Genomic DNA, 56389 nt, shown 5'->3' with positions numbered 1-56389 from the left:
AGTCGAAGGGCCGGCCCGGCCGGTAGCGCTTGGCGCCACCACGGCCGCCGCGGCCGCCGGCGTACACCAGACCGGCGATCACCAGCACCGCGGCCGCCGGGATGCCGACGAAGACCAGCAACGTCTCGGTAACAGACAATCCCAACGCCCCCAGGCGGAAGAAGGACCTCGAACAACCGGGTCGGTTGAACGATCATGATGGCGATCGGTCGACTCCGTCGCCTTTCACGTTAGCGGAGTCGACGGCTCGCCAGATTGCGGGGTGCCGATCCCATCCGTCACTGGAGTTCTCCAGTTGCGCAGCCGCCGCGACGAGCCGTGCGTCGTCGCCGTACCGCCCGGTGAGCAGCACCCCGACGGGCAGGCCGTCGGTGGTCGTGCCCACCGGCAGGGACACGGAGGGATCGCCGGTGACGTTGAAGATGGCGCAGTAGGGCGAGAACCGGCGTTGCCTGTCGAAATCGGCCGCCGGGTCGCCGTCCGCCGTGAACCAGCCGACGGGCGCCTGCGGTGCGGCCAGGGTGGGACAGAGCAGCAGGTCGCAGCCGGCGGTGCGGCGGGCGCCCAGGCGGACCTGCGCCTGCAACTCGCCGAGGGTGGCGGCCAGGGTGCCGGCGGAGATCTCGGCGCCCCGGGCCCGCAGCAGTCGGGTCAGCGGCAGCAGCTCCGACTCCATCGGGGGAGGCACCGGGGCGAGCGCCAGCACGTACCAGATGACCTCGAACAGCGGCCAGGCCTCCGGCCCGAGCGGCGGCGGCACCTCGACCACCTCGTGGCCGGCTGCGGTGAGCAGCGCGGCCGCCCGGTCCACGGCGGCCACGCAGTCCGGGTGCACCGGCTCGTCGGCGAGCATCGGGGTGGTGAACCGGCCGATCCGCAGCCGGCCGGGCTCGGCCCGGCGGGCGGCGCCCAGGTAGCCGTCGGGCGGCGCGGCCGGCGGCAGGTAGGGCTCGCCGGGCACCGGCACGGCCATGACGTCGAGCAGCGCCGCGACGTCGGTGACGGTCCGCCCGAGCGGCCCGCTGGTGGGCAGGCCGAACGCGCCGGAGCCGAGCGGCCCGCCGGAGACCAGGCCGCGGCTGGGCTTGTAGCCGACCAGGCCGCAGAGCGACGCCGGGATGCGCAGCGAGCCGCCGCCGTCGGAGCCCTGGGCGACCGGGACCAGCCCGGCCGCCACCGCCGCCGCCGCGCCGCCGCTCGACCCGCCGGCGGTGTACGCCAGCTGCCACGGATTGCGGGCCGGTGGCGCGACCCGACCCTCCGAGTAGAGCGAGCAGCCCAGCTCCGAGGTGGTCGTCTTGCCCAGGCTCACCAGGCCGGCGGCCTTGATGAACCGGACCACGTCGGCGTCGACCGGCGGGACGAAGTCCACGAAGGCAGCCGACCCGAAGGTGGTGCGGACCCCGGCGGTGAGGGTGAGGTCCTTGATCGCGGTCGGTACGCCGTGCAGCGGGCCCCGCTCCCCGGCGGGCACGGCGTCGGCCGCGCGGGCCGCCTCCCGGGCCAGTTCCGGAGTGACCGTGACGAACGCGCCGACCGTGTCGCCGATCGCCGCCACCCGGCGCAGGTGGTGCTCGACCAGGTCCGCACTGGACAGCTCGCCACGGGCTACCGCGGCGGCCTGCTCCAACGCGGTCAGGTCGTGCATTTCGGCCATCCCGTCATCCTGCCGGCCGCCGGCCTCCGGTGCACTCGTCACGCGCCGACGATCAGCAACCGGCCGCCACCGGTCCACCCTCGAGCGCCCCGCCGCTCGCCGCCGCTGCCGCCGCCCGAACCGCCCCCGATCGCCCCGCCGCCCCCGCCGCCCCGCCGGGCCGCCGGGCCGCCGGGCCGCCGGGCCGCTGACAGTTCCCCATGCGGCCTTTGCTCTGCTTCAACGCACGCAACAGCGGACGTCCGATATCCGGACGGCCGGTGGTGCGTGGAGTGAAGCAGAGCAAAGGCTGTCGAGGCGGTTGGGGAAGGCCGTCACCGGCGGTGGGCGACCGCCGACGCACCAGCGGGCCGACCGCGCTCAGCCGTGCAGGAAGCGCAGGGCGTTGGTGGAGAGGAGCTTGTCGCGCTGATTGGCCGTGAGGAAATCGGCCCCGCGGACGAGAGCGCCCGCCGGCCGCTCACCCAGGGGGTACGGGTAGTCGCTGCCGACCAGCACCCGGTCCTCCCCCATCGTGTCGACCAGCAGCCGCAGCGCGGGCGGCGCGAAGACCACCGAGTCGACGCTGAACCGATCGACGTAGCTGCTGGGCGGGCCGGCGGACGCGCCACGGACCAGGTCGCCGCGGCGGTGCCAGGCGTTGTCGGCGCGGCCGAGCCAGAACGGGAAGCTTCCGCCGCCGTGCGCGAAGCAGATCCGCAACGTCTCCGGCACCCGGTCGAAGACGCCGCCCAGGATCATCGCCAGCACCGACAGGTGTGTCTCGGCGGGCATCCCGGTGAGCCAGCGGGCCATCCACCGGTCCAGCCGGGGACCGCCCGGCATGTCCCACGGGTGGACGAAGACCGGCGCGCCCACCTCGGCGCAGTGCTGGAGGAAGGTGACCACGCCGCCGTCGTCCAGATCCCGGTCGCCAACGTGGTTGCCGATCTCCACGCCGACGTGTCCGGCGGCCAGGCAGCGGTCCAGTTCGGCGCAGGCGGCGTCCGGGTCCTGCAACGGCACCTGGCAGAACGGCACCAGCCGGTCCCCACCGGCGGCGGTGACCTCCAGGGTCAGGTCGTTGAAGATCCGGGCGACCTTCACCGCCTGGTCCGCCGGACGGTCGTAGCTGAAGAAGACCGGGGTGGGCGAGACGACCTGCACGTCCACGCCGTCCGCGTCCATGTCGGCCAGTCGGCTCGACGCGTCCCAGCACTCGGCGCCGACCGGGCGGAACTCCGACTCCCCCACCATGATCATCGCGGCCCGCTCGGAGTCGACCCGCAGCCAGGGCCAGCCGGACCCGCCGCACGCGGCGCCCAGGTCCGGCCATCCCTTCGGTACGACGTGCGTGTGCACGTCGACCACGCCTGCCGGCATCAGCCCTTGCCCGGGTGCAGCGTGCCGCAGTTGGCGCAGGTGCGCGCGGCCTCATCGGCGTAGAACGCCTGGAACACCGGCGGCAGGTCGGCGGCGATGTCCCGCACCTGCAACTCCACCTCGTGCACCTTCTGCCCGCACTCCGGGCAGTACCACTGGAACGTCTCCAGCGTGCCCTCCTCACGGACCCGCTCGACCACCACGCCGATCGAGCCCGCCTCGGGCCGCTGCGGCGAGTGCGGGGTGTTGCGCGGCAGCATCCACATCTGACCCTCGCGCACGTGCACCGTACGCGGCCCCTCCGGGGTCATCAGGTTGATGTGCATGTTGCCCTTGACCTGGTAGAAGAACTCCTCGTACGGGTCCACGTGGAAGTCGGTGCGCTGGTTGGGCCCGCCCACCACCATCACGATGAAGTCGTCCCCGCCGGGGAACATCTCCTTGTTGCCGACCGGCGGCTTCAACAGGTGCTGGTTCTCCGCGATCCATCCCGGAAAGCTGAACGGCTCGGCGATCTCACTCACGACTGACCTCCCGAGGGAAGAAGGGCCACGGCCTGGATCTCGATGAGCAGGTGCGGGTGCGGCAGCTGGTGCACCGCCACCGTCGTGCGGGTCGGCCCCGACGCGTCGAAGAACTCCGCCCACACCTCGTTGTAGCCACCGAAGTCATTCATGTTGACCAGGTACGACGTCACCTGGACGAGGTCGCTCAGGTCGGCGCCGACCGAGCGCAGCAGATCCCGGACGTTCTCGATGACCGCCCGCGTCTGCACGCGGATGTCGAGGTTCGTCGTGCCGAACTCGTCCACCTCGACCCCGGCGAACGAGTTGTCCGGGCGCCGCGACGACGTACCGGAGACGAAGACGAACCCGCCCGCGACCTTGACGTGCGGGAACGCCCCCCGCGGCGTGGCCTTGCCGGCCACCACCCGCGCGCCGCCGCTCACGCCGACGCCTTCAACGACGCCGTGCCAAGCTTCTCCACGACCGCACGGACATGGGCACCGGGACGCAGCGGCACCGCGGCGGTGGCGGCGCCGGCCAGGAAGACCCACCCGGACTCCAGGCGCACCCCGTGCCGGCCGGCCAGCCGGATGCCCTCGTCGAGCGCCCGGCGCGGATCGCCGAGGATCGCCGCCGTCGAGCCGACCTGAACGACCCGTCCGTCGACCTCCAGCAGCACGCCGAGGTTGTCGAGCCCGGCCGGCACCGGCGACCACGGCCCGATCACGAACGCGGCGGCCGAGGTGTTGTCGGCGATCACGTCCGGCAGGGAGAACCGGAAGTCGGCGTACCGGGAGTCGATCAGCTCGATGGCCGGGGCGACCGCGCGGACCGCCGTGGCGAAGTCGCCGACCGGCTCGCCCGGCTCGGGCAGCCGGTCGAGCAGGAACGCCACCTCCGGCTCGACCCGGGGGTGGATGTACGCGGCCGGGTCGACGACGCCGCCGTCGGGCACCCGCATCGCGTCGGTGAGCCGCCCCCAGATCACCTCGTCCACGCCGACCTGGGCCATCTTCGCCCTGCTGGTCAGGCCCATCTTCAGGCCGACCAGCCGCTCGCCGGCGTCGAGGCGGCGCTGCACCAGCGCCGCCTGCACCGCGTAGGCGCCCGGCACGTCCAGCCCCACCTCGGCGGCGAGCTGCGGAATGGGGGTGGCGGTGCCGGCGGCGGCGCCCAGCTTTGCCGCGATACCCGCGGTGTCCACGCCGATCATCGGGTGATCTCCTCTGCACGCTGGCCCACCAGGTCCAACGCCACGTCCACGATCATGTCCTCCTGGCCGCCGACCATCCGTCGCCGACCCAGCTCGACCAGGATCGACCGGACGTCGACGCCGTACTTCGCGGAGGCCCGTTCGGCGTGCCGCAGGAAGCTGGAGTAGACCCCGGCGTAGCCGAGGGAGAGCGTCTCCCGGTCCACCTGGACCGGCCGGTCCTGCAACGGGCGGACCATGTCGTCGGCGGCGTCCATCAGCGCGAACACGTCGCAGCCGTGCTTCCAGCCGTGCAGCTCGGCGACCGCGACGAAGACCTCCAGCGGCGCGTTGCCGGCGCCGGCGCCCATGCCTGCGAGGGAGGCGTCCACCCGCACGGTCCGGCCGTGCGCGGCGTCCGGGCCGGCCGGCGCGGACCCGGTGACCCGGCCGTGCTCGACGGCGAGGACGCTGTTGGCCACCCCGAGGGACAGGTTGTGGTGGGCGTGGATGCCGATCTGCGTCTCCGGCTCCAGCACCTGCCGGTACGCGTCGACCCGCTGCGCCACGTCGGACATCAGCAGCCGGCCCCCGGAGTCGGTGACGTAGACGCAGTGCGCCCCGTACGACTCCATGAGCTTGGCCTGCCCGGCCAGCCCGGCCGGGTCGTTCATGTGCGACATCATCAGGAACCCGGCCACGTCCATGCCGTTCTCCCGCGCCCAGGAGATGTGCTGCGCGGAGATGTCGGCCTCCGTGCAGTGGGTGGCGATGCGGACGCTGGTCACCCCGAGGGCCTTCGCCGCCTTCAGGTCGGCGATGGTGCCGATGCCCGGCAGCAGCAGGGTGGTCAGCTTCGCCGTGGTCAGCACCTCGGCGGCAGCCGAGATCCACTCGGCGTCGCTGGCCGCGCCGTGGCCGTAGTTGACGCTGGAGCCGGCGAGCCCGTCGCCGTGCGCCACCTCGATGGCGGCCACCCCGGCGGCGTCCAGCGCGGCGGCGATGGTGCGCACCTGCTCGACCGTGTACCGGTGGGCGATGGCGTGCATGCCGTCGCGCAGCGTCACGTCCTGGATGTACAGGTCCGTCATCGTGCGATCACCTCACGCCGCGCGACCAGCCGCTCCGCGGTGCGCAGCGCGGCGGAGGTCATGATGTCCAGGTTGCCGGCGTACGCCGGGAGGTAGTGCCCGGCCCCGGAGACCTCCAGGAAGACCGACACCTGCAACGCGGTGAGCTGCCGCCCGAGCGTCGGCAGGTACGCCTCGACCCGGTCGAACTGCACGTCCTGCTTGAGCCGGTAGCCGGGGACGTACTCCTGCACCGTCGCCACCATGTCCGCCACGGAGGCGGCGATGGCGGCGGTGTCGGCGTCGGCGTCCGGGCAGAGGCAGTAGACGGTGTCGCGCATCAGCAGCGGCGGGTCCGCCGGGTTCAGCACGATGATCGCCTTGCCCCGCTCGGCGCCGCCGACCACCTCGATGGCCCGGGCCGTCGTCTCGGTGAACTCGTCGATGTTGGCCCGGGTGCCCGGCCCGGCCGAGCGGGACGCGATCGACGCGACGATCTCCCCGTACGCGACAGGGGTGACCCGGCGCACCGCGGCGACGATCGGCACGGTCGCCTGCCCACCGCAGGTCACCATGTTCACGTTCGGCTCGTGCAGGTGCTCGTCCAGGTTGACCGGCGGCACCACGTACGGGCCGAGGGCGGCCGGGGTCAGGTCGACCACCGTCCGACCGTGCGCGCGCAGCACCTCGTCGTGGCGCCGGTGCGCGCCCGCCGACGTGGCGTCGAAGACCAGCTCGACGTCGGCGAACTCCGGCATCGCGACCAGCCCGTCCACGCCCTCGGCGGTGGTGGCCACGCCGAGCCGGCGGGCCCGTGCCAGGCCGTCGGACGCGGGGTCGATGCCGGCCATCGCCACCATCCGCAGGCTGTCGCTGAGCCGCAACACCTTGATCATCAGGTCGGTGCCGATGTTGCCGGAACCGAGCACCGCCACGCCGGTGGTCATTGGCCACCCTCCTTGCTGAAGCAGGTCCGCACCGAGCCGAGCCCGGAGATCCGCGCCTCGTACGCCGCCCCCGGGGTGACCGGCACCATCGGGCCGAGCGCCCCGGAGAGCACCACGTCCCCGGCGCGCAACGGATCGCCGGCGCGGGCGAGGGTGCCCGCCAGCCAGTGCAGGGCGTGCAGCGGATTGCCCAGACAGGCCGCGCCCGCGCCCACCGAGACCGGCTCACCGGCGTGCTCCAGCACCATCCCGCAGAGCCGCAGGTCGACGTCCGCGAGCCGGCGCGGCGTGGTGCCGAGCACGAAGAGCCCGCTGGAGGCGTTGTCGGCGACGGTGTCCACGATGGAGATGTCCCAGGAGGCGATCCGCGAGTCGACGATCTCGATCGCCGGCAGCACGTGGTCGACGGCGCGGACCAGGTCGACCGTGGTGATCCGCGGCTCGGTCAGATCCCGGTCGAGCACGAACGCGATCTCCGCCTCGACCCGTGGCTGGAGCAGCCGGTCGATGGCCACCTCGGCGCCGTCGGCGACGGCCATCGCGTCGGTCAGCAGCCCGAAGTCGGGCTGGAAGACCCCGAAGCTCTCCTGCACGGCCCGGGACGTCAACCCGATCTTCGCGCCGACCCGGCGCTCGCCCTGGCCCTGCCAGGCCCGCGACTGGAGCTGCTGCACGCGGTACGCCGACTCGACGTCCCCCTCGGCCAGCAGCCGGCCGCGCAGCGGCGGGCACGGCTTGCCGGTGCTGCGGGCCTCGGCCAGCTCCCGGTTCGCCGCCTCGATGTCAGCTCTCATGCCCGCTCCTCGCTGCGGCGGCTCACGACAGGTCCACGCAGACGTTGGTGAGTTCGGAGTAGAAGTTCAGGGAGTGCACGCCGCCCTCGCGGCCGATGCCGGACGCCTTCACCCCGCCGAACGGGGTGCGCAGGTCGCGCAGGAACCAGGTGTTGACCCAGACGATGCCCGCGTCCAGCCGGAGGCCCGCCTGGTGGGCGCGGCCCACGTCCCGGGTCCACACCGTCGCCGCCAGCCCGTACTCGGTGCCGTTGGCCAGCGCGTACGCCTCGTCCTCGGTGTCGAACGGCGCGACGTGCACCACCGGGCCGAAGATCTCCTCGCGGTTGGTGCGGGCGTCCGGGCCGAGGCCGGTGAGCACCGTCGGCTGCACGTACGACCCGCCGTCGCGGGCGTCGGAGAAGGTGGGTGTGCCGCCGCCGGTCAGCACCTCGGCGCCCTCGGCGCGGGCCAGCTCGTAGTGCCCGAGCACCTTGGCCCGGTGCTGGTGGGAGATCAGCGGCATGGTGGCCGTCGCCTCGTCGGCCGGCCAGCCGTACGCCAGCTCGCCGGCCCGCTTCGCCAGCCGGGCGGTGAACTCCTCGAAGACCGGACGCTGGACGTAGAGACGTTCGGTGCAGAGGCAGACCTGCCCGCCGTTGGTGAAGCTGGAGCGCACGGAGCCGGCCACGGCGGCGTCCAGGTCGGCGTCGGCGAAGACCAGACCGGCGTTCTTGCCACCCAGCTCGAAGCTCACCGCCTTCACCCCGTCGGCGGCGGCCCGCATGATGGCGCCGCCGGTGGCCGACTCACCGGTGAAGGTGATCGCGTCCACCCCGGGGTGGCGGGTGAGGAACTCGCCGGCGGAGTCGGGCCCGAACCCGTGCACCAGGTTGAACACCCCGGCCGGTACGCCGGCGGCGGCCATCACCTCGGCGAGCACTGTCGCCGACGCGGGCGTCTCCTCGCTGGGCTTGACCACCACCGCGTTGCCGCAGGCCAGCGCGGGGGCGACCTTCCAGGTGAGCAGCAGCAGCGGCAGGTTCCACGGCACGATCACCGCGACCACGCCGACCGGCTTGCGGACCGCGTAGTTGAGTGCCCGGCCGCCGGTCGGGGTGACCGTGGTGAACGACTCGGTGGGCGCGGTCGCCACGATCTCGGCGAACGCCCGGAAGTTCGCCGCGCCCCGGGGGATGTCCAGCGTGCGGGCCTGGGCGATGGACTTGCCGGTGTCGGCGACCTCGGCGGTGACCAGGTCGTCGAAGCGGCGTTCCAGCTCGTCGGCGACCCGGCGCAGCACCTCGGCGCGTTCCCGCTCCCCCATCCGGCCCCACGGCCCGCGCAGTGCGGCCCGGGCGGCGGCCACCGCGTCGTCCACCGTGGACCTGGACGCCTCGGTCACCTCGAAGACCGGTTCCCCGGTCACGGGGCTGACCTTGGTGAACGACGAACCGCCGTCGACGAAGTCGCCGCCAACGAAGTTGCGCAGCCGCGGCGGCCCGGCCGGCGCCCGGCCGGCCATCAGTCGCGGATCCCAGCTGCCGGTCATGCGCGCCTCCCTCGGCTGAGCGCCGCGCCGATCGCGCCGACCAGCAGCAACGCGGCGCCGCCGGCGAGCACGCCGAGCGCCCGGTGCTGCCGGCGGACCCGGCGGCGCACCTCGGCGTACGGGGTGGTGGAGAAGGACACCAGCTCGTACTGGGAAACGTACCGGCCGGGCAGCGCCCGTTCCAGTGCGTGCTCCACCCGCCGGCCGAACTGGAAGACCGGGGAGGCGACCTTGTCCCGCATCTCCACGAAGTTGGTCAACGCCATCTGCGCGATCGCCTCGGCGTTCTCCTGCCGCCGGCGCTGGAACAGCGGCAGCGCCGCCGCCCAGTCGTCGGCGCACTCGTCGAGACAGTGGTCCAGCTCCACCACGTCCTCGAAGGCACAGTTGGCGCCCTGGCCGTAGAACGGCACGATGGCGTGCGCCGCGTCGCCGAGCAGGCCGACCATGCCGTCGACCTGCCAGGGTGTGCAGCGGACCGTGCCGAGCACACCCACCGGGTTGTGCTGGTAGTCGTCCACCAGGTGCGGCGCCAGCGGGATCAGGTCCGGGTAGTGCTGGGCGAAGTGCTCCTCGATCGCGGCCGGGCTGTCCAGGGCGGCGAAGCTGCCGGCGCCCTCGTTGGGCCAGAACAGCGTGCAGGTGAAGGAGCGGTCCGGGTTGGGCAGCGCGATCATCATCGACGTGCCGCGCGGCCAGATGTGCAGCGCGTCCGGGTCCAGGGCGAAGTCCCCGCCCAGCGGCGGCAGGGTCAGCTCCTTGTAGCCGTAGTCGAGGAAGTCCACGCTCTCGCGCAGCAGCCCGTGTGCCAGCAACTGCCCGCGCACCGCGGAGCCCGCGCCGTCGGCGCCCAGCACCACCGACGCCTTGGCGGTGACCGGGCCCTGCGGGGTGTCGAAGCTCAGGCCGCCGTCGGTCGGGTCGAGCCCGACCAGCCGGTGGTCGAAGACGATCCGCACGCCGGGCAGCGCGGCGGCCGCGTCCAGCAGGGCGTTGTTCAGCGCACCCCGGCTGATCGAGTTGATCGCCCGGTCACCGGCCGCGCTGTACGACTGGAACTGCGGCTCCCCCTCGACCGGGTGGATCATCCGGCCGCGCATCGGCAGCGCGTCGGTCATCACATGCTCGGCCAGGCCGATCCGGCGCAGCGCGTCCAGCCCGCGCTCGGAGAGCGCCAGGTTGATCGAGCGGCCCCGCTCCGCCGTGCCGGTGCGCGGGTCCGGCCGGCGCTCGTAGAGCGCCACCGGGTAGCCGCGCCGGGCCAGGAAGCAGGCGGCCAGGCACCCGGCCAGGCCGGCGCCGATGATCGCGATCTCGTCGCGGCGGGACGTCATGCTGGACCATCTTTCGGTCGCGACTGCGGGGCTCGCAACCCCGGCTCACTCCTCGCGCTCACCGGGACACCTGCCCGACCGTCGCGGCGAGCGCGGCGGCGGCCCGCCAGCAGTCGTGGTAGGTGGAGTAGAGCGGCACCGGGGCGAACCGGACGACGTCCGGCTCCCGGGCGTCGGCGATGACGCCGTGTTCGTGCCGCAGCCGCTTGGTCAGCTCGGCGGCGCTGCCGGTGGCGAGCCGCACCGAGAGCTGGCAGCCGCGCCGGGCTGGGTCGCGCGGGGTGACGACGCGCAGCGGCCGGTCGGCGGTGACGTCGTCGAGCAGCTGCTCCAGCCAGCCGGTGAGCCGCAGGCTGCGGGCACGCAACGCCGGCATGCCGACCGCGTCGAACAGCTCCAGCGAGGTGCGCACCGGGCCCATCGCGAAGATCGGCGGGTTGGAGATCTGCCAGGCTTCCACGGTGGCCGGTGGCCGGGACACCGGGGTCATCTCGAACCGGGTGGCGGCCGCGGTGCTCCACCAGCCCTCGAAGCGGGGCAGATCGGGGTCGCCGAGGTGCCGCTCGTGCACGAAGACACCGGCCAGCGCCCCCGGCCCGGAGTTCAGGTACTTGTAGGAGCACCAGGCGGCGAAGTCGACGTCCCAGTCGTGCAGGGCCAGCGGCACGTTGCCGACCGCGTGCGCCAGGTCCCAGCCGACCACCGCGCCGGCCGCCCGGCCGGCGGCCGTGATCGCCGGGATGTCCAGCAGCTCGCCGGTGAGGTAGTTGACCCCGCCGAGCAGCACCAGCGCCACCCGGTCGCCCTCGGCGGCCAGGTAGCCGGTCACGTCCTCGGTGCGCAGGGCGTCCTCACCGGGGCGCGGACGCAGCCGGACCACGGTCTCGTCCGGGTCCAGGCCGTGGAACCGAGCCTGGCTGCGCACCGCGTAGCTGTCCGAGGGGAACGCGGAGTCCTCGATGACGATGCGGGTGCGGGCGCCGGCCGGGCGGTAGAAGCTGACCATCAGCAGGTGCAGGTTGACCGTGAGCGAGTTCATCACCACGGTCTCCGCGGGGAGGGCGCCGACCAGTCGGGCCGCCGGCGCCGTCAACAGCTCGTGGTACGGCAGCCAGGCCCGCTCCGCCTCCAGGTGCCCCTCGACGCCGAGCCGCTGCCAGGCGTCCAGGTCGGCGAGGAGTTCGTCGCGGGTGGCACGGGGTTGCAGGCCGAGCGAGTTGCCGGCGAGGTACGCCGACTCGGGGTGGCTGCCGCCGTCGGCCGGCGGAACGTGGAACAGGTGCCGGTGGCCGGGGTCGGCCTCGTCGAGGCGATGTGCTTCTTGTTCAGGGGTGTGCATGTCTCGCTCTCCGGTCACATCGCGGTACGGGCCGACCACAGCTCGGGGAAGACCACCCGGGCCATGCTGCGCTGCAACCATGCCAGGCCGGCAGAACCTCCACTGCCGACCTTCGCGCCCATCGTCCGCTGCACCGCCTTGACGTGGTTCCAGCGCCAGTCGCCGAACTCCTCGGCGACACCGCTCAGCGCCTCGCCGAGCAGCCGCAGGTGGTTGTCCGGGCCGGCGTCCGCGTAGATCCGTACCCAGGCCGCCTCGACCGACGGCTGCGGGTCGTGCTCGACGGCCACGTCCCGGTCGAGCAGATCGGCGGGGAGGTCGAAGCCGCGCCGGGCGAGCAGCGCGAGCACATCGTCCCAGAGGCTCGGGGCGGCCAGCGCGGCGCTCAGCGCGGCGTGCACCTCGGTCTGCCGGCGGAACGGGCGGATCAGCGTCGGGTCGCGCAGGCCGAGCAGGAACTCCAACTGCCGGTACATGGCCGACTGGAAGCCGGACGCCTCGCCGAGCAGGTTGCGGAACCGGTTGAAGTCGGCCGGGCTCATCCAGCGCAGGCCCTGCCAGGCGGCGTTGAGGCCCTCCAGGTGCAGCTTCGCTCGGCCCAGCGGGGCCAGCGCCTCCCAGACCTGGTCCGCGCGGATCAACCGCTGGGTCTCCCGCAGCTCGTGGCAGGTCAGCCCGAAGTACAGCTCCATGATCTGGCTGACCATCAGGAAGGACATCTCGCCCGGGTCACTGCTGAGCGGGTGCTGCATCTTGTGCAGGGCGCTGGCCTGGACATACGCGTCGTACGGCACCATGTCGGCGAACTCCAGCGTCGGCTCGCCGCCGGTGCGCGCCGCCTGGGCCGCCCGCTGCCGCGGGGTCACCGGTCGCACCGTGGCGGGGCGGTTCGGCGCCCGCCGCTCCGTCTGATCCACCATTGGTCTCCCTCCCCCGGACTTGCCGACGTCATGATCTCGCGGTCAGATCGGCGTACGGAATGCCGGATCAACGGCTCTCGCCCTGCTCAACTGCCGAACCGAAGGCAGCTAGGCGAATTCGGTTCACGAAAGTAAGGTCTGAGCGTGGACGACATGGACTGGGCGCTGCTGCGCGAGTTGCAGGCCGACGCCCGGCTCTCCTTCAGCGAGTTGTCCCGGCGGGTGCACCTGTCGCCGCCGGCCGTCGCTGAGCGGGTCCGCCGGCTGGAGGAGGCCGGCGTCATCACCGGCTACCACGCCCACGTCGACCTGACCCGGGCCGGCCGCACCGTGGTCGCGCTGATCCGGATGTCCTGCTACGGCGCGCGATGCATCCTGCACGACCCCGCCGTGGCCGGCTGGCCGGAGATCCTGGAGATCCACCGGATTACCGGGGACGCGTGCAGCATGCTGAAGGTGGCAGCCGGCTCGATCGGCGAGTTCGAGGCCGTCATCGACCGCCTCGCCCCGTACGGTCAGCCGTCGAGCACGATGGTGCTCTCCTCCCCGCTGGACTGGCAGCCCATCACCCCGCTCCCGTCCACCGGCACCCCGCGCCGCCGCTGACCCGGCCCTGCCCGCCCGCGGGTTTGCCCCCGGGCCAGCGGGAAATCAGCGCGGTGCCCAGGGGAGGGTTCCGGCGGTCGTCGCCGGGAGGGGGAAATCATGCAGGGTCTTCGCACGATCAACCGCGCGCTCTCGGCCGCCCTGACACTGGTCGGGCTGGTCGGGGCATTCGTCCTGATGTCGGTGTCACCCGCACGCGCCGGCGAGAAAACCTTCATCGAGGTGACGCCGAACAGCGTCCCGGCCGGCAGCCGGGTCACCATCCGGGCGAGCTGCGACAACAACAACAACGAGCAGGCGAACGTGCACTCCGACGCGTTCGGGCACGTCATGCTCAGACCGGACAAGGGCTTTCTGACCGGTGAGGTCACCATCCCGGGCAACAAGCAGCCCGGCGACTACCCGGTCGACCTGCGCTGCCAGAACGGCCAGACGGCCTCGACCACGCTGACCGTGTTGAACATGGCCTCACCCAGCAAGGGACCGGCGACCGGGGGCGGCGGCATGGCCGGCGGTCGCGGCACCGGCTCGCTGCTGGTGCTCGGCGGGGTGGCGCTGGTGGCCGCCGCGGTCGCGCTCGGCATGGCCGGGGGCCGGCGTCGGACCGGGGCCGGCTCCTGAGCCGGATCAGCCATGACCCGGAGAACCGCGCGTGCGCGGCCGGACCGCGGTGCCCGCTTCCGGGCCGGGGCGACGCTGGGCGCCTCCGGCCGGCTGCTGGCCCGGGCCTCCGGCAGGCTGCGCCGGGTCGCGGGGCAGGCGGTGACGGCCAGCGTCGCCACCACCGATCCGGCCGCCCGCCCGCTGCCGCCACGCCGCCCGGCCGGGTCGCCGCTGGCCCGGCAGCGCCTGAGCACCGGACCGGGAGTGCCGGTGCTGGCCGTCGCAGCGCTGATGGTGCTGATCGTGGCGATGCTCGGCGTCGAGCAGGTGACCGGGATCAACATGCTGCCCGACCGGCTCAGCGCCGGCCTGCGGCCACCGCCGAAGAAGTTCCCGGTGCTGCCGGCCAGCCGCCCGACGGGTCTCGCCATCCGCACGATCGACCTCCAGGCGCCGGTGCATGACGTCGGCATCGCCCCGGACGGCACCATCGCCGTGCCGGACGTGGCCCGCGCCCAGGAGGCCGGCTGGTACGACCAGGGCCCCACGCCCGGCCAGTACGGCCCGGCGGTGATCGTCGGACACGTGGACACCACCACCGGGCCGGCGGTCTTCCACAAGCTGCGGGAGCTGCGGTCCGGCGATCAGGTCGAGGTCACCCGCACCGACGGCAGCGTGGCGGTCTTCGAGGTGGATTCGGTGGAGCGGTTCGACAAGGGGGGGCTGCCGGTCGACGAGGTGTACGGCGACTTCAGCCGCCCGAGCCTGCGGCTGATCACCTGCGGCGGCCGATGGGTCGGCGGCGAGACCGGCTACTCGGACAACGTGGTGGTGTTCGCGTCGCTGGTCAAGGCTCGTTCTGGTTGAGGGTTGGGGGTTGCGGCACTGGGTCGGGGCGGCTCGGGGTCAGGCGGCGGCTTCGGGCTCCCGGAGGTCCAGCCAGTCGGCCCAGCGCGGATCGGGGGCGCGGTGCCCGAGCACCCGCCAGGCGGTGCCCTTGGGCGCGGCCGGCAGGGCGTGCAGCCGCCAGCCCAGCTCGGCCGGGGTCTTGTCGCCCTTGGTGTGGTTGCACCGGGCGCACGCGGCGACCACGTTCTCCCAGGCGTGCCGGCCGCCCCGGCTGCGCGGGAAGACGTGGTCGATGGTCTCGGCCGGGCCCCGGCAGTAGGCGCACCGCCACCCGTCCCGGGCGAAGATCGCCCGGCGGGACAGCCCCACGTGGGTGCGGTAGGGCACCCGGACGAAGCGGGTCAACCGGACGACCGACGGCACCGGGAGCGCGTCGCGCGCGCTGTGCAGGATGCCGTCGCCGTCGGCGACGCAGACCGCCTTGGCGGACAGGACGAGGATCGCGGCTCGACGCACCGACACGACGCACAGCGGCTCGTAGGTGGCGTTGAGGACCAACGCGCCGGAGCCCACCGTGGGTCGTATGTCAGGCATCGCGCTCACCCTCCCGGTTCAGCGGCTGCTGGGCGCCGCCGCCGACCGGGGCATGACGACCCACACGGTCGACGCCGGTCCGATCACCGACGTCCGTTGCGCCAATAGTCCCTGATCGGACCCCGGATTGCACGTACTAATCCCTCATGGGGTATGAGGATCATCCGCAACCGGGCGGATCGACGTCCTGGCCTGGGCGAACTCTTCCGTCGCCTGACAGCGGTTTACAGCCCTTGTCGGCCTCAGTTGTGCCGGATCTGTGCCCGATGATCTTCGCCCGGCCCCTCCCCCGGCTGCGCCCCTAGCCATCCCGTCGGCCTTCGTCCGCACACCTGTGGAGTGGGTGGGGCCTGCCCACTCGGGTTTGCCCGGACGGAGGTTGTCGGGATGGCGCCAACCATCCCAGAGCGCCCGAGCGCCCCGCCGGAGGCCTGGTCTGCTGGCGACATTCGCCCGGCATCGGCCTGGCCGACCAGCCACGCTCACGGAGTATCAGATTCAGACCCGCCGGACAGCGGCGAGGGCCAGCAGCTAAAGGTTCCGGTTCCAGCCTCTTGGCGCTGCCAGCACGATGATCAGGGTGCCAAGCGGTCCCCACAAGCTAGGCACGAAGTACGGCCGATGGTCCAGGCCCTTGCGGGACCTGCATGACAGATCGGTATCAGGGCCCGGGTGACACGCTGCTGCCTGTAGCACCGGCCCGACGCCTGCGCCGAGGTCGACGGGGTGATCCGGACCGGCTGGGACGGATGGAAGGCAATCACCGGCCGCTACCGTCGCCCGCCCGTGTGACGCGGGCCGCTCGACTCAGACCAGGGCAGCACCTAGGCATCCACCAACGCTGCCGCGTGGTACGACTGTTCCAAGGCTGACATAACCGGCAGAAGCGGGCGAACCAATGGCGAGTGGGGCAGCCGCGCTGCTGCGAATACCCGAGAAACCACGGGCGACGTTCCTGGAACTGTTCTTCGACCTGGTGTTCGTCTTCGCGCTCGCAGGGCTCTCGCAGGGGCTGCTGGACCCTCTGAACTTGAGCGACGCCTTCCAGACGCTGGTGTTGCTGCTCGCCCTGTGGTCGGTTTGGACCAATACGGCGGGGCTCACCGACAGGTTGGACCCGCAGCAACCGCTGATCCAGCTGCTGGTCCTCGCGACCATGCTCGGCACCCTGATGATGGCCGCCGCGGTGCCCGAGGCGTTCGGCGAGCATGGACTGTTCTTCGCAGGCACGTATGTCGCCACCCAGATCGGTCGCGGCGCCGTCGCCGTGCTCCTGCTACGGGGCCACACGGCGCGGGCCGCCTTCGTGCGGCCACTCTTCTGGTTCGGCGTGTCCGCGGTGCCGTGGATCGCGGGTGCTGTCACGCACGACACGGCCCGCGCGATCCTGTGGGCGCTGGCGGTGGCCGTGGAGTACGCGGCGCTCTCACTCGGCTTGCCCACACCGCGGCTGGGTCCCGCTTTCACGCGTGCAGCCGAGTTCGAGGTCTCCGGCGAGCACCTGGCCGAACGCTACCGGCAGCTCTTCATCATCGCGCTCGGCGAGCTCATCCTGGTCACCGGGCTGACCTTCAGCCGCAGTGAGTTCACGCCTCTTCGGATTGCCGCAGTCCTGGTCGCGTTCGCCACCACGGCGCTGCTGTGGCGGATCTACATCCACCGCGCCGGGGGCCTGCTGGCGGAGGCCATCGCAGCCGCCCCCGACCCAATCCGCGCAACAATCTCGGCGGTATACGCCCACCTGGTCATGGTCGCCGGCATCGTCCCCAGCGCCGTAGCCGTTGAGCTTGTCATCGAGCACCCGTCGGGACACGCACAACCGGCCTGGATCGCCGTCATCCTCGGCGGACCCGCGCTGTTCGTTGCCGGACGAGGCATGTTCGAGTATTCGGTGTTCGGCCGGGTGTCCCGATCCCGCGTGATTGGGGTACTCCTGCTGGCCGCGATCTCTCCGGCGGCGATCTTCCTGCCGCCGCTGGGGGTCGCCATCGCACCTGCCCTCATCCTGGCCTGGATCGCCGTATCCGACGCGAACCGCGCCCGAGGACGCCCACCCGAGGAGCCGTCACCGCCCCGCTAGCCGGAAATGTCACCCACCTCCTGGGACTGCTCTGTCACACAGGTCCTGAGATCCGACAGCTCAGAACCAACGTGTCGAACTCTGCCTGATCTTCACGTGGGCGGTTGGGTAGCCGCGTCCCCGGTCTGCTCTCGCCAGGAGCTTCATGTCGTCCAGCAGCTGCGGCACTCTCCGCAGCACTTTGACGGCTTCTACCTCTCCGCGCCGAAGAGTGGATCGGCAGGGACGGTCGACCTGGACGCCATCGTTGCCGAGGAGGTGACGGCCCACATCAGAGAGGTCGGCCCCGTCGAATTCCAGCTCCCGGACATCACCAGCGGAAAGCCGCTGACTCGCCCGGTCGGGCTCCTGTTCACCTCAACACGCGGGAAGTTGCTAACCGATCGCTACTGGTCTGAGTTGTGGGAAGACTGGCGTTCCGCTGCGGGGTGGCCCAAGGAGGGCACCTTCCACTCCCTGCGTCACTTCTTCGCCACCACGCTGATGAGCAGGGGGGGTCGAACCGCAGCACGTGCAGAAGGCGCTGCGGCACGCCAGCCTGCGGATCACGCTGGAAACCTACGTGCACTGGCTGCCAAAGAAGGACCGACCACGCGGCCTGGTCGGCCAGCTCCTGCGGCAGGCCAGCGGCCAGCGCCCAGGGACTTCCGCCATCCAAGATCGGAGCTAAGTTGCGCCCTGGTTGTGCCCGATGATCTTCGCGGGACGTTCTCGCAGCTCAGGGCTGGTCTACGCGGGCCGTTCGGGGACTTCACGTACAATCCGGGGTCCGACATGAAGCTCTTTCCCGCACCTGTCACGATGGCCGGTTCGCCCCGTTCCGGCCCGGCCCTCGGCCGCAGGTCACCCGGCCGGTGGGTCGGCGGCGGCCTCGGGAACCCCTTGCGGTACGAAGACAGGGTGAGTGCCGCCAGCCTGATGCCCGTTGCCCTGTCCACCGCCGCCCCGCCGGACTGCCAGGGCAGCACCTCCTGCGAATGGCTGTTCGACATAACCCACTCGGCCTGGTTCGCCGAGGGCAGCTACTGGATCCTGCTCAAGCCGCTGCGCGTGCTGCTGATCGTGGCGCTGGCGATGGTGGCCCGCTGGGCGCTGCACCGCACGATCGACCGGTTGGTCCGGACCACCACCGACGGTGCGGTGCCGACGATGCTGCGGCCGCTGCGCGAACGGGTGCCCACCGCCGCCGTCGACCCGACCGAGTTCGTCCCGGAGCGGCGCCGGCAGCGGGCCGAGGCGATCGGCTCGGTGCTGCGCAGCCTGACCACCGCGTTCGTCTTCGGCATCGCGCTGCTGATGATCCTGCGTGAGTTCAGCTTCGACCTGGCTCCGCTGCTGGCCAGCGCCGGGATCGCCGGCGTCGCGCTGGGCTTCGGCGCGCAGAGCCTGGTCAAGGACCTGATCGCCGGGTTGTTCATGCTGATCGAGGACCAGTACGGCGTGGGCGACACCGTCGACCTGGGCGAGGCGACCGGCGTGGTCGAGTCGGTCGGGCTGCGGGTCACCACCGTGCGTGACGGTCGGGGCGTGCTCTGGTACATCCGCAACGGCGAGATCATCCGGGTGGGCAACAAGAGCCAGGGGTGGGCCCTGGTGGTGGTGGACCTTCCGATCGGCTTCAGCGGCACCGAGGAGGCGACGGCCGTGCTGCGGACCGCTGCCGCGTCGGTGGCGGTGGACCCGGAGTTGTCGCCGGAGATCGTGGAGGCGCCGGAGGTGCTGGGCGTCGAACAGATGACGGTGGATGGCGCGGTGATCCGTACGGTGGTGAAGACGACCGCCGACGGGCAGTTCGCGGTGGGCCGGGAGCTGCGCCGCCGGCTGGCGGAGGCGCTGGAGAACTCGGGGATCACCGCACAGATCGCCTCCTCCCGCATCTATCCCGGTCTACTGAGCCGTCCGCTGGCCGACGGGGAGACCGGCCAGGGGGGCGCGACCTGACCCGGCCGGCACTGTCCGCGAATCCAGGGGTCGCGGGCCGCCCGGCCCCTCAGGTATCGTCCGTTCGTTCAGTCGGGGATGCGACGAACGATCCGTTCGCCCTAGCTAGTTGTCAGACGATCGGGCAGAATCCGGGGCACGCGTTTCCGCCGGAGCGTGATCACATCCTCGCTGATCCGTAGATCTGACGAGTGTTCCCGGCAGGGCTGCTACGAGTGGTCGCCCCGGGGGCCAATGGAGGCGACGGTGCCCGACGAGCGACCTTCCGTGGAAGGCCCGGCCACTTTTCGCGAGGTGTTCGACCAACGCGAGTTCCGTGCCACCTTCACGGCCGGCGCCCTCTCCTGGGTCGGTGACTACGTCGCGAAGGCCGCCGTCACGCTGCTCGTCTACCAGCAGACCGAATCCGTCGCGCTCTCCGCCGCCGCCTTCGCGGTCAGCTACCTGCCGTGGCTGCTCGGCGGCCCACTGCTCGCCGCGCTGGCCGAGCGGCACCCGTACCGGCGGGTGATGGTGGCGTGTGACGTGATCCGGATGGCGCTGATGCTGCTCATCGCCATCCCGAACCTGCCGGTCCCGGCGGTGCTGGTGCTCATCTTCGCCGCCACGCTCGCCAACCCGCCCAGCCAGGCGGCGAAGTCCGCGCTGATGCCGCAGATCCTCGCCGGGGACCGGCTGGTCGTCGGGTTGTCGCTGAACAGCAGCGTCGGGCAGGCCGCCCAGGTCGTCGGCTACGTGCTCGGTGTCGCCGTCGCCGCGATCGACCCGGGCCTCGCGCTGCTGATCAACGCGTTGACCTTCGCCGTCTCGGCGCTGATCGTCCGCCTCGGCGTCCGCGACCGGGCCCCGCTGATGACCACCGCGCACCGCAGCCACCTGCTCCGCGAGACGGCCCAGGGGTTCCAGATCGTGTTCGGCACACCGGTGCTGCGGGCCATCGCGGTGCTGGTGTTCAGCGCGATGCTCTTCTCGATCGTCCCCGAGGGGCTGGCCGCGGCCTGGGCCAACCGGGACGCGGGCGGCGACCTGGACGTGGGCGTGGCCCAGGCGGTGATCATGGTGGCCAACCCGATCGGTTTCATCCTCGGCGGGCTGCTGGTGAGCCGGTTGTTCGGCCCGGCCCGCCGGCTGGCCCTGATGCGGCCGCTCGCGGTGTTCGCCCCGCTGGTGCTGGTGCCGGCGCTGTTCGACCCGCCGCCACTGGTGGTGGCGCTGCTCGCGGCCCTCTGCGGGTTCGCGGTCGCCGGCATGCTGCCGATGGCCAACGGGCTGTTCGTCCAGGCGCTGCCCGGCAACTTCCGGGCCCGCGCCTTCGGCGTGATGGCCACCGGTGTGCAGGTCATCCAGGGTCTGGCCGTGCTGGTCACCGGGTTGCTCGCCGAGCGGTTCGCCATCCCGCTGGTGGTCGGGGTGTGGAGCGCGGCCGGGGTGCTGCTGATGATGGTGGCGGCGCTGCGCTGGCCGGACAGGCAGACGGTGGACAGCGCCGTCGCGGCGGCGTCCGCGGCCAACGCGGAGGCACCGGCCGGCCGGCCGAGCCCGGACGACCCGACCACCGACGGCACGGCGGCGGGCCCCGAGCCGCGTACCGGTGACGGCCGGCGCCGGCACGCCGTCACCTGAGCCGTTCGCCGCCTCCGACGGCAGCGGGCCCGGCGTGACCCGACCCACGGCGGCCGGGGCGGGCTGGCACGGACCGCACCTGGCAGGATGGAACGGTGAATCCCGCAGGCGAATCCGACCGTCCCGGTGCGTCGACGACCCTCTTCGAGGCGGTCGGCGGTGAGCCCACCTTCCGCAAGCTGGTGGACGAGTTCTACGCCGGCGTCGCCACCGATCCCCTGCTCCGGCCGATGTACCCGGAGGAGGACCTGGGCCCGGCCGCGGACCGGCTGACCCTGTTCCTGATGCAGTACTGGGGCGGCCCGAACACGTACTCTGCCCAGCGGGGGCACCCACGGCTGCGGGTGCGGCACGCCCCGTTCCGCATCGGCCTGGCCGAGCGGGACGCCTGGCTGCGGCACATGCGCCGCGCCGTGGACCGGCTCGACCTGGAGCCGGCGGTCGCCGGCGCGCTCTGGGACTACCTGGAGCGGGCCGCGTACTTCATGGTCAACGCCACGGAGGATGCGGCCGACGGCGCCTGACGGCCCGCCCGGGGCACCCGGCCCGCGCGGCAGCCTCAGAGCAGCGCGCCCTCGTCGTGCAGCCAGTCCACGAAGCTGGTGGCCACCGCGGCGCCGCAGTCGAGCATCTCGACCAGCAGCGCGTCGTGGGTGCCAGCACCGAGGGGCACCTGAAGCTCCGCGTAGATCGGTAGCTGCCCGCGCTCGGTCGGGTCACCGATGTACGCCTTGCAGAACCGGCGGGTGTGGTTCCACTCGTTGACCACCCGGTAGGCCCGGTCGGCCCAGTCCGGCGGAACCGTGGCGTGCGGACGGGCCCGCATCACCAGGATCTCGTCCTCCGGCCCCTCGAGGGTGACCAGCACGGCGTGCCGCTCCCACATGGCCAGCAGGTTGCCGTCGCCGTCGGCCAGATAGCGCACGTCGAGCAGATCGAGTGCGTCACAGACCCTGCGCAGGTTCACCGGCTCGACGGTGGCCGGCATCTCGGTCAGCACGGGCCGCTCGTTGGACGGGCAGTCGTCCCCCGGCTGGCGAGGGTTGGGCGGCCCGACCCGGACCGCGCTCTCCACTGTGATCCCGCTTCGGGTTTCCGGATCGCCGCCCTCGGCAGGACCCGGGCGCCATGACCACCACGGCATCGCTCGCGCACCTCACTCCCCAGCGGATCCAGCCGCCTACGGTGCGTTGGATCCGAGGATGGACGGTACCCGGACAGCCGGGTTGAAGCACCCCCCCAACGACCGCCCCAGCCCAGAAGAATGACCAGGGGTCATCCGTTCGGACGAGTAGTCAGGGGCGTCACGGCGAGATCGGTGGCCTTCTGCAACCAGGCCGCTCCGTATGGTCCCACCAGGCCAACCCATCGGCCGGCCACCCGAACCTGGACGGCGGCCCGGGCGGCGCCGCCCGCCGGGCGCTCAGCCGCACCCAGGAAGCCCATCCGGATCAGCCCCTGCACCAGTCGCTGCGGCACCTCCACCGGGGGGCCGGGCGGCCCGTCCGGGGTGACCAGCACCGCCACGTGGTCGAGCAGCGCGTCGCGCAGCGCCCGCTGGCCCACCGCGCGGCCGGCCACGCCCTGCTCGCTCGCGGTGCGCAGGGTGCCCGCCGCCGCGCCCGCGATGCGCCACAGTTCGGCGGCGGGCAGCGCCTCCACCGGCCGGCTGCGCGCCGGCGGCAGCGGCCACCGCCACTGCGCGTCCCGACGTGCCGGCAGGGCCGCACCCCCTCGCTCCAGCTCCGCCAGCAGCTCCGCGGCGGCCACCGTGACGTCCGTGGGCGCGCCGTCGGCCGGACCGCCGTCGACGGTCCGGACCACCAGCACCTGCCACGGCAGCCGGGCCCACAGGGCGACCCGGCCGGCGGCGCCGGCCGGCCGCAGCCGGACCGGCGCGGCCGGATCCAGCCGGACCAGCCGGGCCAGGAAGGCGCCCGCGTCGGCCACGCCGGTGACGCCGTGCCCGGGCGACGGCGCGGCCGCCCGGCCGGGCTCCGCCGTGCCCGGCCGGGTCACGCCGCGCCGCCCTGCGGGGCGTAGGTGAGGAGGAACTCCCGCTCCTCGGCGCTGATCCGCCGGGGCACCTGCCGGGTCAGGTCGAACGGCACCAGCACCGAGCGGGCCCGGCTGGCCAGCACCTCGCCGTCGTAGAGCTCGTAGGCGACGGTGAACCGGGAGGCCCGGATCTCCTCCACCCACAGCTCGATCCGGACGGTCGGCGCGGCCTCCGCGGTGGCCCGCCCCAGCGCGTAGTCGACCGGGCGCAGGTAGTCGACCTCGTGCCGGCGGATGACCACCCCGTCGGCGAACGAGCCGACCCCCCAGGCCCGGCCGCCGGCGAACATCAACGCCACCCGCGCCTCCTCGTACAGCGTGAGGAAGCGCGAGTTGTTGACGTGGCCGTACGCGTCCAGGTCGGACCAGCGCAGTGTGCAGTGGTAGATGAACCGGTCAGACACCTTCTCGGCCCGGTCAGTCGCGGGTCAGCTTGCGGTAGGTCACCCGGTGCGGCCGGGCGGCCTCCGCGCCGAGGCGGTCGATCTTGTTCTTCTCGTACGCCTCGAAGTTGCCCTCGAACCAGAACCACTTCGCCGGGTTCTGGTCGTCGCCCTCCCAGGCCAGAATGTGCGTGGCGACCCGGTCCAGGAACATCCGGTCGTGGGAGATGACCACGGCGCAGCCGGGGAACTCCAGCAGCGCGTTCTCCAGGCTGGAGAGGGTCTCCACGTCCAGGTCGTTCGTCGGCTCGTCGAGCAGGATGACGTTGCCGCCGATCTTCAGGGTCAGCGCCAGGTTGAGCCGGTTACGCTCGCCGCCGGAGAGCACCTTGGTCGGCTTCTGCTGGTCCGGCCCCTTGAAGCCGAACGCGGCGATGTACGCCCGCGACGGCATCTCGACCTTGCCCACCATCAGGTAGTCCAGCCCGTCGGAGACGACCTCCCAGACGGTCTTGTCGCCGTCGAGGCCCTGCCGGTTCTGGTCGACGTACGACAGCGAGACGGTGGGGCCGACCCGGACCTCGCCGCTGGTCGGCTCCTCCAGCCCGACGATGGTCTTGAACAGCGTGGTCTTGCCGACGCCGTTCGGGCCGATGATGCCGACGATGCCGTTGCGGGGCAGCGAGAACGACAGGTTGTCGATCAGCAGCCGGTCGCCGAAGCCCTTGCTGAGGCTCTGCGCCTCGATCACCGTGCTGCCCAGGCGCGGGCCCGGCGGGATCTGGATCTCCTCGAAGTCCAGTTTGCGGGTCTTCTCCGCCTCGGTGGCCATCTCGTCGTACCGGTCCAGGCGGGCCTTGGACTTGGTCTGGCGGGCCTTGGCGTTGGAGCGGACCCACTCCAGCTCCTCGGTGAGGCGCTTCTTCATCTTGGCGTCGCGGCGACCCTCGACGGCCAGCCGGGCGGCCTTCTTCTCCAGGTACGTGGAGTAGTTGCCCTCGTACGGGTAGGTGCGACCGCGGTCCAGCTCCAGGATCCAGTTGGCCACGTTGTCGAGGAAGTACCGGTCGTGCGTGATCGCCATGACGGTGCCGGCGTACTTGGCCAGGTGCTGCTCCAGCCAGGAGACGCTCTCCGCGTCCAGGTGGTTGGTGGGCTCGTCGAGCAGCAGCAGGTCGGGGGCCTCCAGCAGCAGCTTGCAGAGCGCGACCCGGCGGCGCTCACCACCGGAGAGCTGGGTCACGTCGGCGTCCGGCGGCGGGCAGCGCAGCGCGTCCATGGCCAGCTCGAGCTTGGAGTCGATGTCCCACGCGTCGGCGTGGTCCAGCTCCTCCTGGAGCTTGCCCATCTCCTCCATCAGCTCGTCGGAGTAGTCGGTGGCCATCTGCTCGGCGATCTTGTTGAACCGCTCCAGCTTGGCCTTGGTCTCGGCGACCGCCTCCTCGACGTTGCCGAGCACGGTCTTGGCGTCGTTGAGCGGGGGCTCCTGGGCGAGCATGCCGACGGTGTAGCCGGGCATCAGCCGGGCCTCGCCGTTGCTCGGCTTGTCCAGCCCTGCCATGATCTTGAGGAGGCTGGACTTTCCGGCACCGTTCGGGCCGACCACACCGATCTTGGCCCCCGGCAGGAAGTTCAGCGTCACGTTGTCGAGCACGACCTTGTCGCCGTGCGCCTTGCGCGCCTTTTCCAGGACGTAGATGAACTGGGCCACGGTGCGGGCTACCTCCGTCGGTTGCTGTCGCATGATCGGCGGCGCGGCGCGGGCTGCGACCTCCGCCCGCCGCCGCCGGCCGGGAGCCGGCCGCGCGCACGCCATCGTCAATCCTGACAGGTACGGCCAGCTTCGCCCACATCACCCCGCCCCAGGAGTACGTCGTGCCGCTCACCGAACCACCTGTAGACAAGATCACGATTCCGATTCAGCCACCGTGGGGCGGGTACGGAACTCCGGCACGGGGCAACAGAGGCCGCAGCTACGCTCAGTACGCTCATTCGCGGTGGACCCGTCAGTACCCGGAGGTGGCCGATCGTGACCGTCCGTAGCTCCTTTGTCGTAGTGGCGAACCGTCTGCCGGTCGACGAGGTGAGCACACCTGAGGGACGGCAGTGGCGACGCAGCCCCGGCGGGCTGGTCACCGCGCTGCATCCCGTGCTCGCGGAGCACCAGGGGACCTGGGTCGGCTGGGCCGGCGGCACCGGTGCCGCCCCCGAGCCGTTCGACCTGGAGGGCATCCGGCTGCACCCGGTCCCGTTGAGCGCCGAGGAGTTGGAGCGCTACTACGAGGGCCAGTCCAACGCGACGATCTGGCCGCTCTACCACGACGCGGTGGAGACGCCGGCCTACAAGCGCCGCTGGCGGGAGGCGTACCGCCTGGTCAACGCGCGGTTCGCGGAGGCCGCGGCGGACGTCGCGGCCGAGGGCGCGACGGTCTGGGTGCAGGACTACCAGCTCCAGCTGGTGCCGGCGATGCTGCGGGAGCTGCGGCCCGACCTGCGGATCGGCTTTTTCCTGCACATCCCGTTCCCGCCGATCGAGCTGTTCATGCAGATGCCGTTCCGCACCGAGATCCTGCGCGGCCTGCTCGGCGCCGACCTGGTCGGCTTCCAGCAGCGGCTGGCGGCGCAGAACTTCGTCCGGCTGGCCCGGCACCTGCTCGGGCTCCGCTACGAGGGGCAGATGATCCAGGTCGACGGTCGGCAGGTGAAGGCGGGCGCCTTCCCCATCTCGATCGACACCCAGGAGATGGAACGGATGGCCGCCGACCCGGCGGTCCAGGCACGGGCGAAGCAGATCCGCGCCGAACTGGGCGACCCGAAGACGATAATCCTGGGCGTGGACCGACTGGATTACACCAAGGGCATCGAGTTGCGGCTGAAGGCTTTCCGCGAACTCCTGTCTGACGGAAAGTTGACAGTCCCGGACGCAGTTATGGTGCAGGTGGCCACGCCGAGCCGCGAGCGCGTCGAGCATTACCAGGCGCTTCGGGTGAAGGTGGAGCGCGAGGTTGGTCGGATTAATGGCGAATTCGGCCGAGTCGGCGTGCCTGCGGTGCACTACCTGCATCAGTCGTACAGTCGCAGTGAACTGGCCGCGATGTACGTCGCTGCCGACGTGATGATGGTGACCCCGCTGCGAGACGGAATGAATCTGGTAGCCAAGGAGTACGTCGCATCGCGCGCCGACCAGGGTGGCGCGCTCGTGCTCAGTGAATTCGCCGGCGCGGCCACGGAGCTGCGCCAGGCCTTTTTGTGCAACCCGCACGACCCGGACGCGGTCAAGGACGCCCTGCTCCGGGCCGTGCACGTGGAGAAAACCGAGGCACGCCGCCGGATGCGGACAATGCAACGTCACCTGCGTACCAACGACGTGGGGCACTGGGCCAAGTCTTTCCTCTCCGAGCTTGGAGTTTCCGAGGCGGAGGCCGCGTGAACACGTCCGTCAGCGACGGAGCGGCGATCGCCACCGGGGTGATGGACCCCGAGCTGCGCGCCGCCATCGGCCGGATCGCCCGGGTTCCCCAGCTCCTGATCGCCTGCGACTACGACGGCACACTGGCGCCGATCGTGGAGGACCCGAGCACCGCCGTACCGCTGCCCGAGTCGGTGGCCGCGGTCCGCGCGCTCGCCGCGCTGCCGCAGACCACCGTCGCGGTGGTCTCCGGCCGGGCGCTGCGCGACCTGGCCGCCCTCTCCCGACTGCCCAGCGAGGTGCACCTCGTCGGCAGCCACGGCTCCGAGTTCGACATCGGCTTCGTCGAGCGACTCTCCCCCGAGCTGGTCGCGGTGCGCACCCGGGTGCGGGACGCGCTGCGCGAGATCGCCGCCGAGCACCCGGGCATCCGGCTGGAACGCAAGCCGGCCAGCGTCGCGGTGCACACCCGGGGAGTCGACCCGCAGATCGCCGCCGCGGCCATCGAGGCGGTCCGCAACGGGCCGGCCACCTGGGACGGCGTGACGGTCACCCAGGGCAAGGAGGTCTTCGAGCTCTCCGTGGTGGCCACCCACAAGGGCACCGCGGTCGACCAGCTGCGGACCCAGCTCTCGGCCAGCGCGGTGCTCTTCATCGGTGACGACGTGACCGACGAGAACGCGTTCGGCAACCTGCACGGCCCGGATCTCGGCATCAAGATCGGCCCCGGGGACACCCAGGCCGGCTACCGGGTGGCCGATCCGCTCGAGGCGGCCCGCGCGCTCGGGCTGCTGCTGGAGACCCGCCGGCACTGGCTCTTCGGCGAGCGGGCGGTGCCGATCGAACGGCACTCCATGCTGTCCAACGGCCGTACCGTCGCGCTGCTCACCCCCGAGGCCAAGGTCAGCTGGCTCTGCCACCCCAAGCCGGACTCGGCGGCGATCTTCGCCGACCTGGTCGGCGGCAGCCCGGCCGGTCACTTCAGCGTCGCCCCGGAGCGTGGGGGCATCCCGCTGGGCCAGCGCTATCGCTCCGGCACGATGACCGTGGAGACCCGGTGGTCCGGGCTCACCGTCACCGACTGGCTGGACCTTCCGGCCCGGGAGACCACCCCGGACGGCCCGGCGGTGGTCACCGGCGACTCGACCCTGATCCGGGTGCTCACCGGCAACGGCCGGGCCCGGGTGGAGTTCGCGCCACGGCCTGAGTTCGGTCAGGTGGCCGTGCAGTTGCAGCCGCTCGGCGACGGTCTGCTGGTGCTCGGCTCCAACGAGCCGGTCGCGCTCTACTCCCCCGGGGTGCAGTGGCAGGTCAGCAACGACGGCGGGTACCAGACCGCCAAGGCGGTCATCGACCTCTCCGCCGCCGGCGGGCAGGTCGTGCTGGAGCTGCGCTTCGGCACGCACAGTCTGGAGCACCACCGGGTGCCGATCCACGAGCGGCAGGCCGCGGCCGAGCAGCCCTGGAAGGACTGGGTCGCCTCGCTGCGGCTGCCGTCCACCGCCCGCGACCTGGTCGCCCGCAGCGCGCTCACCCTGCGTGGGCTCTGCCACGAGGCGACCGGCTCGATCCTTGCCGCGGCGACCACCTCGCTGCCCGAGGAGCTGGGCGGCGTCCGCAACTGGGACTACCGCTACTGCTGGCTCCGCGACGCCGCGCTGACCGCCCGCGCACTGGTCGACCTGGGCTCCCTCGGGGAGGCCGAGGCGCTGCTGCTCTGGGTGGACGGCTGCATCGAGCGCACCGGCGGGCACCCGGAGCGGCTGCACCCGCTCTACACCATCGACGGCTACGAGCTGGGCGCCGAGGCGGTCATCGACACCCTGCCCGGGTACGCCGGCTCCCGGCCGGTCCGGGTCGGCAACCTCGCCAACCACCAGCTCCAGCTGGACGTCTTCGGCCCGATCGCCGACCTGATCGCGGCCGTCGCCGACGCCCGGGGCTCGGTCCGCGAGGACGAGTGGCGGGTGCTGGAAAACATGGTCGAGGCGGTCCGCCGCCGCTGGCACGAGCCCGACCACGGCATCTGGGAGGCGCGACTGCCACCCCGGCACCACATCTTCTCCAAGGTGATGTGCTGGATGACTGTCGATCGGGCGCTGCACGTCATGCGCCAGCACGGCGGCGAGGACCGGCCCGAGTGGGTGGAGCTGCGCGACCGGATCGGCGCCAACGTGCTGGAGCACGGCTGGCACGAGGAGGTCCAGGCGTACAGCGTCGCGTACGGCGACGAGGACATGGACGCCTCGTCGCTCTGGATCGGGCTCTCCGGCCTGCTTCCGGGTGACGACCCGCGCTTCCTCTCCACCGTGCTGCGGATCGAGGCGGACCTGCGCAGCGGACCCGTCGTGTACCGCTACCACTGGGACGACGGCCTGCCCGGCCGCGAGGGCGGCTTCCACATCTGCACGGCGTGGCTGATCGAGGCGTACCTGCGCACCGGTCGCCGCATCGACGCCGAGGAGCTGTTCGCGCAGATGGTGCTCACCGCCGGCCCGACCGGGCTGCTTCCCGAGCAGTACGACCCGCTCGCGGAGCGCGGGTTGGGCAACCACCCGCAGGCGTACAGCCACCTCGGTCTGATCCGGTGTGCCCTGCTGCTGGACAACATGCTCAAGCAGTAGCGGACCGGCAGTTCGCCGACGGGCCGGGGCAGCGATGTCCCGGCCCGTCGTCTGTTCGTGGGCAGCGACCGTGCGCTGCGCTGTCTGACGGCCCTGGTCGGCGCCGGCCGGCGGGCCAGGGAGCACCCGACGGGCCCTTTGCTCTGCTTCAACGGGCGCAACACTCAGGGGCCCTTTGTGTTGCGTCGGTTGAAGCAGAGCAAAGGATGCTGGGAGGTGTCCTGCTCCCCTTCGCGGGACCAGCTCCCGGGCCCACCTGCCCGGACCCGCACGCTTCAGGAAACCGCGCGCCCGAACCCGACCCGCACGATCCAGGGCACGCAAGCCCGGACCCCGCGCTCGCGCGCCCCAGACGCCCGCGCGCCCGGGCAGCCGAGCGCTGCGGCCCCACGTCGAGGCCCGGCGCTGCCCCTCAGCCGCCGAGTGCGTCCACCACGTCGCCCACCACGACGACCGCTGGCGGGCGCAGGTCGGCGGCGAGCACGTCGGCGGCCACCGCGCCGAGCGTGGACCGCACCATCCGCTGGGCACCCGTCGTGGCCTCCTGGACGACAGCGGCCGGCGTCTGCGGCGACCGGCCGTGCGCGATCAGGGTGGCCGTGATGGCGGCGAGGTTCTTCAACCCCATCAGGATCACCAGAGTGCCGCGCAGCCCGGCGAGCGCCTCCCAGCGCACCAGCGAGGCCGGCGAGTCGGGCGCGACGTGCCCGGAGACCACGGTGAACTCGTGTGCCACCGCCCGGTGGGTGACCGGGATACCGGCCGCGGCGGGTGCCGCGATCGAGCTGGTCACACCGGGGACCACGGTCACCGGTACGCCGGCCTCCGCACACGCCAGCAGTTCCTCGCCGCCCCGGCCGAAGACGTACGGGTCACCGCCCTTGAGCCGCACCACGAAAGCGCCGGCCCGGGCCCGGTCCACCAGGATCCGGTTGATCTCCTCCTGGGCCCGGGACGGTCCATAGGGGATCTTCGAGGCGTCCACCAGCTCGACGTCGGGGCGCAGCTCGTCCAGGAGCAGCCCGGGCACCAGCCGGTCGGCGACCACCACGTCCGCCTCGGTCAGCAGCCGCCAGCCCTTCACCGTGATCAGCTCCGGGTCGCCCGGTCCCGCACCGACCAGCGCCACCCGCCCGCCAGCGTCAGGAAGGGACCCTTCCTCCACCGGAGGCGGGGCCTTCCGCGCACCGAGGAGGTCGCGGATGGCGTCGCGGACGGTCATCGCGCGGCGCGGGTCACCCCCGCCGAGCACCGCCACGGTGACCGGGCCGTGCCGGGTCACCGCCGGCGTCCAGGCGGTGGCCGCCATCCGGTCGTCGGCCCGGACGCAGAAGATCCGGCGCTCGGCGGCAAGGGCGCTCACCGTCGCCGCCGCGATCGGGTCGTCGATCGCCACCTGGACCAGCCACGCCCCGTTCAGGTCGTCCGGCTCGAACCGGCGCGGCACCCAGCGCAGCCGGCCCGCGTCCGCCCGGGCGCGCAACGCCGGGGTCAGCTCCGGCGCCACCAGCAGGACGTCCGCGCCGGCATCCAGCAGCGCCGGGACCCGTCGGGTGGCGACCGCGCCGCCGCCCACCACGACCACCCGCCGCCCGTCGAGCCGCAGGCCGAGGGGGTACGGGTTGGTGCTCACGCCGCCGCCGCGCTACTGACCCGGAGGGCTCGCTCACTGCGTCCGCTCACTTCTCGGCCACCCCGGCGGAGTCGAAGGTGGCCACCTCGTGCAACACCCGGACGGCGCCGGTGACCACCGGCAACGCCAGCAGCGCGCCGGTGCCCTCGCCGAGGCGCAGCCCCAGGTCGATCAGCGGGTCGAGGCCGAGGTGGCGCAGCGCCACCGTCGCGCCCGGCTCGGCCGAGCGGTGGCCGGCGACCATGGCGCCGACCGCGTCCGGGGCGAACGCGGCGGCGGCGAGGGCGGCGGAGACCGCGATCACGCCGTCCAGCAGCACCGGCGTACGGCGGGCGGCGGCGCCCAGGATCAGCCCGGCCAGCGCGGCGTGCTCCAGGCCGCCGACGGCGGCCAGCACACCCAGCGGGTCGGCCGGGTCGGGCGCGTGCCGGGCCAACGCGGCCCGCACCACCGCCACCTTGCGGGCGTACGTCGGGTCGTCGACCCCGGTGCCCCGGCCGGTGGCGTCGAGCGGGTCGGCGCCGGTGAAGGCGGCGATCAGTACGGCGGCCGGGGTGGTGTTGCCGATGCCCATGTCCCCGGTGAGCAGGATGGCGGCCCCGGCGTCGATCAACTCGTCGGCGATCCGGATACCGGTCTGCACCGCTGCCCGCGCCTCGTCCCGGGTGAGCGCGGCGGTCACCGCGAGATCGCGGGTGCCCCGCCGGACGGACGCGGCGACCAGACGGGGCGTGGACAGGTCGAGGACGACCGGGCCGGCCCCCTCAGCGGCGGGCTGGGCCGACCCGGCGGGCAGTGGCGTGGCCACGCCGACGTCGACCACGGTGACCGAGGCGCCCGCCTGCCGGGCGAACGCGTTGACCACCGCTCCGCCGGCCAGGAAGTTGCCGATCATCTGCCCGGTGACCTCCTGCGGCCACGGGGTCACCCCCTGGGCGTGCACCCCGTGGTCCCCGGCGAAGATCGCCACGGCGGCCGGCTCCGGTAGCGGCGGCGGGCAGGCCCCGGCCAGGCCCGCGAGGCGTACCGACAGCTCCTCCAGCACGCCCAGCGAGCCCGCCGGCTTGGTGAGCCGGCTGTGCAGCTCACGGGCGTCGGCCATGGCCGACTCGTCCGGCGGTTGAATCGCCGCGATCGTGCTCTCCAGCATCATGCCTCCATGGTCTCGCGCAGCACCTCGATGAACGCGTCGGTGGTGGATCGGTCGCGCACGGCCACCCGCAGCCAGTCCGGGCCGAGGCCGGGGAAGGTGTCACCCCGGCGTACCGCCCAGCCCCGGTCGCGCAGCGCGGCCCGGACGCGAGTCGCTCCGGGCAGGTGCAGCAGCACGAAGGCGCTGGCCGGGCGGCCGACGACGCGTACGCCGGGCAGCTCGGTCAGGCGGGCGGTCAGGTGGTCGCGGTCGGCGGCGAGGTCGGCGGCGATCGCGCGTTCGGCCTGGACCGCGACGGGGCTGGCGCAGGCCGACGCGGCGGCCAGCGCGGGAGTGGAGACGGCCCAGAGCGGCTGGACGGCGGCCAGCCGGGACAGCAGCTCCGGCGCGCCGAGCAGGTAGCCGATCCGCAGGCCGGCGAGGCCCCACGTCTTGGTGAGGCTGCGCAGCACGAGCAGCCCGGGCAGGTCGCGACGCTCGGCCAGGGACTCGGCCTCGCCGGGGCGTCCGGGTGCGGCGGTCGTGTCGGCGAACGCCTCGTCGACCACCAGCACCCGGCCGGGGCGGGCCAGCGCGGCCAGGGTGCGCGCGGGGTGCAGCACGGAGGTCGGGTTCGTCGGGTTGCCGATCATCACCAGGTCGGCGTCGGCGGGCACCCGGTCCGGGTCGAGCCGGAAGTCCTCGGCCGGGTCCAGCAGCACCCGCTCCACCGGGTGCCCGGCGGCCCGCAGCGCCGCCTCCGGCTCGGTGAACTGGGGATGCACCACGACCGGCCGGCGGACCCCGCGCAGCGCCTGGGCGATCAGCACGAACCCCTCGGCGGCGCCGGCGGTGAGCAGTACCTCGTCCGGGTGACGCCGGTGCCGGGCGGCGACCGCGGCCCGGGCCGGCGCCGGGTCCGGATAGCGGGCCAGGTCGCTGAGGCTGGCGCTGATCGGGCCGGCCAGCCAGTCCGGCAGCGGTGCCTGGCGGACGTTGACGGCCAGGTCGATCAGCCCGCCACCGACCTCCGCGTCGCCGTGATGTCCCAGGTCCGGCTCGGGGGCAGCCGCCGGTCCGGGCCCGGCGACGGGCGCCACTCCGCTCGGCTGATCACGCATGTCCGCGATCCTGCCGGGAAGGGGGCCGATGGGACAGCTGATCCCGGCGTAAGCCGCGTCACCACCCGCCGGTTTATGAGTTCTTCTCATGCACGAATCGGAAATGTCATAACTTGGCCATGTGAGCAACCGACCCCTTGCTGCCGCTGGTCGACTCGTCCCTCTCCTGCGCGCCGGGCTCATCGCCGGCATCGTGATCGCCGCCGCCGCGTACCCGCTGGTCGCCCTCACCGGGCTCGGCGCGAAGGCCACCGCGCACGCCGTGGAGGCGAAGACCAAGCTGCTGGCCGTCGCCCTGCCCGCCGAGACGTCGTACCTCTACGCCCCGGACGGCAGGACCGTGCTGACCATGTTCTACGAGGAGTACCGGCAGTACACCAAGCTGTCGGACATGTCGCCGAACATTCAGCAGGCGATTGTCGCCGCCGAGGACTCCCGCTTCTACCAGCACCACGGCGTCGACCCGAAGGGCGTGGCCCGGGCCTTCGTGGCCAACACCCGCTCCAACGGCGTCTCCCAGGGTGCCTCCACCCTGACCATGCAGTACGTCCGGATGGCCCTGCGGGACAGCGCCACCACCCCCAAGGAAGTCCAGGAGGCCACCCAGCAGACCAGCCTGCGCAAGGTCAAGGAAATGCGGATGGCGCTGGACCTGGAGAAGGAGATGAGCAAGGAGCAGATCCTGGAGCGCTACCTGAACTCGGCGTACTTCGGGCACCGGGCGTACGGCATCTACGCGGCCAGCGAGATCTTCTTCTCCAAGACCCCGAAGGACCTCACCCCGGTCGAGGCGGCCACCCTCGCCGGGCTGGTCAAGTCGCCGTCGGAGTACGACCCGGCCGAGTCCGACCAGAAGGAGGCCACCGGCCGACGCAACTACGTCCTGGACCGGATGAGCCAACTCGGCTACCTCTCCCCCGACTCGGCCGCCGCCGCCAAGACCGAGCCGATCCGGCTGAAGCTGACCAGCCCGCCGAACGACTGCGCCGCGGTGCCGGAGAAGTACAACAGCTGGGGCTTCGCCTGCGACTACCTGAAGAACTGGTGGAGCGCACAGCCCGCGTTCGGGGCGAACCGGCTGGAACGGATGGACAAGCTGCGTCGGGGCGGCTACCGGATCGTGCTCAGCATCGACCCGAAGATCCAGGACGCGGCGGAGAAGAACGTCGGCGCGAAGGAGGGCACCGGCAGCCCGTTCGCCAACGGCATCGTGCTCTCCGAGCCCGGCACCGGGCGGGTGAAGGCGATGGCGGTGAACCGGACGTACTCGCTGGACCTGAGCGAGAACCCACAGAGCTCCAATCCCGAGGCGGGGCCGAAGGTGAAGGCCAACTACCCGAACACGGTGGCGCCGCTCCTCGGCGGCGGTGACCTGCCGGGCTACCAGGCCGGATCGACGTTCAAGATGTTCCCGATGCTGGCCGCACTGAACTCGGGCAAGACGCTGTCCACGGAGTTCAACGCCCCTTACCGGTACCAGTCGCGGGTCTTTGACGGCTGGGCGCCGTCGAACGCCAGCGGGGCGATGAGCGGGCGGCAGACCATGTGGTCCGGCTTCGGCAAGTCGGTGAACACGTACTTCGTGTGGTTGGAGGAGCAGGTGGGCGCGGAGAAGGGCGTCCGCCTCGCCGAACAGCTCGGGCTGCGCTGGCGGACCGACGTGGACCGGGACCATGCCTCGCCGACCAAGGCGTCGAAGTGGGGCGCGTTCACCCTGGGCGTCTCCGACGCCACCCCGCTGGAGATGGCGAACGCGTACGCCGCCATCGCCGCCGACGGCCGGTACTGCGAGGCGATCCCGGTGCAGGCGATCATGAACCGGGACGGCACGCCGACCACGTACGCCACCGCCAGCGGCATCCAACGCGAGGTGGCCAAGCCGCGCTGCCGGCAGGTGGTCAGCGCGGACGCCGCCCGGGCGGCCACCGACGCCGCCCGCTGCCCGACCGGGGACACCCCGGCCCGTGGGAGCTGCGGCGGCTGGTCCACCGCCGACAGCGTCCGGGGTACGGTCGGCCGCCCGGTGGCCGGCAAGACCGGTACCACCGACAGCACCCGGTCCGCCTGGTTCGTCGGCTACACCCCGGAGTTGGCCGCGGCGAGCTTCATCTCCGACCCGGACAACCCGTTCAACGCGGTGGGTGACGGGCAGTCGCAGATCCCGATCGGGGCGGTCGCGGAGACCCTGCGCGACGGCCTGAAGGGCAAACCGACCCGCCAGTTCACCCCACCGTCGGACGCCATCGTCGGCTGACCGGCCGGGGTCAGCGCAGGTCGGCGGCGACGAACGACCAGAGTTCGAGGTCCGCCCGGCCACCGCGGACGAAACCGGCGTTGCGCAGCAGGCCCTCGTAACTGAAGCCGGCCTTCTCGGCGACACGGCGGGAGGCGAGGTTGCCGGGGGCCACCCGCAACTCGACGCGCTGGAAGCCGTGCTCCAGGATCAGCGCGATGGCGACCGCGTCCACGGCCTCGACCGCCAGGCCGAACCCGCGCGCGTGCGGCGCCATCGCGTAGGAGATCTCGGTGGTCCGGGCGCCCCAGTCGGTACGCCGCGTCCACAGTGAGCCCACCACCTGGTCGTCCTCCCGCCGGAGCACCGCCCAGTGGTCCCCCTCGCCGCTGTCGCGCCGCTGCCGGGCCAGGTCGGTGCACCAGGCGTGCCCGTCGATCGGGCCCGAGTCGTCGGCCAGCGGCAGCCAGCGCCGGGTGAGCTTGTCGGCGAAGATCTCCCCGACCGCCGCCGCGTCGGCCGCGATGAGCCGCCGCACCTCGGTGCGCGGGGTGGAGACGGTCAGCTCCGGGAAGCGGCGCACCGCCACCTGACCGATCACGCCGGCACTCCGCCGGGCTCCACGGGCGCCGCCTCGACGGCCGGGTCGGCCACCGCCGCCTCGACCAGCCGGGCGGCGGTCGCCGGGTGGCCGGCCCAGTGCAGGGTGAGCTGCGAGGCGTGCACGTTGCGCCAGACGAAGCCCTCCGGCGTGCCGCCGTCCCAGCTCCAAGCCGGACGCTGACCCGAACGCGGGGTGAGCACCGCGCGGTGCTCCTTGTGCCCGACCAGCACCGTGCCGCGTGCGGCGACGACGCTGTCGGTCTGCGCGGTCGCCTCCCGGTAGCCCACCACCAGGCCGTCCCGGCTGGCGCCGACCGCGTCCAGCACCCCACACATCGGCAGCCCGTCCAGTTCCCGGGCCAGCCACAGCAGGCCGGTGCCCTCGGCGACCACGGGACGCCCGGTGCGCGCCAGCTCGGCCACGGCGATGCAGAGCCGCCGGTTGGCCGACAGCTGCTCGGCGTACGCCTCGGGAAGCGCGCCACCGACGACCAGCGCGCGGGTGCCGGCCGGCAGCGCCTCGTCGCGCAGCGGATCGACCGTCACCACCTCGGCGCCGGCGGCCCGCAGCAGCTCGGCCGTCTCCGGGTGGCTGAAGCTGCCGCCCGGCCCACCGGCGAGCGCCACCAGCGGGCGATCCGCCGGGACCGTCACCGCACCGAGCGCGTCCTCCGGTGACCACGCCGAGGCCGGCAGCGGCGGCGCGGAGCGGGCCAACCCGAGCAGCCGTTCCAGGTCGACCGTGGCGGCGACCGCCTCGCCCAGCCGGCGGACCGCGCGGGCGGCGTCGGCGGACCCGCCGACCACCGGCACCACGCCGTGCCGGCGCGACGGCAGCACCGCCGGGAGGTCCTGCCGGCGCAGCGCGCCGTAGACCGGCACACCCACGTCGTCGAGCGCCTCGCGCAGCATCCCCTCGTGCCGCGAGGACGCCACCCGGTTGAGGATCACCCCGCCGAGCCAGAGCTGCTCGTCGTACGAGCGGAAACCGTGCACCAGCGCGGCCACCGACTGACCCATCGCGGCCACGTCGACCACGAGTACCACGGGGCTGCGCAGCGCGGCGGCCGCGGCGGCCGTGGACTCCTGCTCCGGGCGGCCGCCGACCGAGTCGTACAGGCCCATGCTGCCCTGCACCACGGCGAGCCCGGCACCCGCGGCGCCGTGCGCGACCAGCGGGGCGAGCCGGTCGACGCCGACCAGCCGGGGATCGATCACCCGGCCCGGCCGACCGGAGGCGAGGCCGAGGTAGGCGGCGTCGACGTGGTCCGGGCCGAGCTTGAACCCGGCGACGTCGACACCCCGCTCGGCCAGGGCGGCGAGCAGCCCGATAGCCAGCGCGTTCTTGCCGTGCCCGGAGGACGGCGCGCTGAGCACCAGGCGCGGCACGACGGTCATCAATCGACTCCTCGTGGGCGGCGGCGGGTACGCGACGGCGGACCCGGGGCCCGTCCGTCCGCGTGACGATACCCGCCCGGCCCGACGCGCGAGCACCGCCAACCGGTGCCGTGCGACCGGTTGCGACCCGGTCGCGGTGAGTGGCCCCGGTCATACGGGTAGCCTCGGTGCGGTGTACCGGTTCCTGCTGAGCCCACGCTGGCTGGGCGCGCTCGCCCTGACCCTGGTCGCCTCCGCGATCATGGTCCTGCTCGGCAACTGGCAGCTGGACCGCTACCGGGGCCGCACCGAGGTCAACGAGCGGATCGACGCCGGCCTGCGGATGACCCCGGCCCCGCTGACCGACGCGCTGCGCGCCCCCAACGGCGGCGCGGGGACGGTCGGCCCGGCCCCCGCCGAGGACAAGGTGTGGACCCGGATCACCGCCACCGGCCGGTACGACCCGACGAACACCATCCTGGTCCGTGGCCGGACGGTGGAGAGCCGGGTCGGCTTCGAGGTGCTGACCCCGTTGGTGCTCGCCGACGGCACGGCGCTGCTGGTGGACCGGGGTTGGGTCCCGCCGGCGCCGGGTGGGGCGATGGCCCAGCCGACGGTGCCCGCCGCGCCGGCCGGCGACGTGACGGTGCTCGGCCGGGTGCACGCGACCGAGAGCGGTGCCGGCGCGGTGAACCGCCGCGACGGGCGGCTGGAGACCCGACGGATCGCGGTGTCGCGGCTGGCCCGCGAGCTGCCCTACCCGGTGTACGGCGCCTACGTGCTGCTCGACGAGCAGACACCGGCGGCCGACCCGCTGTTCAAGGCGGTGCCGGTCGGGCACACCAACAACTGGCAGAACTTTGGCTACGTCGTGCAGTGGTGGCTCTTCGCCGTGATGGCCCTGTTCGGCTACGGCTGGGTGGCCCGCCGGGAGGCGCGCCGGGCTGCCGGCATCGGCCCCAACCGGGCCCCGGTGGACCGGGCCGCCGAGCCGACGCCGAGCGCGTCCGCCTGACCGCGCCGGTGTCCCGACCGGACACTCGGGGGCACCCGGGACGGCACGGCAGCCGGTAGTCTCCGCCGCGTGATCATCTCGCGTTGGGAGTGCCGGTGAGCACCGATCCCACGGCCCCGCTGCCCGCTTCGGAGCCGGACACCCAGGCGCACCCGCCGATCGATCCGTGGGCCGCCGCGCCGCGGACCGCACCGCTGCCGGTCACGCCGCCGACCGCGCCGTTCCCGGCCGCGCCGTTTCCTGCGGCGCCGGTCCCGTCGGCGGGACAGTTCGCCGCCGGGCCGACACAGTTCCCGCCGCCACCCGCACCGTTCTCCGCACCGCCGGCGCCCTTCTCCGGGCCCCCGGCGCACTTCTCGGCGCCACCCGCGCAGTTCTCCGCGCCGCCCGCTCAGCTCTCCGGGCCGCCCGCGCCGGGCGTCGGGGCGTGGCCGGCGGTCGGGCCGTACCCGCCGGTTCCGATGCCGGCGCACCCGGTGCCGGCCGGCTTCGCGACGGCCGGGCCGGAGGTGGTCGCGGTGCAGATCGCCGAGATCACGGTGAGCCCGCCGATCATCCGCACGCCGGCCGGGGTGCTGCCGCTGGCCGGCGCCTCCTGGCACGTGGCCGACTACTGGCACCGTGAGGAGAAGATCGCCACCTGGGCGCTGGTCTGCGCGATCGTCGGCTTCTTCTGCCTGACCTTCTTCAGCCTGTTCTTCCTGCTGATCAAGGAGACCCGGCACCACGGCACCGTGCAGGTGACCGTCACCAACGGCGCCCAGCAGTACGTGGCCCGCATCCCGGTCATCGACCAGGGGCAGGTGCAGCACCTCAACAACCAGGTCAACTACGCCCGGTCGCTCTCCGGCAGGTGACCCGGGCCGGCGCGGCCGGTCAGCCGGTGGGACGGCCGGCGTGGATGGCGCGGACCGCGTCGATGGTGTCCGCCTCGGCGGCGGACTTGTCGTCGCGGTAGCGCACCACCCGGGCGAACCGCAGCGCCACCCCGCCCGGATAACGCGAACTCGTCTGCACCCCGTCGAAGGCGATCTCCACCACCTGCTCGGGACGCACCCGGACCACCCAGTCGCCCCGCTCCACCGCGAGGTCGAGGAAGCGCTCGGTCTGCCAGCGCAGCAGCTCGTCGGTGAGCCCCTTGAACGTCTTGCCGAGCATCACGAAGTCGCCGGTGCGCGGGTCGCGCGCGCCGAGGTGCAGGTTGGACAGCCAGCCCTGCCGCCGGCCGCTGCCCCACTCGACGGCGAGCACCACCAGGTCGAGGGTGTGCCGGGGCTTGACCTTGACCCAGGCCGCGCCGCGGCGGCCGGCGTCGTAGGGAGCGTCCGGCGCCTTGACCACCACGCCCTCCTGCCCGGCGTCGAGCGCGGCGGCGAACGCCGCCCCCGCCTGCTCCGGGTTGTCGACCTCCATGCGCCCGACCAGCAGCGACGCGTCCACCGCGCCGGCCAGTGCGGCCCACCGCTCCCGGCCGGGCAGGTCGATCAGATCCTGGCCGTCGAGGTGCAGCAGGTCGAAGAAGTACGGCGTCAGCACGGTCTCGCCGGCGCTGGCGGCTGCCGCGAGCACCGCCGGGGCGACCGGTGTGCGGGCGGTCGTGCTGGGCGTGGTGCGCCGGGCTGCCCGGCTGGACGTCTGCTGGAAGGGCAGCGGCCGGCCGGTCTCGTCCAGACCGATCGCCTCACCGTCGAGCACCAGCTCCCGGCCGGGCAGGGCGCGGACGGCGGCGACCACCTCGGGCACCCGGGTGGTGATCTCGTCGAGGCTGCGGGTGAAGACGGCGATGTCGGCGCCGGAGCGGTGCACCTGGATGCGGATGCCGTCGAGCTTCACGTCGACCACCGCCGGTGTGCCGGTGGCGGCCAGCGCCTCGTCGACCGAGGGGGCGCTCTGCGCGAGCATCGGCGCGAGCGGCCGGCCGACCCGCAGGCCGAACCCGGCCAGCTCGGCGGCGCCCCCGGCCAGCGCGGCGACGGCCACCGCGCGCAGGTCACCGGCGAGCAGCAGGGCCCGACGGACGGCCGCCACCGGCACCTCGGCGGCCCGGGCCACCGCGTCGGCGAGCAGCCCGGCCTGGGCGCCCTGGCGCAGCTCGCCGCTGAACAGGTTGGTGAGCAGCCGCTGCTCGTCGGCGGTCGCCGCCGCGTAGAGGGCGCCGAGGAGCGCCCGGCGCCGCGCCTGCGACCCCGCGCCGTGCACGGCGGCGATCTGCTCCACGGCGGCATCGACGGCGGCCACGGTCAACGTCGGCTCGGCGGCCGGCGGCGGCAGGTCACGCAGACTCGCATAGCCCACCCCGGTCTGCCGCTGGCGCAGCTCACCGGCGAGATAGCCGGCACCGGGCTCCACCTCGGCCGGGTCGAGCCGGCGCAGCGCGTCGGCGAGCAGCTCCACCTTGGCCCGACGGCCGCTGGTGGCGCCGACGGCGGCGGACGTGGCTGCCAGGTCGAGGAACCGCACGACGTTCATCCTGCCAGTCACCCCCGACACCGCCCGGGCATTGCCGTGCCCGGGCGGTGTCGGCAGGGCGCCGCCGACACGGTGGACGGCGGATCAGGCGGAGACGGGCTCCTCGATGCGCAGCCCCCGGGCGCGGACCTCGCCGGCGACCCGGGAGAGCACCGAGTCGAGGGCGACCAGGGCGGCGGAGAGCTCGCCGAGCTGTTCGTTGAGCGTGTCCTCGGACCACGCGGAGACGTCGACGTCCCCCAGCGCGCTGACGGCGGCCCCCAACCGGGCCATCACCTCGTTCGTACTCATGTTCGAAAGGCTATAACAGCCCGCCGCCCGACACACCGCAAACTCCCAGATCAGACCGGAAGTTACGGTTCCGACACCTAGGGGAGTTTCGTGCCCGCGGCCGCCACCTTGCCCAGCAGCAGCGCCTCGGCGAGGCAGACCCGGGCGAACTCCCGGAGGTGCAGGCTCTCGTTCGGGCCGTGCGCGCGGGCGTGCGGGTCCTCCACACCGGTCACCAGGATCGCCGCCTTCGGGAACATCTCCTGGAAGGTGGCGATGAACGGGATCGACCCGCCGACGCCGATGTCCACCGGGGCGGTGCCGTCCCAGGCCTCGCGGAACGCCGAGCGGGCGGCGTCGAACATCGGCCCGGAGGCGTCGATCACGCACGGGTCGCCGTCGTGCTCGAAGGAGACCGTGACCTGCGCTCCCCACGGGGCGTGCTTCTCCAGGTGCGCGCGCACCGCCGCGTACGCCCGCTTGGGGTCGTCGCCCGGGGCGAGCCGGATGCTGAGCTTCGCCTTGGCGGACGGGACCAGGGCGTTCGGCGCCTCGCCGGTGGACGGCGCGTCGATGCCGAGCACCGCCAGCGCGGGCTTCGTCCAGAGCCGGTCGGTGATCCGGCCGGTGCCGATGAACTGCACGCCGTCGGCCAGCCCGGCCTCGGCCCGGACCCGGTCCTCGGGGTAGTCGACGGTGGCGCCCTCCCGGCCGACCAGCCCGTCCACCGCCACGTCACCGGTGTCGTCGTGCAGCGTGGCGAGCAGCCGGACCAGCGCGGTGAGCGCGTCCGGGACGGCGCCGCCGAACATGCCGCTGTGCACCGCGTGGTCCAGCGTGCGGACCTCGACGAAGCAGTTGACGATGCCGCGCAGTGAGGTGGTCAGCGCCGGTACGCCGATGTCCCAGTTGCCGGAGTCGGCGATCACGATGACGTCGGAGGCGATCTCGTCGCGGTGCTCGGCCAGCAGGCGCTCCAGCGAGTCGGAGCCGTACTCCTCCTCGCCCTCGATGAAGAGGACCACGCCGACCGGCAGTGCGTCACCGTACGCGCGCAGCGCCGCGACGTGCGCCATGATGCCGGCCTTGTCGTCGGCGGCGCCCCGGCCGTAGAGCCGGCCGTCCCGCTCGACCGGCTCGAAGGGGTCGGACTCCCACAGCGACCGGTCGCCGACCGGCTGCACGTCGTGGTGCGCGTAGAGCAGCACGGTGGGCGCACCGGGCGGGGCGGGCCGGCGGCCGATCACCGCGGGTTGCCCGCCGGAACGCACGATGTCGACGTCCAGGCCACAGCCGCGCAGCAGCTCGGCGACCGCCTCGGCGGAGCGCTCCACGTGCGAGTGGTCGAAGCCCTCGAAGGCGATGCCGGGGATGCGGACGAGGCGTTCCAGGTCGGCCCGGACGCCGGGCATCTCCCGCTCGACGGCGGCCCGCACCTGGGACTCGGACATGATCGGTGTGGTCATGACCGGCATCGTATGCCGGCCTTACCCCGGCGTGCCGGCCGAGCCCGTACCGTCACCGGTTCCCGCCGTGCCGGCGCCCGCTGTCGCGCCGGGTGCGGCGCGGCCGGCGCGGTGCGCGCGGCCGGCGGCCTCGGTGGCGGCGTCCATCCAGGAACGGGCCCGGCCCGCGGTGCCGCCCACCCACTCGCCGACGTCGCTGGCGCCGTCGCCGAGCCGGCGCAGCAACCCGACCAGCGGGTCGGTGGACCGGCTGAACTCCTCCCGGTACGACTCGGCCGCCGCCTTGATCTCCTCCGAGACGCTGGTCGAGCGGTCGTCGTCGCGGCGCGGGTAGTCCCCGGCCAGCACCCGCCCGTACGCCCCGGAGTCGATCCACTGCCGCAGCTGGGCGGCGCGTGCCACCGGCACCGGATGCGTGCTCCACGCGGTCATCCGGATCTTGTGCAGGCTGTCCCGCAGGTCGCCGCCACCGGCGTACTCGGCGGCCTGCTCGAGGAAGGCGGTGGTGTCGATCTGGGACAGGTCGCCGCCGCCGGCGAGCTTCATCAGCAGCCGTAGCGCGGCGGCCGGGTCCTGCCCGGCGAGCAGACCGGCCCGGTCGGCGGAGAGCTCGGCCTTGCGCCACCACTCCAGCATCGCCGCGATGATCGCCCGCAGCGCGAACGCGCCGACCGGCAACCAGCTCAGGTTGGCCGCCCACCGGGTGAGGATCATGAGCATCGTCTTGTAGACCGCATGCCCGCTGCCGACGTGCCCCAACTCGTGGCCGAGCAGGCAGCGCAGCTCGTCCTCGTCGAGCTGCTGCACGCAGGCGGAGTTCAACACCACGAACGGCCGCTCCAGGCCGACCGCCTCGGCGCCCAGCCAGGGCGACTGCGTCACGTACAGCTCGGGCAGCTCGGCCACGTCGAGCGCTGCGGCGGCCTCGGTGTAGCGCTGCCACACCGCCGGGTACTGCCGGTGGTCGACCCGGATGCCCGAGGCCAGCACGGAGAGCCGGAAGCCACGCTCGTTCCACATGCCGAAGAACGCGCGCACCACGTCGTCGAAACCCCGCAGCTCGCGCAGGGCGACCAGGGCGCCCCGGTCGGCCGGATGCTCCCAGGCCCGCGAGCTGATGCCGGTGAGGGTGATGCGGCGCCGCGCGGGTGAATCCGGTGCCGACATGATGAGCCCCCGTTCGCCGCGCCCTGACCCTTCTCGCATCGTGCCGTAGCCGGTGGCGGACGTCCATGCCCCGCTCAGCGGATGCGCACGTAGTACCGGTCCGCGTCGTGCGGCAGCGTCGGCGCGCCGTCGACCACCAGGTCGGCCCGGGTGGCCGTGTCGTCGGCGTCGAAGTGCGCACGCTCCCCGACGCGCCAGCGGCGCAGCTCCGGCAGGATCTCCGGCCCGTCGCGGGCGACCGCGCGGGCCAGCCGCAGGGAGGCGGGCGCCGTGACGAAGGCGGCCAGGGTCAGCTCCGGCCGGACGACGGCGCGCGCGGCGCTCACCCCCTCCAGGATCAGCACCGGCGCGGCCGGCACCGGGACCGGGCGGGGCAGGAAGCATCGCCGCACCCAGCTGTAGCGGCGGTAGGAGCCGGGCCGCCCCGCACGCAGCGGGCCCAGCACCCACTCGTCGAGGCGGGGCCAGAAGGTGAGCTGGTCGTCCCAGCCGTCCAGCAGGTCGTCGGTGTGCACCACCGGCGGCCGGGCACCGCCGGGCAGCGCCGCCAGCGCGTCCGCGAGGTGCGCGGCGAACCGGCTCTTGCCCGCGCCGCTCGGCCCGTCGACGGCGACCAGCCGGGTCCGCCCCAACCGCGCGGGGCCCGCGAGCACCCGGCGGGCCAGCTCGGCGTACGCCTCGACGACCACCACCGGCGCGCCGGCGCCCTCCTCGTCCGGGGTCACTCCGGCTCGCCCAGCATCTCCCCGAGCCAGCGCAGCTCGGCCTGGCTGGTGGCTCGGGCGATGGTCAGCATCCCCTGGCGGTACGGATCGGCGACTTCCTCGGCGCGCACCGGCCGGTCGCCCTCGTAGAAGAAGCTGCTCGGCGTACGGAGGAAGGCCAACCGTCGGCGGAGCACCTGGTCGCGGGCGGCCGGATCGTCGAGGTGCCGGAGGAAGGCCAGCAGGACGAACCAGCGGTTCTCGTCGCTGATCTCCATCTCGTCGGGCTCGCGGAGCCGGCGGTCCAGCTCGGCCCGACCCGGCCCGGTCAGCGCCAGCATCTGGCGGGGGGCCGCGCCGGCGCCGGGTTCGACCCGCCGGGTGAGCAGGCCGGCGCGTTCCAGCCGCTTGATCGCGGGATAGAGGGTGCCGTCGGCGATCGGCCGGACATGCCCGGTGAGGTGGGCGATCCGCCGCTTCAGGTCGTAGCCGTGCAGGGGCTGGTCGGCCAGGAAACCGAGGATGGCGAGTTCGAGCACCACCCCATTATGCCCTCTTGACGATATACCTCGGCGCGGAGGTATTGTGTCGCCATGAATACTGCGACCGTGGGCCCGGACGGGGCTCAGATGCGTTGGGTGGAAATCTCCGGCCGTGCACCGGCCCGGGTGTACGTGCACGGGCTCGGCGCGATGTCCGCGCCGTACTTCCTGCCGGCGGCCTCCCTTCCCGAGCTGGCCGGCCACCGCTCCCTCTTCGTCGACCTCCTCGGCTTCGGGTTGAGCGACCGACCGGCCGCGTTCGGCTACACCCTCACCGAGCACGCCGAGGCGCTGGCCGCGACGCTCGACGCGGCCGGGGTCCGGGCGGCCGACGTCGTCGCGCACAGCATGGGCGGCGCGGTGGCCATCGCGCTCGCCCACCAGCGCCCGGACCTGGTCGGGCAGCTGGTGCTGATCGAGGCGAACCTGGACCCGAGCCCGCCGCCGACCGCCGGCAGCAGCGGCCTGGCCCGCTACTCCGAGGCGGAGTTCCTCGCCAGCGGCCTTGCCGAGACCCTGGAGCGGGTGGGGCCGGCCTGGGCCGCCACCATGCGACTGGCCGATCCGATCGGCCTGCACCGCACCGCGATCGGCCTGATGACCGGCACCCGCCCCGCCATGCGGCACCTGCTGGAACGGCTGCCGATGCCGCGCACCTACCTCCAGGGCGGTCGGAGCGGGCCGGTCGTCGGCGCGGAATCGCTGGCTGCGGCCGGAGTGCGGGTGGTGACCGTGCCGGACGCCGGACACAACATCATGCTCGACGCACCCGAGCGGTTCGCTCAGGTCACCGCCGCCGCCCTCGCCCAACCCGCCCTCGCCTGACGTTTCCCGCCGGCGCCGCCACCCCATCCCGCGGCGGCCGCAGCGGGGCTGACCCGTCCGGCTGACGGCCCTGGCCGGCCACCGTCACGTCCGGGGGAATTGGGGCGGCGACGGGTGATGCCGCCACCGTTCGTCGCGCGGGCTGGCCACCGAATCGGCATGATCGGGTGGTGCTCCGAGACGTGATGAGCCCCGGCGTCGACGCCCTGCTCGAACAGGCCCGCGCCGGGCTGCACCGACTGACTCCGCAGCAGACCGTCGAGGCGGTCCGCGGCGGCGCGCTGCTGGTCGACACCCGTACCGAGTTGCAGCGCCGCGAACAGGGCGACCTGCCCGGGGCGGTCGTCATCGACCGGACGGTGCTGGAGTGGCGACTCGATCCGGCCAGCGAATGGCGTATCCCGGAGGCCACCGCCTACGACCGGGAGATCGTGCTGGTGTGCCGTGAGGGTTACAGCTCCAGCCTGGCCGCCGCCAGCCTGCAGACGCTCGGCCTGCGCCGGGCCACCGACATGATCGGCGGCGTCGACGCGTGGCTGGCCGCCGGCCTTCCCACCTCCGACCGTCCCGCCGACATCCGCCTCTGATCACGGCCGCTCAGGCCGGTGGGGGGCCGGGTGGGATGAAGGGGAGGCCGGCGGGTGGCCCGGTCTCGATGAGGCGCCAGAGGGCGTCGGTGTCCAGATGCTCCTCGACCAGGTCACCGAGCAGGTCGAGCGAGCGTTCCCGGGCGGCGGCGAAGCTGGTGTCCGGTGCGACCCGGAAACCGCTGCGACCGGCCAGCCGGGCCGCCTCGGTGAGGAAGCGGCGGCGGAAGCCGTCGGATTCGAACGCCCCGTGCCAGTGCGTGCCGTGCACGACGCCGAGCACGGCGCCCTCGCCAACGCCGTCGTCCCCGGTCAGCAGCGGGGTCAGGGCCGGATCGGTCTGCGAGACGTACCCGTGGTGGATCTCGTAGCCGCGCACCGGCAGGTCGCCGTGGGCGGTGCCCACCGACTGGCGGACGGTCTTGCGCGGATCGAAGGTGATCTCGATGGGCAGCAGGCCGAGGCCCGGCACACTGCCCTGCTGGCTCTCCACCGGGTCGTGGATGGCCCGTCCGAGCATCTGGAAGCCGCCGCAGAGCCCGAGCAGCGGCCTGCCGGCGGCCGCGTGGGCCAGGACCGCGTCGGCGAGGCCGGTCTCGCGCAGCCAGGCCAGGTCGGCGACGGTCGACTTGGAACCGGGCAGGACGACCAGGTCGGCGGCGGCCAGCTCGGCTGGTTCGACGGTGAGGCGGACCCGGACGCCCGGCTCGGTAGCCAGTGCCTCCACGTCGGTGGCGTTGCTGATCCGGGGCAGCCGGACGACCGCCACGTCCAGCCACTCGGTGCCGTGCGGGGCGGCCGGACGGCCGAGCACCCGGCCGTACGCGAGCGAATCCTCGGCGTCGAGCCAGAGGTCGAGTGCCCAGGGCAGCACCCCGAACGTGGGGCGGCCGGTGACGTGGCGCAGCATGTCCAGGCCGGGCTGGAGCAGGCCGAGGTCACCCCGGAACTTGTTGATCACGAAGCCGGCGATCAACGCCTGGTCGGCCGGGTCGAGCAGGGCCACGGTGCCGAACATCGAGGCGAAGACGCCACCCCGGTCGATGTCGCCGACCACGATGGTCGGCAGGTTGGCGTGCCGGGCCAGCCCCATGTTGACGTAGTCACCGGCCCGCAGGTTGATCTCGGCCGGGCTGCCGGCGCCCTCACAGATCACCACGTCGTACGCGGCCCGCAGCTCGGCCAGCGCCGCGTACGCGGTCTCGGCGAGCCGGGGACGCAGCTGCCGGAAGGTGCCGGCGGTGATCGTGTCGACCGCCTCGCCGAGCAGCACCACCTGGCTGGCCAGGTCACTGCCCGGCTTGAGCAGCACCGGGTTGAAGCGCAGGTCGGGGGCGATGCCGCAGGCGGCGGCCTGCATGGCCTGCGCACGGCCGATCTCGCCGCCGCGCCCGTCCGGCCCGACCACCACCGCCGAGTTGTTCGACATGTTCTGTGCCTTGAACGGCGCCACCTTCACGCCCTGCCGGTGCAGCCACCGACAGATGCCGGCGGTGAGCACACTCTTGCCGGCGTCGGAGGTCGTGCCGGCGACCAGCAGCCCGCCGCTCACCGCCCGCTCCCCCGCCCCGCCACGACGGCTCCCAGCCCGCGCCGGGCAGTAGCACCGACCAGCCCGCGTCGCCCGACGGCGGCGACCAGCCCGCCCCGGCCGACGGCAATGATCTGCTCGCGCCGGCCGACGGCGGCCTTCAGCCCGCGCCGGCCGATGGCGCCGGCCAGGCGCCCGACGGTCAGCGGGTACGCGGCGGCCAGCCCGAGGGCGGCCAGGCCCACCGCGCCAGAGATCCGGGCGGCCCGCTTGAGGTGCCGCGCCTCGGGGCGGGGGCCGTCGCCCAGGAAGGGACGCACCTCCGAGCGCCCGAAGTAGACGTTGCGGCCACCGAGGCGGACCCCGAGCGCGCCGGCCATCGCCGCCTCGCACTGACCCGCGTTGGGGCTCGGGTGGTCGTTCCGGTCGCGCCGCCACACCCGCCAGGCCCGTTCCCGGTCACCGTTCGCGACCGGCGCGACGGCGATGGTGAGCAGCCCGGTCAGCCGGGACGGCACCAGGTTGAGCAGGTCGTCCAGCCGGGCCGCCGGGGTGCCGAACCGCGCGTAACGTGCCGACCGGTGCCCGACCATCGCGTCCAGGGTGTTGGCCGCGCGGTAGCCCAGCAGCCCGGGCAGGCCGGCGACCGCGCCCCAGACCAGCGGGGCGACCACCGCGTCGGAGGTGTTCTCCGCGACCGACTCGACGGTGGCCCGGGCCAGCTCCGACTCGTTGAGGGTCGACGGGTCCCGGCCACAGAGGTGACCGAGGCGTCGCCGGGCGGCCGGCAGGTCGCCGTCGCGCAGCGCCCCACCCATGACGGTGGCCTCGTGCCGCAGCGTGCGACCGCCCAGCACGGTCCAGGTGCCGGCGGCGACGAGCAGCGCCCGGGTCACCGGCCGGTGCCGGGTGACGGCCGCGGCGGCCGCACCGAGCAGCACCGGCCCACCCACGGCCAGCGCGGTGAACACCGCCCCGGCCGTCCGGTCCGGCCGGTAGAGCCGCCGCTCCAGCGCACCGGCGGCCTGCCCGAAACCGGCCACCGGGTGCCACCGGCGCGGGTCGCCGAGCACACTGTCCAGCGCGTACCCGGCCAGCAGCCCCACCGCGTTCGCCACCGGCGCTGTCCGTCGCACACGCACCACCTCCGGCCGGCCAGCCTAGACGAGCACCTGGTGAACCAACCCGGCCCGGCATGCCCGGAACCGCCCTGCCCGGCGCAGGGCGGGCCGGGCCACCGCCGTCACGCGGGGTGACGACACCGGTCGGGTCGCCACCCCACCCCCGTTCGTGCCGTGCCGCCGTCCGCGACGGTGCGGGATGGCCGAGCCGATGCTCACACCGGCTGCGGGACCCGCCCCCGGCCACGCCGCCCCCGGCCCGACGGCGCGGGCTCCGGGCGGCCCTCGTCCGGCACCGGCCCCAACTCGTCGTCCGGCTCGTCGTCGGGCCGGTGGTCGTCCGGCTGCTCGTCGTCCATCCCGGGCGCGAGGGCCAGCTCGTCATCGTCGAACCCCGGCGGGCCGTCGGCGTCGCCGCCCTGCCCGCCACCGTGGGGAGCGCCGTCGTCGAGCGGGCCGGCGGCGGTGACCGGGCCGGTACGCGGCACGCCGAAGTCGGGCAGCTCGAAGTCGTCGTCCAGCGGACGGTCGTCGGGCAGGACGGGCGTCTGCCCACCCGGCACCGGCTCGGTGGGCTCGCCGTGCACCCGGCTCTCCGCCTCCGCGTCCTCCACGGTGCTGGTGGTCATGCTCGGGCGGTTACGCAGGAACCGGGCCCGGCCTCGGGACAGGTCGTGCCCGACGGCGACGGCCTCCAGCTCGTAGAGGGTGCGGTGGTTGCCGGCGTCGTCGGTCCAGTCGCGGGTGTAGAGCCGGCCACAGACCACCACCGGGTCGCCGACCATCACCGAGGCGGCCACCCCCTCGGCGAGCTTGCGCCAGCAGTTGACGCGGACGCGGAGCGAGTTGCCGTCGACCCAGCGGCCGCTGTCGCGGTCGAGCCGGCGGGCGGTGGACGCGACCTTGAAGTTGGCCACCAGGGTGCCGCTCTGGGTGGTGCGCCGCCATTCCGGCGTGGTCAGAACATTACCGACAATTGTTACGTAGGTGTCGAACATCGTCCCTCCAGGGGGATCGGTTGCTTGCCAGCGCGAGTCGACTCGACACCGAGCCTCGACGCTGCCGACGGTCCCCGCCAGCACCCCACCCCGACCTGTGGACGACGACGCCACCTGTGGACAACGCCCTGATCACGCCCCCGATGTGGTACGGCCGACGCGCCCGGCCGGGCGCCGGCGGTTTCCGCGTCCGACCGAAGTGGGTATGGACTTGATCAAGCACGACCGACAGCTCCACGTCGACGAGAGGTCAGCGCCATGATGATCACTACCATCGGCTCCCCAACCGCTTCCGAGGCCCGGCGATGAGCGCCGTGGCGAACCCGGCCACCGTCGCCGAGTGCCTGCGGGTGGGCGCCGGGTTCTCGCAGGGCGACCGCGCCTGGATCGCCGAGCAGTTCGCCACCCTCGACGCCCGGCTGGCCGGCTTCCACGCCGACGCCACCGAGCTGGAGGTGTCGGTGAAGGACCGCGAGGCGCGGGGGCAGAAGGTCACCCTGGAGTGCTGGGTCGCCGGCCGGCAGAAGATCGTCACCACCTCCGCCGAGGAGGACCTGCACGCCGCGCTCAACGACGTCCGCGACGACCTGCGCCGGCGGCTCAACGACGCCAAGACCCGCCAGGAGCCCCGGCACAACAAGCACCTGCGCGACGTCAGCCAGCCGCACGATCAGGTCGACCCGGCCGAGGAGGCGGAGGGGCTTCCCGCCGCCGACCCGAGCCGCGCCGACGCGGAAACCGCCTGACGCGTACTCCCGCCGCACCCCGGCCGGCTGACAGGGCCGGTCGGGGCGGGCGAACCTCGGGGCTACCGCCGGGTAGGTTCGCGGCGTAGCGTCGCGAACGTGGAACCGGACGTGTTGGGGCCGCCGTACGAGCGGCAGACGATCGACCTGGGCACCGACGACGAGGGCCGGGTCGTCGCGACCCTGGTCCGGCGGCGGGCCGAGCGCCCCACCGGGCGGGCCGTTCTCTACGTGCACGGCTTCGTCGACTACTTCTTCCAGACCCACCTGGCCGACTTCTTCGCCGAGCGGGGCTGGGACTTCTACGCCCTCGACCTGCGCAAGTACGGTCGCAGCCTGCTCCCGCACCAGACCCCGAACTTCTGCCAGGACATCAGCGACTACTTCCCCGAGCTGGACGCCGCCGCCGAGATCATCCGCACGGACGACGGGCACGACACCCTGCTGGCGATGGGCCACTCCACCGGCGGCCTGATCATCTCGCTGTGGGCGGACGCCCGCCGCGACACCGGCACCGTCGACGGCCTGGTGCTCAACAGCCCGTTCTTCGACCTCAACGCACCCTGGGCGGTGCGCCGACCCCTCGCGGCCGCCGTCTCCCGGCTGGGCCGCAGGGCGCCGCACCGCATCGTTCCGTTCGGGCTGGGCACGGTGTACGGCGAGAGCCTGCACGCCGACCACCGGGGCGAGTGGACCTACGACCTGGCGTGGAAGCCGCTGGCCGGGTTCCCGGTGCGGGCCGGCTGGCTGAACGCGATCCGCACCGGGCAACGCCGGCTGCGCGCCGGGCTGAACATCCAGGTGCCGGTGCTGCTGGCCTGCTCGACCCGCTCCTTCCGGGGCACGCGGTGGCACGACAACGCGTCCCTGGCCGACGCCGTCCTCGATGTCGAGCACATGGTCCGGTACGCGCCCCGCCTCGGCCGGCACGTCACCCTGGCCCGCTTCGACGGCGGTCTGCACGACCTCACGCTCTCCGGCCCCGCCGTACGCCGGAAGGTCTTCGACGAGGTGGGCCGCTGGGCGGAGGCGTTCCTCGCCGCCGGCCCCACCGCCCCGGCCGATCCCGACCCGGCCGACGCTGTCTCCGGCGACACCGCCTCGACCGACACGGCGTCACCCACCGACACGGCCGAGGTGCCGGGAAGTCGGCGTCCGACGGGTGACCCGGCAGGTGCGGCGACGACCGGCGGCTGACCGCAGCCCGTCCCGGAGCACCGGCGCGTCGCCCACTCGGCGCGCTCCCGCCGGGGAGGACGGCGCGGGTTCAGGCTGAGTCGTCTCCGGTCGCGGACGGGAGGACGGCGCGGATCCGGTCGAACGTCGCCACCGGGTGCCCGGCGCCGCCGGGCAGCACGAGGCCCAGGCAGTGCAGCGACACCCCCTCAGCGGCGTCGGCCTGGACGACGAAGACCGGCGCCCCGACGTACCCGGCCGGCAGCTCACTGATGATCCGCACGGTGTCCCCGTCACGGACCACCCGCTCGATCGCCACCTCCAGCGGCCGGGACCCGTCCTCGCGTACCCCATGGGCCAGCACGAAGGCCGAAGCGGCGTCGGCGCCGAGCCGGGCGACCACCTCGGGCCCGGCGGCGATGCCGCCGGGCACCGGCTGCACCCGCCACCGCCAACCCCCGTCGCCGGCGTACCGGTGCAGCCCGCCCGTGGGCAGCACCGCGACGCCGTCACCCGGGAAACGGGCCCAGCCGGGCCTGATCTCGGCCTCCGCGACGGCATCCGGCGCGACCCCGGCCGGCTCGGTGACGCTCGCCCGCAGGCCCAACTCCCCACCCGGGGCGCCAACCAGGTCGGCCGCCGTCAGCAGCGACTCCCCCACCGGGTCGTCGGTGCCCTGGAAGAAGAACGCGGTGCCGAAGCGCAGGTCAGCCGCGTCCGACGACCGGTACGGCAGGATGGCGCGACCGACGATCTGGCACAGCTCGTAGGCGACGTCGTTCTCGGCGTCGGGGTCCAGCAGCACCAGCCGAGGGTACGGGCCTGCGCCGGGTCGGCCGGTGGGAACCCGGATGCCCGCTACCCGGCCTCCGTGAGACTCTGCTCGGCAACGTGGACGCGGGCACCCTTTTCGCCGCCGGTCGGCGGGTCGGCGGTACCCTCTGGGCGCGACATCCACGCCGCGCGCCCGTAGCTCAGCGGATAGAGCAGGGGACTTCTAATCCCAAGGCCGCAGGTTCGAATCCTGCCGGGCGCACCACCTCCCACCAGCGCAAACGCTGATCGCTGCTGATCTTCGACTAGGCCCGGACCCACCCGGAGCCCACCGCGTCACCTGCGCGCACGCTGCACCAGCCGCCGCAGCAGGTGTGCCGTGATGGTTGCCTGCCGGGTGCTCAGCGCCAGCAGGGCCAGCGGGTTCGGGTCCTTGGCGGGGTCCTGGTCGAAGCCCTCCACGCACAGCACCGGCAGGCCGGTGGACTGGTGCAGGGTCACCCGCAGGTACATCGCCTCGCGGTCCTCCGGCCGCAGCAGCACTGGCCGCGAGCAGTGCGCGCCCGCCGGTCGGTCCGGGGGTCACGGTGCACTCCTGGCGGTCGCACCAGGCGGGGTGAGCAGATACTTTGGTCATGGGCCGGGGCTCCTTCCCGGTCAAGGCCCCGTCCGGTGCAGCCACACCGCGTGCGGGGCCGACTACTGAACGTGACCAAGCTAGTCGGGCCGGGCGTGGGCGAGCAAGGAAAGCGACCTTGTTGCGCTGGCCCACGTTGCGCCGCCGGGCGACCATGTCGGCATGTCTTCCGGAACTCCCGTGTGGGTGGTGCTCGCCGTCGCGGCGATGGGCGTCGTTGGCACATTGGCGGCGTCAGTCATCGCGCAGGTCCTCAGCGGACGCCGCGAGGCCCGGCAGTGGGAGCGGCAGCGCGAGCACGAGCGGGAGCGGTGGGGCCGGGAGCGCGAAGATCGGCAGGAGCAGTGGGAGCGGGAGGACCACGCCCGCTGGCACGCGGAACGTCTGGCCCTGTACACCGAACTCCTTCAACGCATCGAGGAGTGGGATCACGTCGTAAATCACGTGCTGCCCGTGGTGGACCCGCCAGCCAACCCGTCGGAAGAAGACCAGCACCGGCTCGGCGATGCCCTGAGCGCGGTCGGCGAGGCCGATAGGAAGCTCAAGCTCTTTGCTTCCAAGGAAACCGACACGGCAGCCGGTCGCTTCTTCATGGACGCGATGCTCTGCTACGCACGGATATGCAATGGCGGCCTGAACGACGCAGAGCAGCTCAAGCCGGTGCGCTTCCAGGTGCGTGCGTTAGCAGACAGGAAGAGCGAGCTACTGACGCTCATCCGCCGCGATCTGGGGATGCCGGCAGGACTAGAGACCTTCAAGGTTTCTTAGCGGTCGGGGCCGCCCACCGACAAGGTAGACGGCCCCGAAGCCTGCGGTTCGCGATCAGGGTCGTGACCTGGAACGAGCCAGGTCAGCGATCGTCAGGCGAGCCGGGTGAGCTCCCACGTCACGGCCTGACCGTTGTACGGCGGCATGACGTTGCCCTTCGCGATGGGCGCGGTCGTGGACGGGTACCCCACGACCTTCCAGACACCGCTCTCCGGGCAACGCTCGCCCGTCCGCGCACGCGTTCCGACTGCTGCCGTCATGGCAACACCTCCTCATAACGTTTGCGCCAAACGCCGAGAAGGACCAATCGCCCACACGGGACGACCGAAGCCTGTTACCGTAGCCGCCTCACGCCAATGAGAACGGACCCCGGCTCGACGTCCAGACCTTCGGTCACGGAACGTCCGTGCTCGGGGTCTGCTTTTTTGCGCAGGCACCTCACGTTGACGTGCCGAGATCAGAGTCTAGGCGACCGAGCGACACTGATCTTGCGGTCACGGTGAGCAATGTGGACCGGCCCCCCGTGCGTCCACATCGTAGGATGTACCTAAATCGATCATCCAGATTTTGGACATACGTTCTAACGATGTCGGCCGATGGGCAGTTCGCCCGTCCTCGCACCGCCCGGGACGCTGACCTGCCGATTCATCGACAGGCGTACTCGAACGTGAGAGTCAATCACATGACGCAGTGGAGGCGTACCACTGAGTAACTTGCAGTTCTGGATTGGCTCCAGAAAACGGGGTCGCTTTACCTCCCGTTCATCTTGTCCAAACGGGACCGCTCCCAAACGCCCGGGGTCGCCAGCCGGCAGGCCAGCGACCCCGAAACGACCGTTACGCGCGACGGGCTTCACGATGCCGACGTCGCTTGCCCGGCCTTCCTCCGGCGCACGACCTGCCGACGAAACTCGTCCATCGTCTGGAGCGCTACTTCGGCACCGGCCAGCCAGCCCTCATCGTCGGGCAACTGGCTCACCGGAATGCCGTCGAGCTCAACGATGCCGTTGTCGTACGCCACCAGTCGCAGGGTCAGCACCAGCCCCTTGTCCTTTGCGGTGGGCTTCACGTCCATCGACTCGCGGATGCGCTTCAGGCTTGCTCCCATCGGCTTCCTCCTCGCTAGACAGCTTGGCGCTTGCGCCGGTATGCGGCAAGGTCGACGCTGCCGCCCGCTGTAGTCGACGCTGCGGGCTGAACGGGGGCGGGCTCGGCGGTGGCTGCCTGCTGGCGTGCCGTGGCCCGCAGCTCGGCTTGGTGGGCGCAGGGGCAGGGCGCAGCACCCGCACTCCGGCCCGCTGCACGTACACCTCACGCTTGTCGACGGCTAATCCCTTGTCGTTCAGCACGTAGCCGGCCAGCCACACCCACCCGTAGTACGTCGGGCGATCATCCATACTCACCAGCCGCAGCCGTAGCGCCCGGTCGCCAGCGAACTGCACGGAGCACGCCGCGCCAAGCAGCAGCACGTCTCCCGGCTTCATGCCGGCCAGTGCCCACGGTTGATGGGGATGCGGTGGCGGGCGCGGCAGGGCAGTTCTGCACCGCAGCGGCACACCCTGCGCCAGTGCTCCCAGCTCCAGACCGGCCGGTGTCGGCGAGCCAGCGTCAGTGCGGTGGCCAGTACATATTCGTCATAGCGGATCCGATTCATCGGCACTCCCCGGTCGAGTCACTAGTGACCGCCAGGGCGGCGGGATCCACGCCGCCCTGGCGGGGCTGTCCTCCGGTTTGCCGAACCAAGGGCAGCCACCAAGCAACCTACGTCACTATCTGACGTAGGTAAAGCCACGCCACGTGATGGTCTTACATCACTTGCTGACGATGGTCAGAGCGTGTTCAGATGGCAGGGCCGAACCAAGGGAATCGAGCTATGCCGTCTGCACCTGCTGAATATCGACGAATTGCCGACGAACTGACCACAAAGATTAAGAACGGTGAACTGACCCCGGGGACGAAGCTCCCCAGCACGAGCGAGCTAGCCGATCAGTTTTCCGTCAGCGTCGCCACCGCATACCGCGCTGTGTCGCTCCTGCACGACCGGGACCTGGTCGTGGGGCAGCCCGGCCGGGG

Annotated in this window: 54 protein-coding genes, 1 tRNA gene and 1 pseudogene (1 of these 56 cut by a window edge); 20 read left to right on the top strand and 36 right to left on the bottom strand. The window is 72.9% G+C overall.

Annotated elements, in window-relative coordinates; all coding sequences use genetic code 11:
* The 13 genes from AB0K07_RS29895 to AB0K07_RS29835 form a co-directional block, all read right to left on the bottom strand.
* Positions 1-121: the beginning of a hypothetical protein gene (locus AB0K07_RS29895; RefSeq protein ID WP_363760737.1), read on the bottom strand. It extends 164 nt beyond the left edge of the window; only the first 121 of its 285 coding nucleotides appear in the window; its start codon is at positions 119-121; its stop codon lies off the left edge, out of view.
* 72 nt (positions 122-193) lie between these two features.
* Positions 194-1657 (bottom strand): amidase, encoded by a 1464-nt coding sequence (locus AB0K07_RS29890; RefSeq protein WP_363760734.1) that lies wholly within the window; start codon positions 1655-1657, stop codon positions 194-196.
* 360 nt (positions 1658-2017) lie between these two features.
* Entirely contained in the window at positions 2018-3019 is a 1002-nt protein-coding gene (locus AB0K07_RS29885; RefSeq protein WP_363760673.1) for an amidohydrolase family protein, read from the bottom strand.
* Complete coding sequence (locus tag AB0K07_RS29880) at positions 3019-3543, bottom strand: 3-hydroxyanthranilate 3,4-dioxygenase (RefSeq protein ID WP_363760670.1); 525 nt, start codon at positions 3541-3543, stop codon at positions 3019-3021. The genes AB0K07_RS29885 and AB0K07_RS29880 overlap by 1 nt, the downstream gene beginning before the upstream one ends.
* On the bottom strand, positions 3540-3968 hold the full coding sequence (locus tag AB0K07_RS29875) for a RidA family protein (RefSeq protein WP_363760667.1): 429 nt from the start codon (positions 3966-3968) through the stop codon (positions 3540-3542). The genes AB0K07_RS29880 and AB0K07_RS29875 overlap by 4 nt, the downstream gene beginning before the upstream one ends.
* Positions 3965-4738: a fumarylacetoacetate hydrolase family protein gene (locus AB0K07_RS29870; RefSeq protein ID WP_363760664.1), complete on the bottom strand. Its 774-nt coding sequence runs from the start codon at positions 4736-4738 to the stop codon at positions 3965-3967. The genes AB0K07_RS29875 and AB0K07_RS29870 overlap by 4 nt, the downstream gene beginning before the upstream one ends.
* A complete protein-coding gene (gene dmpG, locus AB0K07_RS29865; RefSeq protein ID WP_363760661.1) occupies positions 4735-5808 on the bottom strand; it encodes a 4-hydroxy-2-oxovalerate aldolase in 1074 nt (357 codons plus the stop codon). The genes AB0K07_RS29870 and dmpG overlap by 4 nt, the downstream gene beginning before the upstream one ends.
* On the bottom strand, positions 5805-6734 hold the full coding sequence (locus tag AB0K07_RS29860; RefSeq protein ID WP_363760658.1) for an acetaldehyde dehydrogenase (acetylating): 930 nt from the start codon (positions 6732-6734) through the stop codon (positions 5805-5807). Before AB0K07_RS29860 ends, dmpG begins: the two co-directional genes overlap by 4 nt.
* Complete coding sequence (locus AB0K07_RS29855) at positions 6731-7528, bottom strand: fumarylacetoacetate hydrolase family protein (protein WP_363760655.1); 798 nt, start codon at positions 7526-7528, stop codon at positions 6731-6733. The genes AB0K07_RS29860 and AB0K07_RS29855 overlap by 4 nt, the downstream gene beginning before the upstream one ends.
* Before the next feature lie 22 nt (positions 7529-7550).
* Complete coding sequence (locus tag AB0K07_RS29850; RefSeq protein ID WP_363760731.1) at positions 7551-9032, bottom strand: 2-hydroxymuconic semialdehyde dehydrogenase; 1482 nt, start codon at positions 9030-9032, stop codon at positions 7551-7553.
* Positions 9033-9055: 23 nt separating this feature from the next.
* Positions 9056-10393: an NAD(P)/FAD-dependent oxidoreductase gene (locus tag AB0K07_RS29845; protein WP_363760652.1), complete on the bottom strand. Its 1338-nt coding sequence runs from the start codon at positions 10391-10393 to the stop codon at positions 9056-9058.
* A gap of 58 nt (positions 10394-10451) precedes the next feature.
* Positions 10452-11732 carry a kynureninase gene (gene kynU, locus AB0K07_RS29840; protein ID WP_363760649.1) on the bottom strand — a complete coding sequence of 427 codons (1281 nt, stop codon included), beginning with the start codon at positions 11730-11732 and terminating at the stop codon, positions 10452-10454.
* 14 nt (positions 11733-11746) lie between these two features.
* Positions 11747-12649: a tryptophan 2,3-dioxygenase family protein gene (locus AB0K07_RS29835; protein ID WP_363760728.1), complete on the bottom strand. Its 903-nt coding sequence runs from the start codon at positions 12647-12649 to the stop codon at positions 11747-11749.
* Between the two features lie 147 nt (positions 12650-12796).
* Here AB0K07_RS29835 and AB0K07_RS29830 point away from each other — a divergent pair, with 147 nt between their 5' ends.
* The 3 genes from AB0K07_RS29830 (at position 12797) to AB0K07_RS29820 (ending at position 14728) form a co-directional block, all read left to right on the top strand.
* Positions 12797-13258 carry an Lrp/AsnC family transcriptional regulator gene (locus AB0K07_RS29830; RefSeq protein ID WP_363760646.1) on the top strand — a complete coding sequence of 154 codons (462 nt, stop codon included), beginning with the start codon at positions 12797-12799 and terminating at the stop codon, positions 13256-13258.
* Positions 13259-13405: 147 nt separating this feature from the next.
* Complete coding sequence (locus tag AB0K07_RS29825) at positions 13406-13879, top strand: hypothetical protein (protein ID WP_363760725.1); 474 nt, start codon at positions 13406-13408, stop codon at positions 13877-13879.
* Positions 13880-13954: 75 nt separating this feature from the next.
* Positions 13955-14728 carry a class F sortase gene (locus tag AB0K07_RS29820; RefSeq protein WP_363760722.1) on the top strand — a complete coding sequence of 258 codons (774 nt, stop codon included), beginning with the start codon at positions 13955-13957 and terminating at the stop codon, positions 14726-14728.
* A gap of 39 nt (positions 14729-14767) precedes the next feature.
* Here the strand turns inward: AB0K07_RS29820 and AB0K07_RS29815 are convergent, their stop codons facing one another.
* On the bottom strand, positions 14768-15304 hold the full coding sequence (locus tag AB0K07_RS29815; protein WP_074313833.1) for an HNH endonuclease: 537 nt from the start codon (positions 15302-15304) through the stop codon (positions 14768-14770).
* On the opposite strand from AB0K07_RS29815, the gene AB0K07_RS29810 reads away from it, so the two are divergent.
* The 5 genes from AB0K07_RS29810 (at position 15294) to AB0K07_RS29790 (ending at position 21472) form a co-directional block, all read left to right on the top strand.
* Positions 15294-15419 carry a hypothetical protein gene (locus AB0K07_RS29810; RefSeq protein ID WP_363760643.1) on the top strand — a complete coding sequence of 42 codons (126 nt, stop codon included), beginning with the start codon at positions 15294-15296 and terminating at the stop codon, positions 15417-15419. The genes AB0K07_RS29815 and AB0K07_RS29810 overlap by 11 nt on opposite strands.
* A 783-nt stretch (positions 15420-16202) precedes the next feature.
* Positions 16203-17384: a low temperature requirement protein A gene (locus AB0K07_RS29805; RefSeq protein ID WP_363760640.1), complete on the top strand. Its 1182-nt coding sequence runs from the start codon at positions 16203-16205 to the stop codon at positions 17382-17384.
* Between the two features lie 918 nt (positions 17385-18302).
* Complete coding sequence (locus tag AB0K07_RS29800; RefSeq protein WP_363760719.1) at positions 18303-19325, top strand: mechanosensitive ion channel family protein; 1023 nt, start codon at positions 18303-18305, stop codon at positions 19323-19325.
* A gap of 234 nt (positions 19326-19559) precedes the next feature.
* Positions 19560-20948, top strand: coding sequence for an MFS transporter (locus AB0K07_RS29795; RefSeq protein WP_363760637.1), 1389 nt, complete (start codon positions 19560-19562; stop codon positions 20946-20948).
* 95 nt (positions 20949-21043) lie between these two features.
* Positions 21044-21472 (top strand): globin, encoded by a 429-nt coding sequence (locus AB0K07_RS29790; protein ID WP_363760634.1) that lies wholly within the window; start codon positions 21044-21046, stop codon positions 21470-21472.
* A gap of 35 nt (positions 21473-21507) precedes the next feature.
* Here AB0K07_RS29790 and AB0K07_RS29785 read toward each other — a convergent pair whose 3' ends face one another.
* The 4 genes from AB0K07_RS29785 to ettA form a co-directional block, all read right to left on the bottom strand.
* Entirely contained in the window at positions 21508-22092 is a 585-nt protein-coding gene (locus AB0K07_RS29785; RefSeq protein WP_363760631.1) for a YbjN domain-containing protein, read from the bottom strand.
* 131 nt (positions 22093-22223) lie between these two features.
* A complete protein-coding gene (locus tag AB0K07_RS29780; RefSeq protein WP_363760628.1) occupies positions 22224-22967 on the bottom strand; it encodes a hypothetical protein in 744 nt (247 codons plus the stop codon).
* The gene (locus AB0K07_RS29775; protein ID WP_363760625.1) at positions 22964-23410 is read right to left on the bottom strand and encodes a thioesterase family protein; all 447 of its coding nucleotides are present in this window, start codon (positions 23408-23410) and stop codon (positions 22964-22966) included. The genes AB0K07_RS29780 and AB0K07_RS29775 overlap by 4 nt, the downstream gene beginning before the upstream one ends.
* Positions 23411-23423: 13 nt before the next feature.
* Positions 23424-25100, bottom strand: coding sequence for an energy-dependent translational throttle protein EttA (gene ettA / locus AB0K07_RS29770; RefSeq protein ID WP_363760622.1), 1677 nt, complete (start codon positions 25098-25100; stop codon positions 23424-23426).
* A gap of 318 nt (positions 25101-25418) precedes the next feature.
* Here ettA and AB0K07_RS29765 point away from each other — a divergent pair, with 318 nt between their 5' ends.
* Complete coding sequence (locus AB0K07_RS29765; RefSeq protein ID WP_363760619.1) at positions 25419-26819, top strand: trehalose-6-phosphate synthase; 1401 nt, start codon at positions 25419-25421, stop codon at positions 26817-26819.
* 41 nt (positions 26820-26860) lie between these two features.
* Complete coding sequence (gene otsB, locus AB0K07_RS29760) at positions 26861-29422, top strand: trehalose-phosphatase (RefSeq protein WP_363760716.1); 2562 nt, start codon at positions 26861-26863, stop codon at positions 29420-29422.
* Between the two features lie 412 nt (positions 29423-29834).
* On the opposite strand, the gene cobA is transcribed toward otsB, so the two are convergent.
* From cobA to cobC, 3 genes are read right to left on the bottom strand one after another with little or no spacing between them, the layout of a single operon-like run.
* Positions 29835-31055, bottom strand: coding sequence for a uroporphyrinogen-III C-methyltransferase (gene cobA / locus AB0K07_RS29755; protein ID WP_363760616.1), 1221 nt, complete (start codon positions 31053-31055; stop codon positions 29835-29837).
* A gap of 46 nt (positions 31056-31101) precedes the next feature.
* Positions 31102-32205 carry a nicotinate-nucleotide--dimethylbenzimidazole phosphoribosyltransferase gene (gene cobT, locus AB0K07_RS29750; RefSeq protein WP_363760713.1) on the bottom strand — a complete coding sequence of 368 codons (1104 nt, stop codon included), beginning with the start codon at positions 32203-32205 and terminating at the stop codon, positions 31102-31104.
* Positions 32205-33308, bottom strand: coding sequence for an Rv2231c family pyridoxal phosphate-dependent protein CobC (gene cobC / locus AB0K07_RS29745; RefSeq protein ID WP_363760613.1), 1104 nt, complete (start codon positions 33306-33308; stop codon positions 32205-32207). The genes cobT and cobC overlap by 1 nt, the downstream gene beginning before the upstream one ends.
* A 121-nt stretch (positions 33309-33429) precedes the next feature.
* Here cobC and AB0K07_RS29740 point away from each other — a divergent pair, with 121 nt between their 5' ends.
* Complete coding sequence (locus tag AB0K07_RS29740) at positions 33430-35562, top strand: transglycosylase domain-containing protein (RefSeq protein WP_363760610.1); 2133 nt, start codon at positions 33430-33432, stop codon at positions 35560-35562.
* A 10-nt stretch (positions 35563-35572) separates the two neighbouring features.
* On the opposite strand, the gene AB0K07_RS29735 is transcribed toward AB0K07_RS29740, so the two are convergent.
* Together AB0K07_RS29735 and AB0K07_RS29730 are read right to left on the bottom strand one after the other, a co-directional pair.
* Positions 35573-36142, bottom strand: coding sequence for a GNAT family protein (locus tag AB0K07_RS29735; RefSeq protein WP_363760607.1), 570 nt, complete (start codon positions 36140-36142; stop codon positions 35573-35575).
* The gene (locus tag AB0K07_RS29730) at positions 36139-37542 is read right to left on the bottom strand and encodes a cobyrinate a,c-diamide synthase (RefSeq protein WP_363760604.1); all 1404 of its coding nucleotides are present in this window, start codon (positions 37540-37542) and stop codon (positions 36139-36141) included. The genes AB0K07_RS29735 and AB0K07_RS29730 overlap by 4 nt, the downstream gene beginning before the upstream one ends.
* Positions 37543-37714: 172 nt before the next feature.
* Between AB0K07_RS29730 and AB0K07_RS29725 the strand changes: the two genes are divergently transcribed.
* Entirely contained in the window at positions 37715-38536 is an 822-nt protein-coding gene (locus AB0K07_RS29725; protein WP_363760601.1) for an SURF1 family protein, read from the top strand.
* 95 nt (positions 38537-38631) lie between these two features.
* On the top strand, positions 38632-39393 hold the full coding sequence (locus AB0K07_RS29720) for a hypothetical protein (protein ID WP_363760598.1): 762 nt from the start codon (positions 38632-38634) through the stop codon (positions 39391-39393).
* Positions 39394-39412: 19 nt separating this feature from the next.
* On the opposite strand, the gene AB0K07_RS29715 is transcribed toward AB0K07_RS29720, so the two are convergent.
* From AB0K07_RS29715 to AB0K07_RS29690, 6 genes are all read right to left on the bottom strand, one after another.
* Positions 39413-41005, bottom strand: a complete 1593-nt coding sequence (locus AB0K07_RS29715) for an ATP-dependent DNA ligase (RefSeq protein ID WP_363760595.1) — start codon at positions 41003-41005, stop codon at positions 39413-39415.
* 84 nt (positions 41006-41089) lie between these two features.
* The gene (locus AB0K07_RS29710) at positions 41090-41296 is read right to left on the bottom strand and encodes a hypothetical protein (protein ID WP_030333429.1); all 207 of its coding nucleotides are present in this window, start codon (positions 41294-41296) and stop codon (positions 41090-41092) included.
* A 77-nt stretch (positions 41297-41373) separates the two neighbouring features.
* Positions 41374-42726, bottom strand: a complete 1353-nt coding sequence (locus AB0K07_RS29705; protein ID WP_363760710.1) for a dipeptidase — start codon at positions 42724-42726, stop codon at positions 41374-41376.
* Positions 42727-42762: 36 nt separating this feature from the next.
* A complete protein-coding gene (locus AB0K07_RS29700; protein ID WP_363760593.1) occupies positions 42763-43908 on the bottom strand; it encodes a M48 family metallopeptidase in 1146 nt (381 codons plus the stop codon).
* Between the two features lie 74 nt (positions 43909-43982).
* Entirely contained in the window at positions 43983-44663 is a 681-nt protein-coding gene (locus AB0K07_RS29695) for a hypothetical protein (protein WP_363760707.1), read from the bottom strand.
* Complete coding sequence (locus tag AB0K07_RS29690) at positions 44630-45151, bottom strand: PadR family transcriptional regulator (protein ID WP_363760590.1); 522 nt, start codon at positions 45149-45151, stop codon at positions 44630-44632. Before AB0K07_RS29690 ends, AB0K07_RS29695 begins: the two co-directional genes overlap by 34 nt.
* Positions 45152-45205: 54 nt before the next feature.
* On the opposite strand from AB0K07_RS29690, the gene AB0K07_RS29685 reads away from it, so the two are divergent.
* Positions 45206-45979 carry an alpha/beta hydrolase gene (locus AB0K07_RS29685; RefSeq protein ID WP_363760588.1) on the top strand — a complete coding sequence of 258 codons (774 nt, stop codon included), beginning with the start codon at positions 45206-45208 and terminating at the stop codon, positions 45977-45979.
* Positions 45980-46164: 185 nt separating this feature from the next.
* Positions 46165-46566, top strand: a complete 402-nt coding sequence (locus tag AB0K07_RS29680; RefSeq protein ID WP_363760704.1) for a rhodanese-like domain-containing protein — start codon at positions 46165-46167, stop codon at positions 46564-46566.
* 10 nt (positions 46567-46576) lie between these two features.
* Here AB0K07_RS29680 and AB0K07_RS29675 read toward each other — a convergent pair whose 3' ends face one another.
* The 3 genes and pseudogenes from AB0K07_RS29675 to ssb all read right to left on the bottom strand — a co-directional run bounded on the left by AB0K07_RS29675 (position 46577) and on the right by ssb (position 50216).
* Positions 46577-48118, bottom strand: a complete 1542-nt coding sequence (locus AB0K07_RS29675) for a cobyric acid synthase (RefSeq protein ID WP_363760585.1) — start codon at positions 48116-48118, stop codon at positions 46577-46579.
* Positions 48119-48267: 149 nt separating this feature from the next.
* Positions 48268-49233, bottom strand: a pseudogene (locus AB0K07_RS29670) (cobalamin biosynthesis protein); the annotation flags it as partial.
* 200 nt (positions 49234-49433) lie between these two features.
* Entirely contained in the window at positions 49434-50216 is a 783-nt protein-coding gene (gene ssb, locus AB0K07_RS29665) for a single-stranded DNA-binding protein (protein WP_363760582.1), read from the bottom strand.
* A gap of 305 nt (positions 50217-50521) precedes the next feature.
* Between ssb and AB0K07_RS29660 the strand changes: the two genes are divergently transcribed.
* Positions 50522-50962: an HPF/RaiA family ribosome-associated protein gene (locus tag AB0K07_RS29660; RefSeq protein WP_363760579.1), complete on the top strand. Its 441-nt coding sequence runs from the start codon at positions 50522-50524 to the stop codon at positions 50960-50962.
* Positions 50963-51061: 99 nt separating this feature from the next.
* Positions 51062-52159: an alpha/beta hydrolase gene (locus AB0K07_RS29655; RefSeq protein WP_363760576.1), complete on the top strand. Its 1098-nt coding sequence runs from the start codon at positions 51062-51064 to the stop codon at positions 52157-52159.
* A 70-nt stretch (positions 52160-52229) separates the two neighbouring features.
* On the opposite strand, the gene AB0K07_RS29650 is transcribed toward AB0K07_RS29655, so the two are convergent.
* Positions 52230-52943 carry a hypothetical protein gene (locus AB0K07_RS29650; RefSeq protein ID WP_363760573.1) on the bottom strand — a complete coding sequence of 238 codons (714 nt, stop codon included), beginning with the start codon at positions 52941-52943 and terminating at the stop codon, positions 52230-52232.
* A 158-nt stretch (positions 52944-53101) separates the two neighbouring features.
* Here AB0K07_RS29650 and AB0K07_RS29645 point away from each other — a divergent pair.
* A tRNA-Arg gene (locus AB0K07_RS29645) sits at positions 53102-53177 on the top strand.
* Between the two features lie 71 nt (positions 53178-53248).
* Here the strand turns inward: AB0K07_RS29645 and AB0K07_RS29640 are convergent.
* Entirely contained in the window at positions 53249-53455 is a 207-nt protein-coding gene (locus AB0K07_RS29640) for a hypothetical protein (RefSeq protein WP_363760570.1), read from the bottom strand.
* Between the two features lie 256 nt (positions 53456-53711).
* Between AB0K07_RS29640 and AB0K07_RS29635 the strand changes: the two genes are divergently transcribed.
* Complete coding sequence (locus tag AB0K07_RS29635; protein ID WP_363760567.1) at positions 53712-54317, top strand: hypothetical protein; 606 nt, start codon at positions 53712-53714, stop codon at positions 54315-54317.
* 92 nt (positions 54318-54409) lie between these two features.
* On the opposite strand, the gene AB0K07_RS29630 is transcribed toward AB0K07_RS29635, so the two are convergent.
* Both AB0K07_RS29630 and AB0K07_RS29625 read right to left on the bottom strand, forming a co-directional pair.
* Positions 54410-54577 carry a hypothetical protein gene (locus tag AB0K07_RS29630; RefSeq protein ID WP_363760564.1) on the bottom strand — a complete coding sequence of 56 codons (168 nt, stop codon included), beginning with the start codon at positions 54575-54577 and terminating at the stop codon, positions 54410-54412.
* Positions 54578-55169: 592 nt separating this feature from the next.
* Positions 55170-55424: a hypothetical protein gene (locus tag AB0K07_RS29625; protein ID WP_363760561.1), complete on the bottom strand. Its 255-nt coding sequence runs from the start codon at positions 55422-55424 to the stop codon at positions 55170-55172.
* 765 nt (positions 55425-56189) lie between these two features.
* On the opposite strand from AB0K07_RS29625, the gene AB0K07_RS29620 reads away from it, so the two are divergent.
* Positions 56190-56389, top strand: a 200-nt coding sequence (locus AB0K07_RS29620) for a winged helix-turn-helix domain-containing protein (RefSeq protein WP_363760558.1), incomplete at its 3' end; no start/stop codon positions are given.

This window comes from Micromonospora sp. NPDC049301, assembly GCF_040678715.1.
In the GTDB taxonomy this organism is placed as follows: Bacteria; Actinomycetota; Actinomycetes; order Mycobacteriales; family Micromonosporaceae; genus Micromonospora.
Note: the sequence above shows the minus strand (reverse complement) of the source record. Positions and strands in the feature narration are given on the sequence as shown.

Bases quoted from the DNA above. Each gene is read 5' to 3' on its own strand.
- AB0K07_RS29890 (WP_363760734.1), bottom strand. From the start codon at position 1,657: ATGGCCGAAATGCACGACCTGACCGCGTTGGAGCAGGCCGCCGCGGTA.
- AB0K07_RS29885 (WP_363760673.1), bottom strand. From the start codon at position 3,019: ATGCCGGCAGGCGTGGTCGACGTGCACACGCACGTCGTACCGAAGGGA.
- AB0K07_RS29870 (WP_363760664.1), bottom strand. From the start codon at position 4,738: ATGATCGGCGTGGACACCGCGGGTATCGCGGCAAAGCTGGGCGCCGCC.
- dmpG (WP_363760661.1), bottom strand. From the start codon at position 5,808: ATGACGGACCTGTACATCCAGGACGTGACGCTGCGCGACGGCATGCAC.
- AB0K07_RS29860 (WP_363760658.1), bottom strand. From the start codon at position 6,734: ATGACCACCGGCGTGGCGGTGCTCGGTTCCGGCAACATCGGCACCGAC.
- AB0K07_RS29855 (WP_363760655.1), bottom strand. From the start codon at position 7,528: ATGAGAGCTGACATCGAGGCGGCGAACCGGGAGCTGGCCGAGGCCCGC.
- AB0K07_RS29850 (WP_363760731.1), bottom strand. From the start codon at position 9,032: ATGGCCGGCCGGGCGCCGGCCGGGCCGCCGCGGCTGCGCAACTTCGTT.
- AB0K07_RS29845 (WP_363760652.1), bottom strand. From the start codon at position 10,393: ATGACGTCCCGCCGCGACGAGATCGCGATCATCGGCGCCGGCCTGGCC.
- kynU (WP_363760649.1), bottom strand. From the start codon at position 11,732: ATGCACACCCCTGAACAAGAAGCACATCGCCTCGACGAGGCCGACCCC.
- AB0K07_RS29810 (WP_363760643.1), top strand. From the start codon at position 15,294: ATGTCAGGCATCGCGCTCACCCTCCCGGTTCAGCGGCTGCTGGGCGCC.
- AB0K07_RS29815 (WP_074313833.1), bottom strand. From the start codon at position 15,304: ATGCCTGACATACGACCCACGGTGGGCTCCGGCGCGTTGGTCCTCAAC.
- AB0K07_RS29805 (WP_363760640.1), top strand. From the start codon at position 16,203: ATGGCGAGTGGGGCAGCCGCGCTGCTGCGAATACCCGAGAAACCACGG.
- AB0K07_RS29800 (WP_363760719.1), top strand. From the start codon at position 18,303: ATGCCCGTTGCCCTGTCCACCGCCGCCCCGCCGGACTGCCAGGGCAGC.
- AB0K07_RS29795 (WP_363760637.1), top strand. From the start codon at position 19,560: ATGGAGGCGACGGTGCCCGACGAGCGACCTTCCGTGGAAGGCCCGGCC.
- AB0K07_RS29785 (WP_363760631.1), bottom strand. From the start codon at position 22,092: ATGCCGTGGTGGTCATGGCGCCCGGGTCCTGCCGAGGGCGGCGATCCG.
- otsB (WP_363760716.1), top strand. From the start codon at position 26,861: ATGGACCCCGAGCTGCGCGCCGCCATCGGCCGGATCGCCCGGGTTCCC.
- cobT (WP_363760713.1), bottom strand. From the start codon at position 32,205: ATGCTGGAGAGCACGATCGCGGCGATTCAACCGCCGGACGAGTCGGCC.
- cobC (WP_363760613.1), bottom strand. From the start codon at position 33,308: ATGCGTGATCAGCCGAGCGGAGTGGCGCCCGTCGCCGGGCCCGGACCG.
- AB0K07_RS29730 (WP_363760604.1), bottom strand. From the start codon at position 37,542: ATGACCGTCGTGCCGCGCCTGGTGCTCAGCGCGCCGTCCTCCGGGCAC.
- AB0K07_RS29715 (WP_363760595.1), bottom strand. From the start codon at position 41,005: ATGAACGTCGTGCGGTTCCTCGACCTGGCAGCCACGTCCGCCGCCGTC.
- AB0K07_RS29710 (WP_030333429.1), bottom strand. From the start codon at position 41,296: ATGAGTACGAACGAGGTGATGGCCCGGTTGGGGGCCGCCGTCAGCGCG.
- AB0K07_RS29705 (WP_363760710.1), bottom strand. From the start codon at position 42,726: ATGTCCGAGTCCCAGGTGCGGGCCGCCGTCGAGCGGGAGATGCCCGGC.
- AB0K07_RS29700 (WP_363760593.1), bottom strand. From the start codon at position 43,908: ATGTCGGCACCGGATTCACCCGCGCGGCGCCGCATCACCCTCACCGGC.
- AB0K07_RS29685 (WP_363760588.1), top strand. From the start codon at position 45,206: ATGAATACTGCGACCGTGGGCCCGGACGGGGCTCAGATGCGTTGGGTG.
- AB0K07_RS29680 (WP_363760704.1), top strand. From the start codon at position 46,165: ATGAGCCCCGGCGTCGACGCCCTGCTCGAACAGGCCCGCGCCGGGCTG.
- ssb (WP_363760582.1), bottom strand. From the start codon at position 50,216: ATGTTCGACACCTACGTAACAATTGTCGGTAATGTTCTGACCACGCCG.
- AB0K07_RS29660 (WP_363760579.1), top strand. From the start codon at position 50,522: ATGAGCGCCGTGGCGAACCCGGCCACCGTCGCCGAGTGCCTGCGGGTG.
- AB0K07_RS29635 (WP_363760567.1), top strand. From the start codon at position 53,712: ATGTCTTCCGGAACTCCCGTGTGGGTGGTGCTCGCCGTCGCGGCGATG.
- AB0K07_RS29630 (WP_363760564.1), bottom strand. From the start codon at position 54,577: ATGACGGCAGCAGTCGGAACGCGTGCGCGGACGGGCGAGCGTTGCCCG.
- AB0K07_RS29625 (WP_363760561.1), bottom strand. From the start codon at position 55,424: ATGGGAGCAAGCCTGAAGCGCATCCGCGAGTCGATGGACGTGAAGCCC.